This is a genomic window from Pseudoalteromonas sp. bablab_jr010 (genome assembly GCF_016464105.1).
Lineage (GTDB): Bacteria > Pseudomonadota > Gammaproteobacteria > Enterobacterales > Alteromonadaceae > Pseudoalteromonas > Pseudoalteromonas simplex.
In genome coordinates this window covers 1-45720 of record NZ_JACDWV010000047.1, presented here as the reverse complement: position 1 = coordinate 45720, position 45720 = coordinate 1, and the positions used below count along the sequence as shown (strand labels likewise).

42 protein-coding genes and 3 pseudogenes are annotated in these 45720 nt (G+C 39.0%); 33 read left to right on the top strand and 12 right to left on the bottom strand.

What is annotated here, in order from left to right; genetic code table 11:
* Positions 1 to 373: group II intron maturase-specific domain-containing protein (locus tag JIG37_RS02600; protein WP_280517203.1), on the top strand; the 373-nt coding region annotated here is incomplete at its 5' end.
* 198 nt (positions 374 to 571) lie between these two features.
* Here the strand turns inward: JIG37_RS02600 and JIG37_RS02595 are convergent.
* The gene (locus tag JIG37_RS02595; RefSeq protein ID WP_138599705.1) at positions 572 to 1120 is read right to left on the bottom strand and encodes a hypothetical protein; all 549 of its coding nucleotides are present in this window, start codon (positions 1118 to 1120) and stop codon (positions 572 to 574) included.
* A gap of 182 nt (positions 1121 to 1302) precedes the next feature.
* Here JIG37_RS02595 and JIG37_RS02590 point away from each other — a divergent pair, with 182 nt between their 5' ends.
* The 13 genes from JIG37_RS02590 (at position 1303) to JIG37_RS02530 (ending at position 18247) form a co-directional block, all read left to right on the top strand.
* Entirely contained in the window at positions 1303 to 3000 is a 1698-nt protein-coding gene (locus JIG37_RS02590; RefSeq protein ID WP_199528642.1) for a hypothetical protein, read from the top strand.
* A gap of 91 nt (positions 3001 to 3091) precedes the next feature.
* Complete coding sequence (locus JIG37_RS02585) at positions 3092 to 8446, top strand: conjugal transfer protein TraG N-terminal domain-containing protein (protein ID WP_199528641.1); 5355 nt, start codon at positions 3092 to 3094, stop codon at positions 8444 to 8446.
* Between the two features lie 8 nt (positions 8447 to 8454).
* Positions 8455 to 10287 (top strand): ATP-dependent helicase, encoded by a 1833-nt coding sequence (locus tag JIG37_RS02580; protein ID WP_199528640.1) that lies wholly within the window; start codon positions 8455 to 8457, stop codon positions 10285 to 10287.
* A gap of 567 nt (positions 10288 to 10854) precedes the next feature.
* Complete coding sequence (locus JIG37_RS02575; RefSeq protein WP_036973816.1) at positions 10855 to 11172, top strand: hypothetical protein; 318 nt, start codon at positions 10855 to 10857, stop codon at positions 11170 to 11172.
* Positions 11173 to 11251: 79 nt separating this feature from the next.
* The gene (locus JIG37_RS02570; RefSeq protein ID WP_199528639.1) at positions 11252 to 11440 is read left to right on the top strand and encodes a hypothetical protein; all 189 of its coding nucleotides are present in this window, start codon (positions 11252 to 11254) and stop codon (positions 11438 to 11440) included.
* Between the two features lie 170 nt (positions 11441 to 11610).
* A complete protein-coding gene (locus JIG37_RS02565) occupies positions 11611 to 12204 on the top strand; it encodes a single-stranded DNA-binding protein (protein WP_199528638.1) in 594 nt (197 codons plus the stop codon).
* A 268-nt stretch (positions 12205 to 12472) separates the two neighbouring features.
* Positions 12473 to 12613, top strand: a complete 141-nt coding sequence (locus JIG37_RS02560; RefSeq protein WP_155950871.1) for a hypothetical protein — start codon at positions 12473 to 12475, stop codon at positions 12611 to 12613.
* Positions 12614 to 12702: 89 nt separating this feature from the next.
* The gene (locus JIG37_RS02555) at positions 12703 to 13314 is read left to right on the top strand and encodes a hypothetical protein (RefSeq protein WP_199528637.1); all 612 of its coding nucleotides are present in this window, start codon (positions 12703 to 12705) and stop codon (positions 13312 to 13314) included.
* A 9-nt stretch (positions 13315 to 13323) separates the two neighbouring features.
* Positions 13324 to 13644 (top strand): hypothetical protein, encoded by a 321-nt coding sequence (locus JIG37_RS02550; protein WP_036973820.1) that lies wholly within the window; start codon positions 13324 to 13326, stop codon positions 13642 to 13644.
* Between the two features lie 85 nt (positions 13645 to 13729).
* Complete coding sequence (locus tag JIG37_RS02545; RefSeq protein WP_199528636.1) at positions 13730 to 14782, top strand: AAA family ATPase; 1053 nt, start codon at positions 13730 to 13732, stop codon at positions 14780 to 14782.
* Positions 14783 to 14844: 62 nt separating this feature from the next.
* Positions 14845 to 15369: a hypothetical protein gene (locus JIG37_RS02540; RefSeq protein ID WP_138533948.1), complete on the top strand. Its 525-nt coding sequence runs from the start codon at positions 14845 to 14847 to the stop codon at positions 15367 to 15369.
* Between the two features lie 96 nt (positions 15370 to 15465).
* Positions 15466 to 16563, top strand: a complete 1098-nt coding sequence (locus tag JIG37_RS02535; RefSeq protein WP_199528635.1) for a DUF3150 domain-containing protein — start codon at positions 15466 to 15468, stop codon at positions 16561 to 16563.
* Between the two features lie 103 nt (positions 16564 to 16666).
* A complete protein-coding gene (locus JIG37_RS02530) occupies positions 16667 to 18247 on the top strand; it encodes a VWA domain-containing protein (protein WP_171040465.1) in 1581 nt (526 codons plus the stop codon).
* Positions 18248 to 18506: 259 nt separating this feature from the next.
* Here the strand turns inward: JIG37_RS02530 and JIG37_RS02525 are convergent, their stop codons facing one another.
* Entirely contained in the window at positions 18507 to 19412 is a 906-nt protein-coding gene (locus tag JIG37_RS02525; protein ID WP_055022412.1) for a LysR substrate-binding domain-containing protein, read from the bottom strand.
* Positions 19413 to 19557: 145 nt separating this feature from the next.
* Between JIG37_RS02525 and JIG37_RS02520 the strand changes: the two genes are divergently transcribed.
* Positions 19558 to 20424 (top strand): DMT family transporter, encoded by an 867-nt coding sequence (locus tag JIG37_RS02520; RefSeq protein WP_199528634.1) that lies wholly within the window; start codon positions 19558 to 19560, stop codon positions 20422 to 20424.
* Positions 20425 to 20807: 383 nt separating this feature from the next.
* Here the strand turns inward: JIG37_RS02520 and JIG37_RS02510 are convergent.
* Positions 20808 to 21779: pseudogene (locus JIG37_RS02510) on the bottom strand (IS481 family transposase).
* A 296-nt stretch (positions 21780 to 22075) separates the two neighbouring features.
* Here JIG37_RS02510 and radC point away from each other — a divergent pair.
* From radC to JIG37_RS02465, 9 genes and pseudogenes are all read left to right on the top strand, one after another.
* Entirely contained in the window at positions 22076 to 22603 is a 528-nt protein-coding gene (gene radC, locus JIG37_RS02505; RefSeq protein ID WP_328256355.1) for a DNA repair protein RadC, read from the top strand.
* An 81-nt stretch (positions 22604 to 22684) separates the two neighbouring features.
* A complete protein-coding gene (locus JIG37_RS02500) occupies positions 22685 to 22843 on the top strand; it encodes a hypothetical protein (protein ID WP_162898094.1) in 159 nt (52 codons plus the stop codon).
* 109 nt (positions 22844 to 22952) lie between these two features.
* Positions 22953 to 24077 (top strand): toprim domain-containing protein, encoded by a 1125-nt coding sequence (locus JIG37_RS02495; protein ID WP_138600911.1) that lies wholly within the window; start codon positions 22953 to 22955, stop codon positions 24075 to 24077.
* Complete coding sequence (gene yfaE, locus JIG37_RS02490; protein WP_036973826.1) at positions 24074 to 24316, top strand: class I ribonucleotide reductase maintenance protein YfaE; 243 nt, start codon at positions 24074 to 24076, stop codon at positions 24314 to 24316. Before JIG37_RS02495 ends, yfaE begins: the two co-directional genes overlap by 4 nt.
* 66 nt (positions 24317 to 24382) lie before the next feature.
* Entirely contained in the window at positions 24383 to 24610 is a 228-nt protein-coding gene (locus JIG37_RS02485) for a hypothetical protein (RefSeq protein ID WP_036973827.1), read from the top strand.
* Positions 24611 to 24697: 87 nt separating this feature from the next.
* Positions 24698 to 24847, top strand: coding sequence for a hypothetical protein (locus JIG37_RS02480; RefSeq protein WP_161805764.1), 150 nt, complete (start codon positions 24698 to 24700; stop codon positions 24845 to 24847).
* Between the two features lie 666 nt (positions 24848 to 25513).
* Positions 25514 to 26554: a DUF262 domain-containing protein gene (locus tag JIG37_RS02475; protein ID WP_036973828.1), complete on the top strand. Its 1041-nt coding sequence runs from the start codon at positions 25514 to 25516 to the stop codon at positions 26552 to 26554.
* Positions 26547 to 27227 carry a hypothetical protein gene (locus JIG37_RS02470; protein WP_199528633.1) on the top strand — a complete coding sequence of 227 codons (681 nt, stop codon included), beginning with the start codon at positions 26547 to 26549 and terminating at the stop codon, positions 27225 to 27227. Before JIG37_RS02475 ends, JIG37_RS02470 begins: the two co-directional genes overlap by 8 nt.
* Before the next feature lie 134 nt (positions 27228 to 27361).
* Positions 27362 to 27784 (top strand): annotated as a pseudogene (locus JIG37_RS02465) (tyrosine-type recombinase/integrase); the annotation flags it as partial.
* Here JIG37_RS02465 and JIG37_RS02460 read toward each other — a convergent pair.
* Positions 27747 to 28313: a hypothetical protein gene (locus JIG37_RS02460; RefSeq protein WP_036973830.1), complete on the bottom strand. Its 567-nt coding sequence runs from the start codon at positions 28311 to 28313 to the stop codon at positions 27747 to 27749. The pseudogene JIG37_RS02465 and the gene JIG37_RS02460 sit on opposite strands and share 38 nt — an antisense overlap.
* Positions 28314 to 28441: 128 nt before the next feature.
* Positions 28442 to 28831 carry a Cd(II)/Pb(II)-responsive transcriptional regulator gene (gene cadR, locus JIG37_RS02455; protein WP_004588587.1) on the bottom strand — a complete coding sequence of 130 codons (390 nt, stop codon included), beginning with the start codon at positions 28829 to 28831 and terminating at the stop codon, positions 28442 to 28444.
* Between the two features lie 78 nt (positions 28832 to 28909).
* Here cadR and JIG37_RS02450 point away from each other — a divergent pair, with 78 nt between their 5' ends.
* The 9 genes from JIG37_RS02450 to JIG37_RS02410 all read left to right on the top strand — a co-directional run bounded on the left by JIG37_RS02450 (position 28910) and on the right by JIG37_RS02410 (position 39217).
* The gene (locus JIG37_RS02450) at positions 28910 to 29527 is read left to right on the top strand and encodes a cation transporter (protein ID WP_036973831.1); all 618 of its coding nucleotides are present in this window, start codon (positions 28910 to 28912) and stop codon (positions 29525 to 29527) included.
* A complete protein-coding gene (locus JIG37_RS02445) occupies positions 29493 to 29909 on the top strand; it encodes a hypothetical protein (protein WP_015065927.1) in 417 nt (138 codons plus the stop codon). The genes JIG37_RS02450 and JIG37_RS02445 overlap by 35 nt, the downstream gene beginning before the upstream one ends.
* A 72-nt stretch (positions 29910 to 29981) precedes the next feature.
* Entirely contained in the window at positions 29982 to 31301 is a 1320-nt protein-coding gene (locus JIG37_RS02440) for a TolC family protein (protein ID WP_051501955.1), read from the top strand.
* A gap of 14 nt (positions 31302 to 31315) precedes the next feature.
* Entirely contained in the window at positions 31316 to 32251 is a 936-nt protein-coding gene (locus JIG37_RS02435; RefSeq protein ID WP_036973832.1) for an efflux RND transporter periplasmic adaptor subunit, read from the top strand.
* Between the two features lie 60 nt (positions 32252 to 32311).
* On the top strand, positions 32312 to 35422 hold the full coding sequence (locus JIG37_RS02430; RefSeq protein ID WP_004588582.1) for a CusA/CzcA family heavy metal efflux RND transporter: 3111 nt from the start codon (positions 32312 to 32314) through the stop codon (positions 35420 to 35422).
* A 125-nt stretch (positions 35423 to 35547) separates the two neighbouring features.
* Positions 35548 to 36147, top strand: coding sequence for an isoprenylcysteine carboxylmethyltransferase family protein (locus JIG37_RS02425; RefSeq protein WP_036973833.1), 600 nt, complete (start codon positions 35548 to 35550; stop codon positions 36145 to 36147).
* 307 nt (positions 36148 to 36454) lie between these two features.
* Positions 36455 to 37159, top strand: coding sequence for a hypothetical protein (locus JIG37_RS02420; RefSeq protein WP_051501956.1), 705 nt, complete (start codon positions 36455 to 36457; stop codon positions 37157 to 37159).
* Positions 37160 to 37713: 554 nt separating this feature from the next.
* Positions 37714 to 37989: a helix-turn-helix transcriptional regulator gene (locus JIG37_RS02415; protein WP_036973834.1), complete on the top strand. Its 276-nt coding sequence runs from the start codon at positions 37714 to 37716 to the stop codon at positions 37987 to 37989.
* Positions 37982 to 39217: a type II toxin-antitoxin system HipA family toxin gene (locus JIG37_RS02410; protein ID WP_036973835.1), complete on the top strand. Its 1236-nt coding sequence runs from the start codon at positions 37982 to 37984 to the stop codon at positions 39215 to 39217. The genes JIG37_RS02415 and JIG37_RS02410 overlap by 8 nt, the downstream gene beginning before the upstream one ends.
* A gap of 94 nt (positions 39218 to 39311) precedes the next feature.
* Here the strand turns inward: JIG37_RS02410 and JIG37_RS02405 are convergent, their stop codons facing one another.
* The 7 genes and pseudogenes from JIG37_RS02405 to JIG37_RS02375 form a co-directional block, all read right to left on the bottom strand.
* Positions 39312 to 39488 (bottom strand): hypothetical protein, encoded by a 177-nt coding sequence (locus JIG37_RS02405; protein WP_155950874.1) that lies wholly within the window; start codon positions 39486 to 39488, stop codon positions 39312 to 39314.
* Positions 39489 to 40403: a hypothetical protein gene (locus JIG37_RS02400; protein WP_036973836.1), complete on the bottom strand. Its 915-nt coding sequence runs from the start codon at positions 40401 to 40403 to the stop codon at positions 39489 to 39491.
* Positions 40403 to 41188, bottom strand: a complete 786-nt coding sequence (locus tag JIG37_RS02395; RefSeq protein ID WP_036973837.1) for a recombinase RecT — start codon at positions 41186 to 41188, stop codon at positions 40403 to 40405. The genes JIG37_RS02400 and JIG37_RS02395 overlap by 1 nt, the downstream gene beginning before the upstream one ends.
* A 60-nt stretch (positions 41189 to 41248) precedes the next feature.
* Entirely contained in the window at positions 41249 to 42385 is a 1137-nt protein-coding gene (locus JIG37_RS02390; RefSeq protein ID WP_036973838.1) for a PD-(D/E)XK nuclease-like domain-containing protein, read from the bottom strand.
* Between the two features lie 320 nt (positions 42386 to 42705).
* Positions 42706 to 43546: pseudogene (locus tag JIG37_RS02385) on the bottom strand (IS982 family transposase).
* Positions 43547 to 44632: 1086 nt separating this feature from the next.
* Complete coding sequence (locus tag JIG37_RS02380; RefSeq protein WP_199528632.1) at positions 44633 to 45430, bottom strand: hypothetical protein; 798 nt, start codon at positions 45428 to 45430, stop codon at positions 44633 to 44635.
* A 153-nt stretch (positions 45431 to 45583) separates the two neighbouring features.
* Positions 45584 to 45720: transposase (locus tag JIG37_RS02375; protein WP_199528631.1), on the bottom strand; the 137-nt coding region annotated here is incomplete at its 5' end.

Here is a 45720-nt window from a genome sequence, read left to right as displayed (position 1 = left end):
ACTCAGGGGTTGGTCGAATTACTATCGCCATTGCGTTGCCAAACAAGTATTCGGATATGTGAGCCACAAACTATTTCTAGCGTTATGGCATTGGGCTAAAAGGCGTCATCCAACAAAATCAAAAACTTGGATCGCCATGAAGTACTTTATCAACCGTCGAGGCCAATGGCAATTTCACGGTTGGCAGAAGAGCATGAATATGGATTGTCAGTTTACTCTATTTCAAATAGCTAAGGTGCCAATAGAGAGACATGTGAAAATCAGGAGTGAAGCTACGCCTTTTGATCCTTTATACCAAGAATACTTGGCAAAGAGAAAAGCAAAGAGACAATGCCGCAACTCTTGGAATGAGCCTAATCTCGCTGCTCTATAAGTTGCTGGGTATCAATTAGGTGCCTTCGTGAAGGCTTGAGCCGTATGCAGTGAAAGTTGCACGTACGGTTCTTAGGAGGGCGACACTTGGTAACAGGTGTCGTCTATCCGACAGAAACGAGTTACGCTTGAAGGTTAGCTATTGGCATAAAGCCGCCCTTTTGGAAATAGGTGTTAAAGTGAAGTATTAAAAGATTTCTTATAAATTACATTCATTAATCAATAACTGACTTATAGAGTCAGACTTTTTTGATAGTTTAAGGAGCTCATCATCCTTTGAAGGGGCTGTTGAATAGTTGAATTCTGAGCTAGAAAGAGTGTTCTTGATTTCTAAATAGTTAGATGAGAATTTTTGACAAAATTCAGTTATCTCCGCGTTAACTATTTCTTCGGAATTTTTCTTGTTCCTCATGTATAACTTGTAGTTCTCCGTTACAACTTCTAAGGCTGCATGATCGTAGCGTATGGTCGCAATCACTTCACTATCTTCGATTGTATAGTCAACAATACTTACAGAAATAGGTCGTAAGATGTTGGCCTTCTCGCTGTAGCTTGATACACCCGCTTGAGAATTGTTAACAATGAAATAAGCGCCTAGCTTTTGAGCTGCTTCTTTATATATTAAATCTGCAATGTTGTACTCATTAACCGTGAGGCCGATAGTTTTAAACTTGATAACTCTGACAGTATCAGCCGCATGAGCGCTATGGCTCAATACTAAAATGACTAGTAAAAATACAAATTTCATAAATCTTCCTTCAAGCTGAAAAGTATAAATTATTGAATGCAGGTTTGTGAAAATATAAAAAACACAATGAGGTTTTTTATAACCTATTGTAAATAATTGATATTTAGTTTTGTTTTTAACCGCTGCACGAAATGAAATTTATGAAATGATTAATACAGTTTTAGTTATTGGAGGTCGTTTTAATGAATTTATTGAAAGCGCTAGCAAATGGGGTTTTTATATCGATTGTATTCCATACGATCGGGAGTGCTTATGGTGCAGAAAAGGTTAGTGTCAATTTAACGCTCGATAATACCACTGAGTACGACGCACAAGTAATAGAGTATTTACTTCACAAAAAAGCTGTGGAGCAAGCAAAAGTAAACCTCAACACGAATGTTATAAGCGGCAATCAATTATTGCCGAATATAAGGGCAAAACTTAAAGAGCTAAACATTAAGCAAGAGCAAAGTACCCTTAATGCAACGGCTACTTTTGAGTTAGCTGAAGGTCCTGAGTTAATGGCTAATAAGAATACTATTAGGATTTATGACGAAGTATTTCTGTTTAATGGCGTCGAAACAAAACAATCATCAATGAAAAAAAGACTCAAAGAAAAGGTGTTTGAATATAAGTTCTTTGCTGAAATCCAAAGCAAATTATCTAACCTAGTGACAATATCAGACTATAAAATCAAAGAACCTCAAATTAGTGAGGGTCAAATGATTTATGGTGGCCTTAAGCTCTCAGAAGTAATGAACATCCGCGCTTTAGTTGCAGCCCGTAGTTACTCTCGCACAAGTATCTCAAATGGATTAAATATTCGAAATGAAAAGTGTGCACAGCTTGATTCAAACCTATTAGATGTAAACCCTCAATTTCCATCGATTGGAAAAACTGCACACTGGCCAGAATTTAATGTAGGTGTATCGATGCTAACACTCCAGCTCTTGACTGGGTTATCTCCAAAAGTTTTAGAAATTGATTTTACTAAAAACTTACTACTATCCGAATTGCAAAAGTCTAGAGCGAGAGTAAAAGACTATAATAGTGACTTATTGCCTTATTCAAATATGTGGGATGCATACAGAGAAAGCATAGAGAACTTCAAAAATGTATTAAATGGGCAGACGTCCAATTTATCTGAAGAATATATGGGGAACATTGAGGCATCACCTTTCAGTCAATATCCGTTTGCAGATGTTAAGCAAGTTACAATGCACCTTAGTTTTGATGAATTAATTAGTGAAGGGGACTACGATGGTATTGAGTTCAATGATTGGTTTTGGGGTCCGAAAAACTACTATGGAGTACGAAACAGCTATATTAATCGCGTAGATGATTTATCGAGAGGCAAGCCTTACTTTTTTCTTGTGATAGAGGTTTCAGGTGTAAAATTCTATCGAGCTGTCCTAGATGTAAACTTTATTCATAACAAGCATAGTTCGGCAAAAGTAAATTTAATTCCAATAGATGTTTTGTCATTTTTACCAGGGTCAGAGTTTAATATCTTTAATCGAACAGACTACCGTAAGTTGTGGCTAAGATCTTTGGAACAAGTATCCGTGACTGATGGTTCAATAAGCAATCGAGCAGTCAATATACTGCCAAAAGAAACAATTGATTGTTTGCCCGATACGTTTGCTTTTGATGTAACACTAAGTGAGTTGTTTGCTTTTAGAAAGGGGCAGACTGCATTACTCGACGGTGACTTTAACCCGGTAAAAAATTCACATGGAGACTACGTTGTTAATCAGAATGGTTTTCTAGGTTTAATGTCTACAGAAGAGCCCGCCTTTCCCGTATCTGTCAGCATGATGGGGAACTCGGTAAATATTAGCTACTACAAAGACCATAAAATTGGGGATATAAGCGTTTATTTTGAGAAAAAGGTATTTTAATCAAAAAATACTGAAATTCAGTTGAAAATCACGCTTTTAAAATTTTTTTCAATTTTAAGATTAAGCCAGACTCAATATTCTGGCTTTTTTTATGGATTTTACAATTTACTCAATCGGTGAAACAGCGTTCATGTATGAGGTTCTAATGGGCCTTCGAAGAATGTTTGATTTTGGCTTTTCATCTTTGCATATTTTGATTGGTGCTACAGCTCTACTTTCACTGATGACTCTTGTAGTAAAAAGTTGGATCAACCCAAACTCTAACCCAGTACTATCTTGGTTTATTGGGCTTTGTATGTTCATGGTCTTATGTGGCCCATTTTCTAAAGTAGATGTTGTTATTGAGTCGGTAAGAACAGGAGATGTGTATTATGTGAACGATGCACCTGGCATAGCAGCTGTTATTGCAATGATGACCTCAGGAATGTATGGGCTTTCACGAGATTATGAAGATTCATTCTCCTCACCGGATGGTTATCAGGCTGGTCAATTTCTCGATCCTATGAGAGCGCTAGTGGCGCTTGATAAATTTGGATATATGGGCTCTGAAGAACTAGATTCAGGCGTTAATGCCCAAAGGTACAGAATCAAAACATCTACAATGAACTACCTTCAAGACTGTGTAATTTGGGATCTTCAAGTTGGTGGCAATGACGCTGAGCTAAATGCTGACAAAATAAAAAATGCCCCAATGGAAAACTTTCTTGAGTCTATAAGAATTAATACACCATCAAGAAGCACTTATATTCAAATCGACACTCCTGCCATGGAGCTATTAACATGCCCAAACGCATACTTGAAGCTCAAAAGTTACTTTGATAGCTCAAGTTTCAGAGAGATGACTGACAGGTTTTTGCAGAAAGAAAATGTAAAACCACAAGATGTTGAAGCCGGTGCGGAATCGATTTCTGCATTAAGCGCGACAATGAATGCCTACCATTTAGCGACGGGACGTTATTTATCAAATGTTTTTGCTGAAGCTGCTGCAAAAAGTGGGGATATGCAAGGTCTCCGCTCTGAACTTACTTTAATTGAAACAAAGTCTCAGCGACATTACCAAATGGCCGCTGATAGAAACCTAGCTTTGGAGCTATCAATTGGTTTTGCAACCTTCATTGAGGCCTTTGTGTTTTTCTTGATCCCAGTTATTGCAATCATGCTTGTAATGGGTGCTGAAGCTATGAAATCAGCTGCTATGTTCTTTGGGGTAACTGTGTGGGTTAACTTGTGGCCGGTAACCATGAGTGCGGTTAACCTTTTTACTTTACTTGCTATTCAAGGTCGATTTACATCAGTGTCAGCTGGTGGCGGTGGTGTAAGTGCAATCACATTTGGTATGTGGGGGCATAGCATGTCAACAATCGAATCATTTATTGCAGTGGCAAGTAGTTTGGCTGCTGCAGTTCCTATGCTCACTTTATATATACTGCATAGGGGTGTTCACACCATGATGGGTGTATCTAATAAGACGTCTCCTGATACAAATATTGATTCAAAGAAATTGTCACCTGATGTCACAACATCTGCAAATGGAGGTAAAGCAAGTCAAGGTGATACTACTATGCAAGCCAGTGATGTTCATTCCTCATATGGCCAATGGAGCCAAGCTCAACTGAATGGTGGACAACGAAATGATGTAAGTATTAATCCGGGTGGCGCAGGGCCAGCCTCGGGTTACCTTAAACAGTCATCAGCTGAGTTGTCAGCGATTGGCTCTAGAAATACTCAATTGGCAAATACTGAAGCCGCTAGCCAAACATTACAAAAAACTGCCACTGATAGTAAATCTGCTACTTTAGATTCAATCAAAGGCTATAAACAAGGAGAGTCGTTTGAGAGTGTGGATACTTCACAATTATCAGAGGACGAAGCTTTCTTAGCGGCACAAACCGCAGCATATGCAACTGAAAATAACATGAGTTTATCTGATGCATATGATCACGTACTACAGGGCTCGGCAAGCATGGTAGCAAAGGGGGCTCCATCAATAGCAGGGTTTGGTTTAGGTGCTGATGCGAAAGCAGCGATCACAGCAAAAGCAGCATCACAAAAGCAAGTAGGCGCCTCAGAAAGATTGTCAGAGGACGAACGTGCACAAGTTTCTGAATCGATAAAAGCTAACTGGGGGAATGCAGTAAAAATGGCTCAATCATCGAGCAGTGATAACTCAGTTGCAAGTAAAGAGGCGGTTTCCCGACAGGAAGCTGTTACAAATGCTCATACAAATATGCTTCAAGCTCAAGCCCTTGAAGCTGAGGGGAATACAGCTAGCTCCGCTTCAAAAGTAATGACGCAAATGAATGCGGGTGAGGTTCAAAACTCAACAACAGGAGCAAATAAAGCATCAATCGGCTCAATTGTTTCAACACTTTCAGATGAGCAGCAGCATGTTCTTTTAGGTAGTTTGATTGGTGATGAAGGCTTAAATAGTTTATCTGGTGACAAGAGAAGTGCTTTAATTTCTGAGTTGGGAGATAGGTTCGACTACCACAAAGAGCAGGTAAATAAAGGTGATAACGCGAGATTACCAGAAAGCCAAAAAAATAATATTGCTTTGGCCAATACGGTTACTGATGCAATCGCAAGAATGTCTGGAAATACAGAAGTGCTGTCTACAGATCATAATGGTAACCAACTTCCTCTTTCAACTGGAGTTACAGCACTTAAACAAGCTAATACCGAAAGAGGAGCTTCTGCAGGCTTAATGAGAGAATTAGGTGAAACATTACAAGCGCCGAGCCTGATTTCACTTAGTGACCAATTGAATGGATATAAACCGAGTGATAATTCACATATTCCAAAACCTGAAGATAATACTGGCATAGACACCAACACTTTAAGTAATGATGTAAATAGTGGCATAAAGACTGATCCAACAAACATGTTCAATAATGAGCGTAATGCACAAGCATTTGCTGAACACAAAGAGCAATCTCAAAACGAGGTTAGTAGTAGAGGTGCACCTGGTACAGGTGCTGTTAAAGCTAAGGGTGAGGATGTTGTTTCTGAGTCAAAAGATAAAAATGCAAATAATTTAGCGCATGCATTTGGATCATTAAAAGTATTAGGCTCAGAATCTAATGAATTATCTGGCGGTGTAGTTAGTTCTATTGGCTCACTATTCACCTCTTCAGTGGGTGAGGCTGTTACGGATGAGTTTAAGAAGTCTGGTAATGGTGAAGGTATTAATTCGAATCTAATTGAAATGGGTTTTGGTGTTTTATCAAACAATACACCAGAAGCTATTAGAAACTTACTAACTAGCGCAGCAAATGGTGAAGGTTCGATTATTAATGGTGAACGCTTATCTCCAAATGAAACACTAATGTATGCTGGGGCTGTTCAAACAGCAATGCGCCCTGAGTCTCTAGCTGCCTTCAATGAAAGTTTAAATTCAAACTCAGCTCTTCTTGCTTCAACGCTACCTAATAACCCTTACAGAAATGCTCAAGAAAATATCTCAGCTGTACAGGAGATGAGAGAGAATGAATCAATTAATAATGCCCTGAAGAGTAGTGAGTTAATTGCGGCATACTCAGCATTGGCAAACCTTGATGACGGTCAAATTGAGGACGTAATTGCAGCCACGAAAGGAGATGATAGTTTCTTAGGTATTAATGATGCTAAATACGCTCGTCATTTAGAAGCGCTAAATGAGTTATCCCCACAGTTAGGTTTAGAACCTCAGTACAACCCATCAAGGTATAAAGATGAGCCAAGTCAAAAAGGTAGTTTGGAATCAGTAAACTACGACTCTCAAGCTAGCTCAATGGCTGGGTTTGCTGGATTAAATGAGAGAGAAAATTTAGATCGAACTGAAAACAGATCGAAACCTAGTGGCCAAGGTCTTGTTGAGGGTATTACCAAAGGAAATTATGACCAAGATGCCAAAGAGATAGCTAAATATGCGTTAGCAAACTTTAATGCAACTGGTGATACATCAGGAGTTAGCTTTAAGGAACTTAATGATCGAAATTTAGATAATTTTAAATCAGCACAAGTTTCTAGTCGAGAATTTAGTATTCCTGACTTTACTAACATCACCCCTAAAGCAATGGAAGATCTGAATAAGGTGAGGGATGCACTTTTAATTGCAGGTAAAGATAGCGAGGCAGAAACACTAACAAATACAATTGCTTCTATTACTTCAGATGAGCAAACTAAAAATGGGTATGAATCAAGTGCATCTAAGGAGCATGAAAGCCAAGTAATTAATAACGCAATTCACTCAGAAGGTGTTTCTAGTAAAGCGAAGGAGTTTGCCGCGAACGCCCTTTATGGCACAAGCGATACTCCAAGAAATCTTTCTCATGATGACATGAGAGATCTACTTACAATAAACAACTTACTAAGTACAGCTCCAGAAGCACAAAGAACATTAAGTGAAGCGATCACAACTGCCTTCACACCGAATTATAGTGATGCCGGTACTAAAGAAGCAAATCCACCTGTAAACAGCCTTAATTCAAGCGAATCCTCAGTGCCGCAACAGTCTGTAAATGAAAGTGATTATGATAAGAGCTCTGTCACACAACAGAATGCACTGAGCGTAACACCAAAAAGCTTATCAGTTGATAATAACCGTGGTGAAGAAATAGAAGAAACCCCTATCAAGCCAAGTGAGGTAAATAGTGGGGTTAACAGTACTGGTAAAGATGAAAGCGGGAATGTTCTATCTAAAGAGTCATCGATTGCAGGCAATGATTCAAGGGATCGTATTGATACCTACCAATATTCTGGCACAAAAGATGATTCTTATCCGAATACTACAGATTCAGGTCGTTCTTTAGTGGGCACACAATCAGAAAACCTTCAGGCTTCAGTAAGTAATGGCGGCACATTAAATAGTGAGGTTGGTTCTACTGGCAGTACCACTAGTCCAGGGTTGCAAAGCAGCCCTGCGAGTACAGACCAATCAGAAAGCCTTAAGGCATCGGCAAGTGGTGGTTCTATTGTTGCTGAGCCTAGTCTAAAACCTGACACAAGCGGTGATAATGTGCAGACTCAATCACAGTTAATTGCTTCTAATTCTTCTCAGAAAGGTGAGTCTTTTGAACAATCTAACTCAGATGAAAGTTCAGTTGTGAACAACTCTAGTTCTGAGAACCTAAGTTTTAATGAAACAAACGCTGGTGAAGCAGCGATGGTTAGCAATAGAGAAAATTCAATTGAAGAGAGAAACCCTTCTGGCCTACATCCTGTAGCTGGTGGTGAAGTCACTAGGACCGAGTCACAAGAGGTTGGATTAAGGCAAGTTCTTGATAATACAGAAATGAGCAATGATGCATTATTAAAAGCGGAAAATATCTTGTCTCTAGGTACAAATTCCAATTTGAGCTCATTTACAAAGGAAGAAAAAGCAGAGCTATTAGATTTGGCTGACAATCTAGAGGCAAATAATTACATAGCTGAATCATTACGAATCAAAAGAACGTTGGAGAGCTAACATTGACGATGACATTAGAGCAAGAATCAGCAGCTAACGATGTTAATAATCACTCTTTGATTCTTGCTACAGCAGGTAGTGGTAAAACAAAAACATTAATTGAAAAAGTAAAAAACGTACTAAAAAAATCATATGACAGGAAGGTTATTCTCGTTACATTTACAAATGCGGCCGTCAACGAAATGCAAGAAAGGTTGGAAATAGCTCTTCCACAATCATCAATAAATAGAGTTTCTGTAACTACATTTCACAGGCAGTTTCTTAACCAAACAAAGAAACTCATGCAAGGTAAGCTACTAATTGGAGCAACATACTTCAACTTTATTGAGAGGTTGAAGAATTACATCGAAAATGAGCACCTACTACCGGAGTTAAAAGTAACATTCAATGACATTACGAGCATTTTGAATGATCAGCCATTAGATGAAAAAAAAGGGTTTGATAAAGACGCTGTTAAGCTAGTTAAAGAATGTTATCAAGAGTTAAAGATAAAGAACCACCTTTATGACTTAGATGACGCAACCAGGCGCGCGGTAGAAGGAACTTTAAGTGGGGAAATACCGCTATTAAATTGTACAGACCTAATGATTGATGAGTTTCAAGACACAGATTTACTACAATATGAGTGGATTGCCCTGCAGGGGCGCGGAGGGATTAATCTAACACCTGTTGGAGATGATGATCAAAGTATCTACTCATGGAGAGGCGCTAGAAGTTATGAAACAATGCTTAAGTTTAAAGATGAATTTAAACCCAATATTCATATGCTTGCAAAGTGTTTTAGATGTAGACCTGAAATAATAGATGCCAGTAAAAATCTAATAGAATTTAATAAAGATAGAATTCCCAAAGGTATGGTTTCGGGGAAGGAAATTGGTGGCACTGTTAAAACATACATACATAAATTTAAAAAAAGTATGCTGTTAACATTTTTGAAGAACTACAGTAAATATGATGGTGAGTGGGCGATCCTAAGCAGAACTAATGTTGCATTGGACTCAATAGAAGAGTTTCTGATAGAACATGAAGTAGCGTATTCAAGAAACAATCAAACAAGTATTTTTAAAACAAGCGCTGGTGATTTTGTAATTAAACTGTGTTCTTATCTTTTAAATAAGTTTGTACACTACCATTTGTCAGAAGTTTTAGGGTACTTAAAAGAGGATGAGAACCTAATTCCTTTAATTTCTGAAAGTATCAAGAGTAATTCTGATATTGAGTCATATCTAAATAATTATGGTCAATCAATTAATGGAACGGCTTTTGAAATGTTCTATTCAAATTATTATTTATTTGAAAATACTCATGATTCTAAAGAGATAAACACCAGAATTGATTTGTTGATTGATTTCATCATAGAGCGCCGCTCAAAAGGCGACAAGCTGAATAAATGCGCTGTTGAAACATTACTTCTTGAAGGGCTCAAGACCAAAACAGGCTCTTGGTTCGAAAGAATTAAGCTTTACTCAGATAAAATTAAAGAGCAAAACAGCAAATCTGAAATTGATAAATCAGTAGTAACTTTAACCACATACCATGGCTCTAAAGGCCTAGAGTGGACTAATGTGGCTATTTTTGATGTTATCCATGAAATAATGCCAAATATGCAGTCACCAATCGATGAGGAAAGACGTTTGCTGTTTGTTGGGATGACACGCGCTGAGCAACGGTTATTTATTCATAGCTACTTAAATAAGGCTGATATTGATGATTTAAAGGATGTGGGTGAATTGGCACTATTCAAAAAAGATTACGAATATAGCCCGCCAATAACATCAGATATTAATGATGTTTGTTTTCCAAGCGAGTTTATCGAAGAGATTTACTACACTAACGATTAATCAAATGTTGTTTGACTTATTTCTTGGAAATTTAATCTTTTGTATTGTTGACTAAAAATTTATAAGCAATTATATTGATTATAACCCTAAAGGTTCAGCCTTTAGGGTTAATCAATCAACACAGACTATCAACGTCACAACCACTCTTCTGAGTCATTATCGGAATACAAATTTCCAATAATGATTTCTCAATCCACTTTACCTTATAGGTCTTTGATTTTTGCACTATGCATAATTATGCCTATTGGTATTTAAAGTGGCTTCTAGCTGTTGAAGTTAAATCTCAGCGTTAATACCTTCTTGGTATTAAGACGGTTGAAGTGATTCTTTCACAAATACCTAACCAATTCCTATACGGGATACTCTTCTGTATAGGAATCGAAATCTCATTCGATGCGACCGCTATACAGATCTACTTATTTTTAGTTCTGCGTTTTCGGTCAAATGCATTGGAGGAGATTATGGATATCATTCTTATATTACTGGCGTGCACATATGTTGCAATCAAAATTCACAGCATTATCGTTAAGCCAATTCTATCAATAGCTAGTTCAAGCTGGGGTTAATTTGAATAAACTAATTCCAACCTACTCGGGCTACAACAATCACAATCAGTTAAAGATTCAGAGTGTATATTGCATTGTATATGACAGGTTAACGTTAAAAGTTTTAGCAACAGCTGAAACACATAACGAGGCCAGTCAAATAGCAACTGAGATATTCAACAAAGACAAAGTATTCGCTGTTCCCGGTGAAATTAGGTTTTCAGATGAGAGTATTTCACATAGTAATATTCTTGGAATGAACCTTGTTAATTTTGAATTCTTTGTTGAAGCAAATATGAGTCATCCACTGATTAAATCAACTTTCACAGGCGAGCATTAGCTCCCTGTGAATTTCCTTACTGGTTATACCTATGCAGCTTGAAGCAGGATGCTTAGGTATAACCAATAAGGAGAAACCTATGTTTGAAGATTCCGCTTTTCATATTTTCGACAAATCAACATCAACACTTACATTATTCACGGGTGAGATAAAACAGATTGATGTTAATCATTTAGACAAACCAGACTACCTATCAGCTGTAAAGCAAAAGGCCATTTCTAGTGGCTTAATTGGCGAAAGCGATTTTGTATGTGAATGGGATGTTTAACAGATAGTAGGGTAAACCTTACTCTCTGAATGGGCTTTATATATTAGAGTTTATTCAAAGGGTTACGGTGAATATTGCCGTTATTTTTGATTAAGTCGCGCGATATTTTCTTTATGTAATTATATCTACATCAGTTGTGATGATTTTATAACTTTATAGAAGGCTTATATATGCGTACTGCAAAAGATAATTCAGCAAGGCTTGGTGGTAGAGTCGCGAGTCTTGATATCAGAAATGGTCAAGATGGGTATTTTGGTACTGTGACAATTGCTTGTGATGACGGCTACTTTAAGAAGTCAAACGAACCTAACGGACAAAGTGAGTGGGTTGACAGAACTTACTTTTTTGATGTCAAAGCGGATAGTCGGTTTTTAAAGAATTTTAAACCAGCTATTGAAGTAGGGGACGAAGTAACTTTAAGAGGAAAACTTGTTCAAGAAAAGTGGACTGATAATGGTGGGCAAAACCGCTCTTCAACAAAGATTAAAGCTATCGAGCTAATTCAACATCTTAGAAAAGTTGAAGTGGAATGTTTAAAAGCCTCTGGCTTAATTGGCAATCAGAACCAACAAAATGGTCACCCACAACAAAATAGTTCTTCAAACTACCAAAGTGCGCCTCAGCATCATAGTCAACAGCAAAATAATGCACAAAACTATCAGCGCAGCCAGCAAGACCAGAGCGCACCAATACACTATCCGCAATCGCAGGGCGGTTTTGCTCCTAAACCTCAACCAGGAGGGTATGGCGGTAGTCAACAATAACAAGCTAGATAAGGTTTCCTAGCCTAGGAATTTGCATGACAAGGATGTTACTTTTGTTTTTTCTAATATTCATAATACCTTTTCGCTTCTCGCGAATAACTCTGCTATGGCAGTTAAAGTTGAATATTAGTTACGCACTCTCAACATCAAGTTGAAAAGCAAAAATCTATTTTGTGAGTGCACACCAAGCAACTTCGTTGCTTGTCTTAATCTCTGAGGGTTTAACCTTCACAGGTTAGTCCTTCAGCTTTTTAACTTGGAGGAGCTTATGAATAACAAGTCAATCGGCGCATATCTACGTCGTCGTGAGCGCAAATTAATTAAACGAGCAAAACGTAATAGATCTAACAAGTTAGCTATTCGCGCAAGCCGTTTATATCAAGAGTCAAACCGCGTTTTCCACGGTTAACTTCTAACTCAACCTATCTACCAACCCAGCAAGGGAATTTTCCCTTGCTGGGGATGTTCCCTTTAAAAATCTCTTTGGAGGAGAACATCATGGCTAGACCAAAAAAGGCCATAACCAAAGCTCAAATAAATGCAGAACTTGAAAGAAAGAAGCAGTTTAAACCGAAGCGAAAAACTGATCACTTTCTGTCAGTAAATGCAGAATATACGTGCCATTCGTTAGACGAAGATATCATAACAGCTCACCGAGTTGGTAAAGTTGCCCTTGGGCAGGATGTATTTTTTAGTTTAATGGATGATTGTTTGGATGCTGCAAGAGGTGAATATTACATTCATTGGTCAGACGAGAACATTAAGGCGTTATGGGAAAGTATTTTGTATCGTTCACTTGGTATGCTTCGATATGCTAAAGCGAATTCAGAGATACTAAACGACGAACTTGAATGGATTTGCTCTGCAAATTTTGATTATGTATGCCAGTCTCTAGATTTAGATGCTTGTTTAATTAGAATTGCAGTACCACAGATCTTACAACAGTATAATCAACTTAATGAAATACTTGTAACTAACAAATACGCTAAAGCTCTTTGTGAATACAAGCACTTCATCTTAAATGGTAGAAATTGCTCATCGTCTAACTCTCATCTTTATAGTGACTTAGAAGGGCCAGACATCCCTCCTTGGCATGATCTAAAGTTTTAGGAGTTGATAATGGAAATTTATCCTACTCATGAGTCTAATACTTGGATTCTACTTGATGATAATGTTACTGAGCGAAAACTGCTATTAGGTCAGAGTGATGAAGGCTATCACTTTGGTCATATTGATGGTTGGCCAGACTCAGTTGAAGTTTGGAATTCTACCAGTTATGCAACTGAGGAATTAGCAGCAGAGGCTCAAGTGAATTTTATGCTAGACCTTGCAGTTGAGGATGAAACAGAAGCAGCATTTGAATATTGTTCTGTTCTAGACTTACCAAACCTTCATCTTTATGAAAAAAGTTATATAGACTTTTTAGAAGTACCATTTTAAATATTAAGAAATCAAACCCATCAAGGGACACTACACCCTTGACGGGATAAGTGTCCCTCAAAAATCTATTTGGAGGAGACACAATATGAATACTCAAGCACAATCAAACGTATCTACAATTAAACCTGCAACTAAAATTGATTATAACGAAATGATAGAAGTTGATGCTCATGAGCGTTTTCCTGAAATCTTCGACCCTAATCAATACAAGATTAAAATTCGTAAACACCGCCACCCAAATTGTCAAAAAGCTGACATGCATTATACGCCTGATGAAGCAACTCTTCGTAAAGCGTTAGCATGGTGGCTTGCGCCCGCTCAACCGAAGCCTCTTGGCTTGGTGGGTGAAACAGGTACAGGTAAAACGGAGTTATTACTATTCATTGCAGATCGCTTTAATGAGCCTGTTTTTATTGAAAAAGTAACCGTAGCCATGAGTGGTGAGCGTTTAGAGGGTGGTTATGAATTAATTGTTAATGGAAAAGGTCATAATGTCACTCGCAAGCGATACAGCCAAGCTGCATGCGGATACAAATACGGTGGTTTAGTTATCTTAGATGAAGTGGATAAAGCTAATGAAGATTTATCAACATCGCTTCATTTGTTTGTTGAAGGCAAACCTTGGACACTTAGTGTTTTCGGTGAAACCATAAACAAACATGCTAACTGTCGAATAGCTGCTACAGCTAATACTACCGGTGGTGGTGATAGTGATAGGTATATTACTTCACAACGTTTAGACCAAGCATTACGTTCACGTTTTGGTTGGTTAAAAACTAAATATCCAAGCAAAGCAGTTGAGTTGGAAATTTTGGAAAAGAACTTTCCGAAACTAACATTGCCGATTCGCAAGCTTATGGTACAAACAGCTGACTCTTTAAGAACAGCTGCATTAGGTAAAGACCACGATGGCAACATCGATAATGGATTAGGGTGTGTTTTTTCAACACGAACTTTAGTCCACTGGGGTTTTTACATGATGACATTTGGTGCCAATCGTTCTCCATATGAGTCATTTGAATTTTCGTTCTTAGGTTCCATTGATAATGATGAAATTGAAGAGGTTAATTCTGTTGTTCAACGAGTATGGGGTGATGAAATTAATAAACCACTTGCCGAGTTAATTCAAAAAAAGTAACTACCTCAAACACTAACACATCTTCTAACTCGGCTAACTTAAAAGTTGAGAGAGGGGACACAGTGTTTGAGTGCTTTGAAGTTGAAAATGGTCGTTTTGTTGGTTTTAGCTACCAACCATCAAATGGTAAATACCTCCGTATTGAAGGGGGTAAAGACCCACTTAAAATTGACGATGTAAGAGACATTAAAGCTATGAGTATGTCTGAGTTAATTCAGGCAACCGATAAGATTGATTACATTAGGAACGGCAATCCTTATTTTCTTATTCATTCGGATGAGAAAATGAAGAACTGTGACTTTGTAAACTGTCGAGCTCAAGTTATGTTCAATGCTCAAGGTAACCTGAAATGCAATAACCCGTTTGATGTTTATCATCATGCCGGTGAAGGTAAATATTGGGCTGTAACATCATTCCAAAATACGACATATGTGTTGTTCAAGAATGATAATACTGAATGGAAATGGGTTTTTATGTCTGTAAACGGTGAGAGAAATGCTCTTGCCAAAAATAAAGAACAAAGAGGTTATTCACTTATGGGAATAGGCCACTTTAATCAAAATACATGGGATATTGAAGTGATGTAACCAATCACATGTCCTATTAATCAACCAACCCTTTGGGGAGTACTTTCCCCAACAGGGAAGTCTCCCCTTTTTTTATATTAAATTGGAGGAGACAACATGTCTTTATCAAACGAAGCAATCGCAAACGGCAAAGAGTTAACAGAACAAAACATTTCACTTAAAAATGGAGCATGTTTGTTAGGTTGGCAATTAAGATCGCCATGTGGTGAATCAACTTTACCGAACGCAAAGATAGAACTAGATGGTCAGAAAGTATCATCTAATCAAATCAAGGGGAGTAAATTACAGTGGTTTCCTAGAAGCAAGCTGAAGCTTACAACGAAGTACAACAACCGGCTTACACGAACTTTTAATAGTTATGGTGTTAAGTATGGAGACTTTACGGTTGTCCCAACGACCAGGTTAGATGAGCTTAAGTCAGAGCTTGATGGAATAAAGCGTGATTGGCAAGATGAAGTATCAGTATTAATTGCTGAATATGATATTTCAGTTAATCAACATATGGCTGAAAATTCAGATATCGCTGCACTGATCTATAAATATGCTTTATCTCAGGTTGAGTTCCAATCAAAATTCAAACTGTCGTTTACAAAGCCTTTGGCTATGAAAGCGCTTTTTGATGATGATGAAGACGATATCAAAAACGATGTTGCAGAAACTCTTTGGCAAGAAATCGCTAAAGAAGCAGGCAGTGTATATAAAACAAACTGGTTTAAAGACAAAACGCCAGTTAATCGCGTAAGCCAAAAAGTACGTTCACCATTTAGAAGAATGATGAATAAACTTATTGATTTATCATTTGTAGATAATGGTATTGAAAACGTGGTTAGTACAATACAGGAGGTTTTAAATAACTTACCTTCTAGTGGCTACATTGAAGGTCATTCATTTTCAGAGTTAACCAACTGGTTACTCGTAATGAGTAATGAAGACACACTTCGCCTTCATGCTGAAGGAAAACCTCAATATAGTGCAACACCAGAGCCGGAAGTAATTACACATGAGGATACCGACGTAGCGAGCCTTTTCGTTTCAGGTAAATCTAGTGAAACTGCTTCTGAGAGTTCAATCATTTTAGAAACAGCTGATCAAGAAAATTCATTTGAATTTGACCTAGCGCCTAAAGAAGAAACCGTTTTTTTCGAGCCCGCTGAGCGTAACAACTCTTTAGGTGATTTTGGATTTAATTGGTAACAAATTAAGGAAGCAATCTAGCTTCCTTTAATTCTAAACCCACAGGGGATACTCACCCCTTGTGGGTGTATCCCCCTCTTAAACATTTCTGGAGGAGATGCAAATGAATAAATCAAAACTATTAAAACGATTTAGAATGCTTTCAAGAGTAATGAGTAACCGTGGTGACATTACGATTAACTTAACTGGTAACAGATGCTATACAGATTACAACAGCATTACTTTACCCGTAGGTGATCTTGAAAACCCCGATTATCTCGAACTTTTGGAAGGCGCTATTGATCATGAAGTAGGCCATCTACGATGGACCGATAGAACATGGACAGCTAAGTCGTATGAAAAAGGGGTATTTTTCAATGCTATTAGAAATGGCATTGAGGATATTCGTATGGAAAGAATGGTTTGTCTGGAGTGGCCGGGCGCCATCTTAAATTTATCTAAGATGGTTACTCAAGGTATTAAAAAGGGATGGTTCAGTAAACCAACTGATAGCTTCCCACCTTCATTACTGCTGCAAGCTGTAGTTGTATATTATGGTCGATATAAAATTAACAACCAAGTACAACTAAAGGAGTTCTGTGAAATTGCATTAGCTTTATTAACTGATTGTATTGGCCAAAAACCAGTACAAGATTTAATTTTGTTATTGGATACGATACCAACGCTTCAATCTAACCAACATAGTTATGAACTTACAGAACAGATCATTCAATTACTTAAAAAAATAGAGTTTGAACCGGGCGATAGCCAAGGTGATGACTCAGGCGATAGCCAAGGTCAAAACTCAAATGTTAGCCAGCAAGTTATTAATTTTGTAAATGAATGCCTAAATGCCGATGAAAGTCAGCTCATGGCAGATTTGCATGAACAAGTTAATAACGAGCTAGAGAAAATGGCCGATGAAGTAAGATCAAGTAATGATATGGAGCAACTAATTCAATTCAATGCTCCTTTAATATCAAAAAATGATCGTGGCACAGTTGGTACTGCAGCGCTAAACCAAGCTAAGAGACTTTCAACACCTATAAGTCGAGAACTCCATAAAATAATTTATGGGTTAGACCGAAAAAGTGTGAATTTTTCTAAGCAAGGTAGAACTGTTGAGGCAAATAGACTTGCTGGAGTAAAAGCTGGTAATTTTAATGTTTTTAAATCAGAAAGAATTACTAAAGCTCCAACAATGGCGATATCAGTTCTCGTAGACAGGTCTAGTTCAATGAGTGCTGATGATATGAATGGTGTTAATACTTCTGCGCTTGCAATTAACTTAGCAATAGATAAGTTGAAAGGCGTAAATAGTGAATGCATATATTTCAGTGCCGGTTACCTATATGAAGCAAAGTGTTTTAAATCAACAACTAAAGCCGTTAAAGATAACTTTAGAGTCAGTAGTAGAGGCGGAACACATACAGGGTTAAGTCTTTATTCTGTAATTCGTAGGCTGTCACTTCGTGTCGAGCAAAAGAAAGTTGTTTTTATCATTACTGATGGTCAAGCAAGCGATCTAAAGTATTTAGAAAAGTCGATTGAAATGTCGGAACTTCTAGGTATTCAAATTGTATGCATTGGTATAAATACAGGAATGCTTTATGGCTTTGAGAATCAGGAATTACTCAACATTCAAACCGTTGAAGAGTTACCCTCGATTCTAAAACAAGTAATTAAAAATAAATTAATTGCTTAACCAAGTAATGCGCCCTTTTGGACGCATTTTAAAGCAAACACAATGTTTTAAAATGCGGCTATAAGCTGAACAATCATTATGTGAATAAGTCTTAACTTGATCTGCCAGATTTGATTTATAGAGTTGAATTAAAACTGACAGTGAATAGCCAATAAAGGCCTCTGGCAAACTCATTTTGACTGGCAACTAACAAAACTAAACGGACGCTGACAGCTACTTCTAAGTAGCTAGTATTCACCTTCAACTCTAATTTAAATAGCTAAGCTGATTCCAGTTCATAACACTGCTGTTTAAGCCAACGACCTAATTTCATAATATCAGGTTGCCTAGCTCGTGTTTCCTTATAGACAAAATAGAAGTTATCTCCGGTATTAAGCTCGTGCATAGGTATGCGCACAAGACTTTGCTGGCGATCCTGATCATCCATCATGTAATTATTAATGAGGGTAATTCCCAAATTATATCGAGCCGCTTCAGCGGCAAGTAAGACATGACTAAATTGATTAATTTTGACGTCTTTGGGTAATTCAAATTTACCACTCATACACCAACGTAACCAGTCGTCACCGAGACTTTCATTTGTATCTGAGTATTGTACTGATAATAACGGGTGTTGCCATAATGAATCAGGTAGAGGCTTATTTCTTAACTGCTGCCAAAGCTTTTTTCCACACACGGGATAAAGTTTTTCAGTAAACATGAATTGATTGACAAAGTTACGTTCCGGTGGATTCACTGAAATAAAACAATCCGCAAATTGGTCATTATAATCCGGTTGATCCCCGACCATATTTAAAGTTATTTCTATTTCTGGGTGCTGATTTCTAAAATCTTCTAACTTCGGTATCAACCAGTTCACCGCCACAGAGCTATATAAAGCCAAACGAAGATTGCCTGATTTCCCGTGACGTATCATTTGACTGGCATTTGATAGATTTCCTAATGAGTTAGTCACTTCTTCAAAGTAACGTTCCCCGACCTTAGTCAAGGAAAAAGAACGCCCCTGTCGGTTAAACAGAGTTCCACCCAAATAGTCTTCGAGTAATCGAACTTGGTGACTAACCGCACTTTGAGTCACATTGAGGTGCTCAGCAGCTTTGGAAAAGCTATTAAGTCGCGCAACAGCTTCAAAGCATTGCAGGGCACGTAAAGGAGGCAACTTCATTATAAATTTAGCTCATACTAAAAAAATTTTAAACATTATACATCATATAAGGTATGGAATACGCTAATCATATAACCGTTTTACAAACGTAACTCTATTAATTCAGTTCCATTGACATTTTCTAGAATGTAGCAGGAGTAATGAAATGCCCAAAATAACTGTCGGACTCGCGATGACATTACTTATCATCGGAAATATAATTGGTGTTTTTTCTGACGCTTTGATAAAAACTCTGCCAGCAGATACTGCCATATACCAATTTGTATTATTTCGTCAATTGACCGCAGTGCTGATTCTACTTCCATTTTGTCTACTCAGTAATAAACAAAGCCTCTTCGCTGGCCTCAAATGGCACTTTATACGTGGCCACATTTGGTTATTAGGGACAATATTTATGGTATTCGCTCTGGGCGCTCTGCCGTTAGCTACCGTAAATGCTATTTTCTATACAGCGCCTTTGCTTATGCTGCCGTTAGCCATGATATTGTTTCAGGAAAAGCTGACTAGCCACTCAATTGCTGCTGCTGTTTTGGGCTTTATCGGCGTACTTATCGTGGTCAAACCAACACAAATTAATTGGGCAGCGATTACCGCTCTTGTCGTCGCATTGACTATGGCTGTAAATAATTTATTGGTTCGTAAATTACCTCAGCATCATAATGTGTTCCAAACTTTAATGCTCACCAACCTAGTAGGTATCCCAGCCGCACTTGGGTTGGCGTTATGGGAAGGCAAACCTTGGGACTGGACTCCAATGTTAACGGCAACAGGCTCCAACACTTTTATCCTAATTTATGCTGGTATATGTGTATTGGTATATAGAGCAATCGAAGCCAGTAAAATTTCCAGTGCCGAATACACTGGTTTATTAGGTGCTGTAGTTGTAGGGGTGCTGTGGTTCGATGAAATACCGGACCTGAGCTTGGCTATAGGATCTTCTTTAATTATTATTCCGCTGATTTGGTTAGCCAAGATAGAAGCAAAGATAAAGCAAACAAGTAAAATAATATAAATGGTAAAGTTAATCTAACTTTCCAACGTGACCGCGTTTGGGAACGAGCGTTTAACTGCACTCCCATGTGGGATAAATAATAACTAGTTAATTTTTGGAATATTATGACTGAAAATAATTTGATATTTTGTGACTATAGTAACTCTTATTTAGAAGACTGTCTTTGGGCTGGATATCGATCCTAAAATAAACCGTGCTCATATCACTTAGATTGTGACTTCTCCACGGGTGCAGGCTAATGGCATCGGAACGGCAATGATGTCTTACGCTAAGAAAATGGCAAAGGACAGTGACATGAAAGTTATAGATATCGCCGCCAGTCATCTTTCAGCTCCTTTCTTCGAAAAATTTGGGGCAAAGACAATTATAGAAATCTGTGTGATTCATAGAGATCGTTTCAATTTTGCGATCTCTAAATCCCTTCTGTAATTGGATAATTGAACACGTTCATTATGCGCTTGATAAAACCCCTCAATTTCATCTGAAAATGGCGTTTGTTCACTAACTTCAAAATACCTTTCTATCGGCGTTTTTCCATTGTGAGCACTATGTGGTCTCTCCCAATTGTAATAGTGCTGCCACTCAGAAAGTTGCTCGTGAATATCTTCAGATTCCAAATCAACAGTTGCATAAAACTCAGCTTTATCTGTTTTTTGAGAGCGTTCAACTTTGCCATTAAGGTGCGGTGAAGCTGGCTTATTTGGTCGGAATTTTATCTTGTATCTCATTAATAACTTTTGCACTTTTTCAGCAAAAAATTCTGTACCTCGGTCTGTCTGAAATCGCTGTATAGGGAATAGCATTTCTTCAATTACAGACTCTACAAAGTCAATGGTATTAGTGGCACTACGTCGCTTATAAAGCCTTAACACTCGATAGCGTGTACAGTCATCAATAGCTGTGTACTGGTATAAATTAGGGGCTATTTTACAGGTGTCCATTTGAACTCTTTCGACAGGAATAGGCTTAGAGTATCTTTTGAAGTCAGGCTTTCTACGATAAATAACTATAGGGTCAACTTGGTGCTTTTTAAGCACTTTATGAATAGTAGCTAGCCCTAACTTAATTTGCTCATTTCTAAGCAACTCACTTTGGATTCTTCGAGCGCCTAAGTTTCTAGATTTTCTTAAGACTAAAATCTTAGCTTCCAATTCTGGAGACATTTTTTGATTTGGTGAACTGTGGGGTCTTTTACTCAAACTTTTAAGGCCATCAAGACCTTGCTCTTGATACCTAGACCACTACTTTCGTAATGTTGGCCTAGATATTCCACAACGCAGACAAACTAAACCTGCGTTGTTTGTTTCTTGATAAAGCTTTATCCACTTAAGTCTTTGTTGAATTTCATCGTTCATAACATCCAAGTATAGAAAGGATGTCTATGAATCACACACACTACTACATATAAGCCAAATTGATTTTTTTGCATTTATCATTAATTTAATGATGGCACCTTGCTATCAAATTTACCGTAAGGTAATTAATTTTGATAAAGCATAAAAGCTACTCAGATCCTTGTATTTGTGTAGAACAAGTACCGACGTCTCGTTGTTACTTTGGGTTTAACCCTAGATTTAGCATAAGCGAGTTCAGCTTGCTTGTGTTCAACAAACTTAAATCAACCCATAGGGGATTATTATCCTCTGGGTAATTGTCTCCGCTTAATGTTTCTTTGGAGGAGACAATGACTATTTCTAACTTAAAACTAAATGAAGAAACTGGTAAATATATAATCACGTCAGAGCTTAGCTCTGATGAAATTATTGAAACAGCCAAGAAGCTTCTAAACAATAGGCTGAGACGAGGTGCTATTTTTAAGAGCCCTACCCAAGTCACAGATTATCTAGAGGTCCATTTAAAGGGATTGGAGCATGAGGTCTTTTACATGCTTTATCTTGATAACCAAAATAGACTTATAGACAAAGAAATACTGTTTACCGGAACGATAAATGCTGCAAGTGTTTATCCTCGGGAGATTGTAAAAAGTGTACTAAAAAAGAATGCATCTTCTGTCATTTTAGCGCACAACCACCCATCAGGTATTGCCGAACCATCGCAAGCAGACAAGCTAATAACCACTAAGATCCAACATGCACTCAATCATATTGATGTACAAGTGTTAGATCACATCATTATTGGCGAAAATATTGTCTCTTTTGCTGAGCGCGGTCTTATCTAACTCAAATTAAAACCATTCCTTGTGGGGATACTTCCCATAAGGGGCGTATCCCCTTTTTTGTACTCTTTGGAGGAGATACGTATGAATAATTCAATTAAAAAGGCAATTATGCCAATCCCATCGTCAATACCTAACACTGAAGTGAGAGAGGTACATATTGGCGGTAAAACGATTCTTTCATTACGTGCTAAGTGGGGACCTTTATTTGAAGGTCAACAACGAGCTCAAGCTCAAGGCTAAACGTATGAGTTAGCCTTAGGGCTAACTCTTCTTTTTATTCGAGGCGACCACCTAAAGCGCCTTGTATTCAGGACGCTTTAGGGTCGTCTTGAGGAATAGGAGAGTTGTAATGATTGAATCAAAAATAGATAAAGTACTTGCTTTAGTTAAGTCAAATGGCGGGTGGTCTTCTGTCTACTCAGCCTACCCAGGACTTAATGAAGCAGTTTCAAAATCAAATAACCACGGTGGTTCACCACAAGTACCATGCCCAAAAACTGGAAACGGAAGAACTAAGTTTCGCCTTTTCCGAGATTGGGTTGATACCGGTGGTGCATACCATAACGATGTAGGTGCTTTACCCGGTGGAATAGATGTAATTGCGTTTATGGAGAGTTGCTCAAAAAGCCACGCTTTAAACAAAATAATCGATATCTGTGGTGGTGACTTATCAAGCATCTCGCGCGAATACGTTAAAAATGTGAAAGCTTCACAGCCAAAAGGTATTAACGATGATGAAAAAGCAAAACGAGTTGCAAAACTTGAGAAGCTATTTCAACACGCTATTCCTGCAGCTCATGATCAATCTGGTCGGATACAAGCTTACTTGAACAGCCGTGGACTTAAAACTGATGCGAAAACTTTACCGTATACACTTGGGTATGCTGATGAGCTTTGGTGGGGAGATGGTCAGTCTAAACCTAAGAAACTTCATGGTTTACTAGGTTCAATGACTGATCCAGATGGTAATCGGATCACGATTCATCGAATTTTCCTTAACAAGCAAGGCTTAAAAGCAGATGTACCTAATGCGAAGATGTTAATGCCTCCGCCCAGCTATATTGGTGGATGTTCAATTAAAATTGACTCACCAGTAACTGAAGGTGATAACACCTTTATTGGCGTATGTGAGGGAATTGAAACTGCATTAGCTGTTCGTGAGGCTACAGGTTGTCCTATGTGGTCATGCTATTCGGACACATTACTAAAAATGGTAAAAATTCCAGATAGTGTGACTTCAGTATTAATTTTTGCTGATAAGGATGCATCTGGAGCAGGTCAAGAAAAAGCAGAAGCATTAGCTGCGAGGCTACGTAGAGAAGGAAAGTTTGTTGATATTTATATGCCACCTTTAGATATACCTAATGGCAGCAAAAGTATGGACTGGCTGGACACCTACAACTTAGCAGGCCCTAGTGCTTTTTCATTTCGCTTACCTGTTGACATCTCTGTTAATACTGGAGGTGTCAAATGATTAGCGTTTCTGGTCAAGTTTACAATGACACAAATGGAACACTATTACAGACTTTAGAGCTGAATAGTGTTGCCCCTACATCTAACTGTAAATCAGGTTTTTGTGGGGCGTGTCGCATCAAATTACTAAAGGGCAATGTCGAATATATCGATGAACCAATTGGCTTTACAAATGAAGGTGAGATATTACCTTGCGTTTGTAAGCCAAAAGGTGACATTGAGGTTGAAGTAACCTTTTAGATTTTTACAACCAACCCATGCGGGGAGCCCCCCGCTTGGGAAGCTCCCCCTTTCTTTGGAGGAGCAATGAGTAAACATCATATTGAAATGGCAAAAGCTGGTGGTTCTCAGCTACGTCATTTCGCAGCATACCGTAATGGATACTATCCAGATATGGTTATCAGACACTTCATAGCAAAAACTACTCACTTTTTATTAATTGAAAAATATAGAAAGACTGTAGATTTGCTTGTGATACACAATGTGACAATCGCAAATGCCTGTGAAACGGCAGAATTGCTATTTGAAGCATAAACAACCCTTGGGGGATTACTCCCTCAAGGGTGTGAACCCTCAAATTTACTTTGAGGAGATTCAAATGAATTGCTTATGAAAAACAAAATGCTAAATAAGATCATGGTTGAACTAATCTTATTAGCAACAATTGTTGGCTATATTCCAGAGCTCTCTGTTAGTGGTTTTGCGGATATGTTTGGCCGTGTGGTTTCGACAACAAAACATGCTACGAAATTCAAATTCAAGGACTTATAAAGCTAGTCATTGCTTTTGTTTGTATGTTGGCATCTGTTGTGATAGGTTTCTATATAACTTTCCTAAATGGTTCCGAGGAGGACGATCAAGATGAATGAAATCCAAGCTATTGGTTTGACCTTTTTCATTTTTGGTAATGTAGTTTTTTTCGGTAGTTATTTATGGATGCACCACCGAATAAGCAAAAAATAAAATAAGAAAAGACCGTTAATCGGTCTTTTTTTTTGTCAAAATTTGAAGAGAGGAGCTACTGCGCCTAGAACAATAACCAGTAAGGGGTAGACGCGAAGCTCTTCTATATTGCTGAAAATAGAAAAATTTCAATCAATTCCAAGTGTGTGAGTAGAATAAAGATTCATACCAAGTATTAAACTATCATCCTAAAATGGCAGCGATTGCATCGGTACGCTGCCATTTCTAAAACGTTTTTGCCCCATTGTGTGCTAGTACACTTTTTCTTTGCACTTTACGAATGCTTTTTCTAATCGTTGTGGTGTCTTGTAATGTGAGAGTTTACAAGAATATCGACGTGAGCTTAGCCCTCAGTCCTCCATGAATTGTTAGATAGTGTTTCTAGTCACCATTCACTAACCTATTGACTAATATCGACTAAAATATGAGTTGTTGTTACACTGGAATAAACTTAGATAGCTCACTGGAGAACACATGAAAGATTATATGAATCAACTCGATCAAGAGACTAGGAAAGTAGATTTTGATTCATTTGATATATCTGTTAAAGAGTTGATTTCTATGGCGAATGAATCAATTATCAACATTGCTCCTGAGTACCAAAGGCAATTTCGTTGGCCCGAAGATAACCAGTCTAAACTTGTAGAATCTGTTTTATTGGGAATACCTATTCCTAACTTGTTCATGGCTGCAAATAGAGATGGATCTTGGGAGTTAATAGATGGCGTACAAAGGCTTAACTCATTGATTCATTTTTGTGGGACCCCAGAGCAAATAGAAAGTTTTGGGCTGGATAAGCCTCTTAAACTTAAGGGGCTAGATATCCTGTCTGAGTTCAATGGAGCAACGTTTAATGATCTGCCTCATTCACTTCGTTTGAAGTTCAGTTTACGTCCGCTTAAGGTAACAACACTAAGCGATAAAAGTGATCTAAAAGTACGATTCGACCTCTTTGAGAGATTGAATACTGGTGGAATCAAATTAACTCCTCAAGAAATTCGAGCTTGTGTATTTAGAGGGCAATTTAATGATTTTATCATTGAACTTGCAAAAAATGATGACTTCAACAAAGTTGTTAATGTGTCATCAACTAAAGCGAAAGACGGTACCAGAGAAGAGCTTGTTTTGAAGTTTTTGGCTTACAAAACAAAACGTGATGATTTTAAACACAGTGTAGAGATATTTCTAAATGACTTTATGGCCGATGCATCGGTACATTTTAACTATAAGAAGTATAGAGAGCTGTTTGAAAAAACATTTGAATCACTAAGAGCTGTCTTACCTAATGGAATTAAACGCGGCAATAAAGGAAGTACACCACAAGTGCTTTTTGAAGCCATTGCTATTGGAGCTGCCGATGCTATTGAAGAAGGAGTTGATATTAGCGGATCAAATGTAGCCAACTGGATTGATGATGAAGAGTTACGCCGCTTGACAACTGGAGCCACAAATTCAGGGCCTCGCTTACGCGAAAGAGTCGAGTATTGTCGAGTTAGGTTTGTAGATAATGTTTAATGATATTGATGCTGGTGTTATGAATCGCTTGAGGCAACTAGATTCAATACTAGAGTATTTGTCAGATGAGGCACTGACTGAAGAAACTAAAAATTCAGACTTCTATCGTGCTCAGAAAGGCTTGGTGTTTGTTGCAATGTATGCAGCACTTGAGTTCGCAATTACACAATCAGTCACACGAGCATTAGAAGTTATTGGGCAAGAAGAAGCTCCTGCCAATCATTTTAAAAGTGCGGTATTGTGCTCGCTGTTTGATTCTCATTTTAAAGCTCTTCGAGAGTGCGGAGCCTCCAAAGTGTGGGAAAATCGTCATAAACTTGTTCTCGCAGTAACAAGTGATACTGAAGTGACTAATGTTGACAGTTCTGTTTTTCCATCAGATGGCTCAATGAATATTTCTATTAAACAGCTAGAGAACGTGTGGAATTTTTTTGATTTAGAACGCTCACCACTGCCAGAAGGTGTGCAGCACTTTGTCTTAACCGAAGTCAAGGATCACCGTAACGCGATAGCTCATGGTAGAGAGACCGCAATTACTATAGGGCGAAGGTTTAACGTTACGCAGTTAGATAATAAAGCACGCAGTATAAAGCTTTTATGTCTTCACATTACTTCTTCGTTTGCCTCTTATTGTGCTGAAAAACGATATTTTGTTGCGGATACTGTGGCATAAAAAGCAACTGCTTTGCCATACCAGTAGTTATTCATGGATTGCTAATGCTCGATTTTTCGAAATTCATTTCTTTCCAAATCCTAATCAGTAATACATCCACTATCCTCATAGTGACTTTTAAATAGGAGGTCACTATGAAACCAGAACTAAACCACAATGCTACTGGTGTGAAACGTCCTTTCAAGCTTGAAGAGATTTGGCGTATTCGCACTCGAATTGAAATTCAAAACAACTTGATGCAATTAGCTTTACTGAATTTGGCTATAGATAGCAAGCTAAGATCATGTGACTTACTCTCTTTAAAAGTTCGAGACGTCACTACTCTCGATCAAGTATTTGAAAGGGTTCAATTAACGCAGAAGAAAACTGGGATCGAAGTTCAATTTGAGATAACTCCGAGAACACAACAAAGTATTATCCATTGGATTCAAGAAGTTAAATTGCAACCCAGTGATTATTTGTTTCGGAGTATACGTCGCTCTAATCAACCAATAAGCTATTCATATTACAGGTCTATCATCAGGAGCTGGGCTGAGCAATTAGGACTTGATTGCGACTTGGGGACAAGAAAACCTTCGATGATAAAAACGCCATATCGATTGCACAACCTCTCTGCGAAGCAATAATGTCGATGACCGCTCGTACCCGTTTATCCTCAGGGCGCGATGAAAGCGCAGGACTATAGACTAGCCCTACCGCTTTATTTACTGTTTTCCACACTTTGTCGATATCGACGTCAGTAAATAGATGCTGAGAAATGGATCCCAATTCTTTGCTAGTAAGCGGCAGAGTATTAATTCCATCACTCCTGGCTTGACGTAAGGCTTTGAGAAATTGTTGGTTTTTCCTATCTTCAGGCTCTAAATAGATGACTACAATCTGATTGTCCTGTGCCAAAACCTTGTGAGGGACATCTTCGAAAATCACAATACATTGTCCGGTGTGAATACTTTGTGCCTTGTAATCTTGAACCGAGATGTCTTTGTCTAAACCAATGCAAATTTGGACAGCATGATGTGCATGAACATCATTATCAGGACTGATTCCGATGTAAATCGCTTTGTAGGGCCACAAATGAATATGCATGGCTGACTCAGTATCAAAAGTTCAGGCTATTGATTTTTGCCTTATAAATCTACACAAATGACGAATGTTAGCCGATAGATACACGTTGAGGCGAGTGCGCACAGTGAAACTGTGTGCTTCTTACACTTTTAAGTGTGTAAATAATTTAAAATGCCACAGTCCCTAATGGTTTTGTTTTGATCACACTTTGACGCCATATTTTCGAGTGATGACTTTAATGCGTTTAGCTCTTCAATGCGAATAATGACGTCTGATAAATGCTTAGCTATTAACGTATTGATATTTGAACAGCTCTGATCTGGCTTCGAACGACTGTCCATGAGCGTTTTTACTTCCATGATAGACATATCCAATGAACGACACTGTTTAATAAATAGGAGTTGTTCAATAGTCCCCTTGTCGTAGACACGATAATTTCCACTTGAGCGCTTGAGCTCAGGCAATAGCCCTTTCTTTTCATAAAAACGAATGGTCTGAATACTACAACCTGTCGTCTTTGCGACATCACCAATTTTCATTTTTTCTCCTAACCGTTGACTCTATACCAAGTATAGACTTTATACTCATACTATTCATCAGTAAAGAGTGTGTTTCTAATGAGCGGATGTGGGTGCGAAGTTGAAATAAAAGACCAGTCTCAACGACAGGTTTTGTATTGGCTTTTGGGAATAAACGCGACAATGTTTGTTATAGAAATGGGGATCGGGTTGCTTGCTCATTCAACCGCATTAATAGCCGATTCACTTGATATGCTCGCCGACGCAGTTGTATATGGTGTTGCCCTTTATGCTATTGGTAAATCGCTATTGCACAAAGCCAATGCGGCTAGAATTAGCGGCTTTTTTCAGATGGCACTGGGTGTGTTGATTATCATTGATATTGTAAGACGGTCAATTTACGGTAGCGAACCTGTATCGGGACTAATGATGGCTATGGGGGCAGTTGCACTGGTTGCTAATGTCATTTGTCTTGTGATCATACGCAAACAAAGAAATGAAGAAGTGCATATGCGGGCAAGCTGGATATTTTCAGCCAACGATGTGATTGCCAACTTAGGTGTTATCTTTGCTGGCGTTTTGGTGTTTTGGCTCGATTCTCGATGGCCTGATCTGGTTATCGGTGTGATAGTTTCGTGCGTTGTGTTGCGCGGGGCAAAAATGATCCTCGAAGATGCTGGAAATGAAAGACAGCGAGCGCTTAATGCGCAAAGTTGATAAGAAAATGCCAATTTTTAATTGCACATCAAAACTGCGTAGGTTGGCATGGCTACTTATTACTTTGCTCATGTGTCAATCGGGCTTTTCGTTCGCCGCTCAATGCGATGACTACCCTGCGGAGGTATCGTCAGTCCCTGAACAATCAAAGTCGATAGGCACTTATGATGTTCCCGAAAAAAATGTAAATGCTGGTGATAATACGTCGAGTGAAGAGTCTAAGTGTTTCCATTGTGTGCTGTGTCAATGTGGACAGATTAAGTTTCTGGCACAGCACCCAATAAATGACGTATCTAAACCGTTATATACCAATCAATACAGTTATTCCCGCAACGTCACTGACGGCCTAGTCGAAGGCCTTTTGCGCCCACCTCAACATTAATCCATTCCCTCCTATATGTTTGCATGGGTGCTTTCCATGTATGTCGTTATCTTATGAACAAAAGGTTCTTTTATGAGTTCTTCACGCCCATTGGGCATAAAAAAAGCTAGCTCAGCGTATCTGAAATTGATATCTGCTGCACTGGTAACCATGAGCATATCTGTTCAATCTGCCAATGCGCAAAAGTCTTCAATCACGCTTGAAAATGCGCTCAAACGCACATTATCAAACAACCCAGATTTAGTTGTGTTCGAATTTAAATCTTCGGCTTTGGATGGTGAATCAAAAATGGCCAGCTTACGACCTGAAATGTCTGTTGGGGTTGAAGTTGAAAATGTGTTGGGAACAGGCGAAGTGTCTGGTATCAAAGATGCCGAATTGACACTGACCTTATCGTCGGTCATCGAGCTTGGAGATAAAGTCAGCGGCCGAATGAATGTGGTGAGTTCAAAAAAAGCACAACTGCTTACACAACGGCGCATTCGCACGCTGGACATCTTGGGTGAAACAACTCGACGATATATCAATGTCATTGTCCAACAAGCGTTGCACAAGACTGAGCAACGAGCTGAAATGCTGGCTCGCACAATGCTTCAGACAGTCTCTACACGGGTTGAAGCGGGGGCTTCTTCACCACTTGAGAAAAAACGTGCAGAGTCAGCGTTGTCGCAGGCGCGTTTGTCGTTATTGATAAGTGAACAAAAACTCAATGAGTATAAACGCGACCTGGCCATCATGTGGGGTGACACTAACGCTGCGTTTGCGGAAGTTGAAGGGACACTGTTATCGTTTCCAAATTCACTATCACTTGAACATATGCTTTCACAGCTTCAAAGCAATCCACACGTTCTGCTTTATGCTGATAACTATCGGGTACAAGAGGCCAGATTGAGAGTGGTTCAGGCCAGTCAGCAGTTCGACATTGCGTGGGAAGCCGGTATCCGAAGAATGCAGGGAATTGATGACACAGCGTTAGTCGCCAGTATTTCGGTGCCGTTAAATACCAAGCAGCGGAATCTAGGTGAATACGAACAACAGCGCGCATTGCTTGACAGTATAGACTATCAAAAACAAGCGAAAATTCGTGAACTTACTCGCCAATTAAATCAAGTCATTAGCGCAAAAGACCAAGCCTTGCTCACTGTTACGACCCTTCAAGACAATGTCGTCCCAACATTGGAATCTGCATTGAAATTGGCGCGGGATGGCTATGAAAGTGGTCGCTACAACTACATAGAGTGGGTGACAACGCAACAGCAACTCATAGATATGCAACGAACTATGATAAAAGCCGCAGGCTTAGTTCACCTTCGAAGCGCAGATCTAGAGGCACTTACGGGAATTCCCGTGTTTTCTGACTCTCCCTCGACGTCTGCTCAATCATCACAATGAATAGAGAAAAAATAATGAATAAATCACAATTTACATTAGTTACTAGCGCACGTGACTTGCTTGGCATGTTAGTCATGCTAGTTACTTTACTGTTTGCTTCTGTCGCCCTGGCTGATGATGACGATGAGGAAGCCGAAGAAAGACCCGAGTACGTAGTGTTATCTCAAGAACGGATGCTTGAACACGATATCGTGACTGCATCGGCCGCATCAGGAACATTATCGCTCACAACCAGAACCTTTGGGCGGATAGTTCATGATCCTGCGTCACTGAGTCATATTCGTGCCCGCTTCGACGGTGTTGTAAAACGTATCATGGTGAATATTGGAGATAAAGTAGAAAAAGGTGACACACTGGCAATCATTGAGTCAAACGAGAGTTTAAATCAATACTCAATCACCTCACCGATGTCTGGAAAAATCATAGCTAGACACGCCAATGATGGTGAGCTCACCAACGGTCAAGTACTGCTTTCTGTTGCTAATTACTCTCGCGCAATTGCTCAATTGGCTATTTTCCCCAAACAACGTACTCGAATTGCCGCTGATATGGAAGTCACTTTAAGGCTTGAGGAATTGCAGCAACAATCAAGTATAAGCCACATTACGTCCTCACCTGATGACAAACCTTATTCTATCGCGTTTGTGAACGTTGATAATGGCAGTGGTTATTGGCCTTTAGGCGCTATGGTAGAGGGTTATATTCAGATTGGGTTCCAAGAAGTCAATCTGGCTCTCCCCAAAAGTTCAATACAAGAGTTAGATGGGCAAACCATTGTTTTTGTCAAAGAAGGGGAGCGATTTTACCCCCGCCAAGTAAAGCTTGGGAACACGGACAACCGTTTAGTAGAGATTGTGAAGGGCGTTCAAATAGGCCAGCAAGTCGTTGTAGAAAATAGCTATCTACTAAAAGCTGATTTATTAAAAATGGAGGCGGGCGATGATGACTAATTACCTGCGCATTTATTGTCAAAAGCAAAGCCAAGTCCATAAAAACGGTGAGGTGAGAACATGATAGCACCAATACTCCGTCTATCCATTGAGCGACGTGGTGTCATGATGTTGTTCGCCTTGTTTGTCGCCTTTTTTGGTATGTACAGTTACAAACAATTGCCGATTGATGCTGTGCCTGATATCACCAACGTGCAAGTGCAGATAAATACCGCAACCCCAGGTTACTCGCCTTTGGAGACTGAACAACGCATAACGTTTATAGTTGAAACCTCGCTGGCCGGTTTGCCTAATTTATCGTATACCCGCTCGATATCACGCTATGGTTTGTCGCAAGTCACAGTCGTGTTTAAAGAGGGCACTGATTTATATTTCGCACGAAATCTCGTCAACGAGCGTCTCACCGCCATCGCGGCGCAATTGCCAACAGGGTTAACCCCTGAAATGGGCCCTATCTCCACAGGCTTGGGGGAAATTTACATGTACTCGTTAAGTGCTGAGCCTCAGGCGCGACAGGACAACGGTCAACCCTATGATGCTATGGCATTAAGGGAGATCCATGATTGGGTAATTAAGCCCCAATTGTCGCTTGTTGAGGGGGTGACCGAGGTTTATGCGATAGGCGGATTTGAAAAGCAATATCATGTGAATCCTAATCCAGTCGCAATGATAAACTTTGGGATAAGTACAGGTGACCTTCTCAGTGCGCTAGAACGCAACAATGCGAATCAAGGCGCTGGTTTTGTAGAACAAAATGGGCAACAAGTACTGATCAGATCGGAAGCCCAACTTAAGGGCATTGACGATATCGGCCAAGTGGTTGTTAAGATCATTGATGGCGTACCGGTAAAAATTCAAGACATCGCCCAAATCAACCTCGGTAAAGAGCTGCGCTCTGGAGCCGGCACGTTAAATGGCCAAGAAACAGTGATTGGCACGACAATGATGTTAGTGGGAGAAAACTCTCGTACGGTCGCCAAAGCTGTGGACAGTAAGCTCGAAACCATTAAAACAAGCTTACCCGAGGGCGTAATCCTTGAAGCGGTTTACGATAGGACAAGCCTCGTTGACAAAACCATCGACACAGTGCAGAAAAACCTCGTCGAGGGCGCTTTACTTGTCATCGTTGTGCTATTCGTTTTGCTTGGGAATGTGCGAGCTGCACTTATTACCGCCGCTGTAATACCCTTGGCAATGCTTGCCACGATATCGGGCATGGTCAAAACAGATGTGTCTGCTAACTTGATGAGTTTAGGCGCACTGGATTTTGGCTTGATTGTCGATGGCGCAGTTATCATTGTTGAAAACTGTATCAGACGATTATCCGAATCCCAGAAACAAAACGGCGCTACTCTACCGCTCAAAGAAAGGCTGAATGTTGTATATGAAGCCACTAATGAAGTCATACGTCCCAGTTTGTTTGGTGTATTGATCATTACCATTGTTTATATCCCCTTGTTCACGCTCACTGGCGTCGAAGGTAAAATGTTCCACCCCATGGCAGCGACCGTGATAATGGCTTTGCTTGCCGCAATGGTATTTTGTTTTACCGTAGTGCCTGCGGCGATAGCAATTTTCATGAGAGGTAAAATTAGCGAAAAAGAAAGCCCAATTATTAAAGGTGCAAAGGCAGTCTATCGTCCTGTTTTAACCGGAGCGCTGCGTTTTAGATGGCTAGTGGTAGTAGCAGCGAGTGCTTTGGTTGTCGGCAGTTTATGGATGGGCAGTAAATTAGGCTCCGAGTTTATTCCCCAGCTCAATGAAGGTGATATCTTAGTACAAGCGATACGCATCCCTGGGACTGGGGTAGAACAAGCAGTTGAAATGCAAAAAACTCTTGAAGCGAAACTTATGCAGTATGAGCAAGTACAGACGGTATTCGGTCGCACGGGTACGGGTGAGGTCGCCACCGACCCTATGCCACCAAACATTACTGATACGTTTGTTATTTTAAAGCCTCGGGAGCAATGGCCCGATCCATCAATGACAAAAGCTGAGTTAGTGAAAACGTTTGAAGAGGACTTGTTTACTTTGCCCGGCAATAATTATGAATTTACGCAACCTATACAAATGCGTTTTAACGAATTGATTAGTGGCGTAAGGGCAGATTTGGGGATAAGGCTATTTGGGGATGACTTAGATACGCTCTTTGCATCTGCTTCTGACATTTTGACCGTTATTTCAACGATTGAAGGAGCTGATGACGCGAGGCTTGAGCAGGTAGAAGGCATTCCAATCTTCACCGTCACACCAAAGCCTGATCAATTGGCACGCTTTGGTTTGGATATAGCCGACTTGCAGTTATGGCTCAATGCTGCGACAGGTGGAGAAACCGCTGGAATGATTTTTGAGGGCGACAGACGCTTTGAAATTGTCGTGCGATATGCCGACGACATTCGAAATGAACTCACTCAGCTTGAGAGCGTTCCCATAGTCACGCCCTCTGGTGAGCATGTACCAATAAGCGAATTAGCCACACTTGCATTTAAAGAAGTACCTAGCCAAATAAGCCGGGAGAATGGCAAACGTAGTATTGTTGTCACAGCAAATGTGCGTGACAGAGATATTGGCACTTTTGTTGAAGAAGCTCAGGCGAGAATTAATGATGAAGTAGATTTACCTGCTGGTTATTGGCTCGACTATGGTGGAACCTTTGAGCAGCTCGAAAGTGCGAGTCAACGATTGACGATTGTGGTACCGGTTACGTTGTTTGTGATTTTGACAATGCTGGTAATTGCGTTTGGTTCTATACGCGATGCGTTGATTATCTTCACAGGTATCCCTTTGGCATTAACAGGCGGTGTAATGTCTCTTTGGTTAAGGGATATGCCTTTATCCATATCCGCGTCGGTAGGATTTATCGCGTTGTCTGGGATTGCCGTATTAAACGGATTGGTAATGCTGTCCTTCATCAAGCAACGTTTGCTAGAAACCGGAGAATTAGTGAATAGCATTGTTGAAGGGGCACTTATTCGCTTGCGTCCGGTATTAATGACAGCACTAGTGGCAAGCCTTGGATTTGTGCCCATGGCGCTCAATACGGGCATAGGTGCAGAGGTGCAACGGCCTTTGGCCACGGTGGTCATCGGCGGGATAATATCGTCAACCTTGCTAACACTGGTAGTGCTGCCTGTACTCTATCGACTCGTGCATAGTAAAGGGGATCAGTAGTGTTCTTGGGCATTTATTCGTAAATGCCCAAGTTTTACCTGAACGATTTTTAGGTACCTATTGACTCTTTATTAAGTATAGACTTTACAATCATATTCTTAACGTCATGTACGATAAGGATAGATATGGTTTCGCTTATTTTAATTAGTAGTTTTTTGGCGCTAGCCGTCCTCGGTAGAAGCTTTGTTCAATATAAGAGAAATGGTGATTTTGGTATAAGAGCAGCATCTATAAACGCACCATTAATAGAAATTGTACCAGGGGCTATATTCGTGGTTACGTTTTGCTTTGCATTTGGTCTAGTTCTTTTTGGTTACTTAGGACGTGCGCCCCTACTATTTGTTCCTTCAATTCCATTTCAGCTTCTCGGCTCCTTGATTGGCGCCTGCGGAATTGCTGTAACTTTGTTGTCTCAAATTCAAATGGGAGATTCATGGCGTATTGGCGTTGACCAGCAAGAAACGACTGCACTTATTACCCACGGGATTTACGCAAAGTCTCGCAACCCCATTTACTTTGGTATTTTTCTATTTTGGGCAGGGGTGTGTATAACGTTCCCACATTTGCTGCTTTGGGCATGTGCTTTTGTATGTTGGATTTGCATTGAAGTGATTGTTCGACAAATTGAAGAGCCTTATTTGAAGAAAGTGCATGGCGATGATTTTCTAAAATATAAGTCTGACACTAACCGATACATACCTAAGCTTTCACGCTTAAATAAGTAATGGCGCAGGCTGCTTTATATGCATAAACTAACGAACGGTATCTTTTAACGTCCATTTTTATGAACTGTCGTTATTCTTAAATAAAGTGAGCCGACTGATTATGTTTGCAAGCCCGTTCTCGATTAGCGTGAGTTCATTGTCAATTAAAGTGAGTCAGGCACCGGTCATATTCTCACTTAATGTGAGTCCAAAATGTACGATGTAATCAAGTCAGAGGGATTATGTTCGCGAGCCACTACATCTAGCAAGTGATACCTATAAGCGCTTTTTAGCAAATCAATCGGAAAGCTGTAGTGGCGATTTTGGCATGTCTGAGATGCTCATGACATTTTACGGGGGACAATCAGATAAGTCTTTTGGAGAAATCTTTCAGCAAGGTTCTGTTGATTTACAAAAGTACATGATGGAAGCTTTAGAGGGAATTGACGAAATTGCGCTAGATGAAACCATACATATAGAAAGTATCAAAAAGCTTATTGCAGATTTGCCTGCGTTGATGAGCAGTCAATCTTCGAGAGTAGCAGAGGAACTTGATGAAGGAGGCGAATCCCCAGTTTCAGAGTTCGAGGCCAAAACGGGAATTGGGCCAGTTATATTAAAAAATGTAAAACCGCCAAACGTGGTGGAAAAAATATGGCAGATTTTATCAGGCATTGAAGAATTCTCAGGAATTGGTATAGAAACATTTTTTGGAGTGAAACCTCGTAGCTTTGAAGCAGATTCGGATAGAGAAAGAACTATTCAAGAGAAAGTCAACGCAGTCTATCACCAGTTAAATTTTCTCGGTTACTATCGTGATTCAAAAATGAAAAAAGATAGAAGATTTCGGGCATCCTTTAGTGATATGACGCATGCAGGTGTTGCTTCATTTTGTCATTTTTTTCTGTGTAGAGACGAAGATTTGGTAATGAAGGCTGCTGCGGCTTATGAATATTTAGGTGTAAACACTAGAGTATTGCACTATAAAGCTTACAAGAAAATGCAGCCGACCGCTGACACGTCGGCTGATTAGGAATTACCAAATAAATACTCTAAAACGTTTTTGTCCAAAGATGAGTTTCTTATCTTATGGTCAAGATTGTCACTGCTCAAGCTCCCTAGTGTGATTTTTAATACTCAAATACTCAGTTGTAGCTCGATTGAGACTTGGTAGTAGCAATTATTTTGAACCTTTATTAAATTCACCCGTTCAACTCTTACACAAATTTAACTAGAAGAGTCTCTGTAGAACCCTTTTTAATACCAATAGGATCAATGCCTAAAGCCAAAGCCACCACCAGAAATAATGGGAGATGTAGGTTTAATTATTAAAAGCAGTGAATACACAGATTAATTTATAAGGCAGAATTCTAATCTTGATACTTTTTGATACTATAGTAACAAATTCAACTGATAATCTTATTTTTTGTTACTATAACAGCAATTTTATTCACCATCGGTGATGGCTTTTATATTGTCTCTTGATGAAACAATCTTCAATACCATTTCATATGTGACACAATAGTAACAAATAATGTCATTATTTATGCTATAATTGATACTATAGTGACATATTTGGAGGTGTGTATGTTATCCCTTTATACTGCTTATGATTTGCAGATGGATCTCAAAGAGTTTATCAAGTCAGCTCGAAAAAAAGACAAACTCAGTGTTCAGAAGTTAGCCGATCTGTCTGGCGTGCCTTATGCGACGATCCGAAAGTTTGAATCATCTGGTAACATCTCATTGCGTCAGTTTCTAATGCTTTATGAGACCGTCGGAGACTTGAAAAAAGTGAAAGAGCTGACAAAGTCGTGTGAGCCTGAATTTAAATCAATAGAGGATGTGCTACGACATGCTTAAATCTGCCCTAACCGTAAGGCGTAAGCTTAGCACCGGTGAAAAGGTGCTTGTCGGCAAGCTTGTTGAAAATAGTCAACAAAGCTTCTTTCAATTTGACGAGACGTATTTAAACGCTCACTCTACTTCTTTGGCCCCGTTCAATTTAAAAGCAGACACAAGCCTACAAGCTGCGCCTAGAAAACCGCATTATGGCATCCATGGAGTTTTTGCAGACAGCCTCCCTGATGGTTGGGGTCTTTATCTCATGGATCGTGTATTTAGGCAGAACAATCAGAACCCAAAAACAGTTACCGCTTTAGAGCGTTTGGCCTACCTAGGTGAGAGATGTATGGGGGCGTTGAGCTATGAGCCAGAGTTAGATTTACTTGATGAGTCCAAGGATTCAATTGATATTATTACCCTCGGTCGAGCTGCGATTGAAGAATTTGAAGGCACTGAGTCAGCTTTGCTTGAGCACTTGATGAAAACGGGTGGATCGGGTGGTGCTAGGCCAAAAATGAACGTTACGCGTTTAGCGAATGGTCAATATTCAACATTAGACGACGTACAAGGCACAAAGCTTATAGTAAAGCTTACATCAGAAAAGTTTGACTTGAAGCACTCTGAATCAATAGTTGAATATTGCTACATGCAAATTGCTCGTAATGTTGGCATCGAGGTTCCTGAGTTTGATTTAATTGATGCGGGTAATGGAAGATATTGGCTAGAGCAGGAGCGATTTGATTGCACAGAGCAAGGTGGTCGAATTCATATGATTTCTGCTTGTGGGTTATTAGATGCCCCTTTTCGAGAACCTTCTTTGGACTATGTGGATTTAGTAAAAGCTACGCGCATCATGTGCAGTGTTACAGAGTCTCAGAAGCTCATTAAACGTTGCATGTTTAACTATTTAACTGTTAACCAAGATGATCATAGTAAGAACTTCAGTTTTCTTGCCAGTGACTCCGATGTTTGGACGCTATCACCTTTCTACGACATTGTTTACAGCCCAAGTCCTTACAAAGAGCATATGACGGCTTTTGGTGGTAATGGCCAAACACCAAAGAATGTACTAAATCAGCTAGCTGCTCAGTCGGGGTTGTCTTCAAAAAAAGCGATTATGACTATGGCTGAAGAAATATTTGAAGCAACGCGCTCGTTTAGGCATGAGGCCAAGCATTTAGGTTTGTCATCTAATCTAATCAATGAGATTGATAATGATATGATAGAAAAGTTTAAGGCGCTTTAAATACAGGATAATTAAAATTGTCATGCCTTATTTTGCAAATGTCAGATAAGTTGAGAGATCTATACTATTTTTAGTCTAAAATAGGAGCCGCCTGTTAAGGCCCATACCAAAAATATGAAAGCTGACTTATCTGACAAATTTCGGTGCCAGCTTCATCATAATTTAGCTTATATTTATGCTGAATTGGGCTAAACCAAAAGTTAACTGGTTTACCGTTTTCCACTTCCTTAAAAGCTATTTGAATTAAAATTTCTGACTCAACTTTAATCATTCAGATAACTCCAAAATCAAGGTTATAAAATTCACACTGATCTTCTGATGCTTCTTTTATTTCGGTATCTTCATTACTCACTTGGCGGTTATGTTGGCCTAGTACGATAATATTTGCAGGTGGTTCAATGATGTCATCTAGTTTTTTTAATGCTTCTTCAAGTTCTCCACCTTCTGTTGATACGTACTGTGAAGTAATTACGCAGCTAGCAAACTTATCGTTATTGGCCTCTTTGTAGTACTTAAAGAAATCAGAGTAATATGAAGTTAATCGGCTTTTTAAAACGGGTAAGATTGGATGGCTAATTACGCTATCCTGCATGTCCAGTGTTTTCAAGGCACGAAGAATTAATGCAAAACCAGCCCATTCAAGTGTATTGTTGAATACATCCATACCCCCAAATACTTTGTTTTGCCATGCATCAAAAGCAGAGTGCATTTCATACTCATCCATATACCAAACTTTGCTTGTACCATTTTCAAACTCTAATAATAAATAGCAACCAGAGTATGAAGCCTCCTGAGTGCTATCGCCTTTAACGTGAGATACTTTGTTTGAGCTAACATCAATTGAAAATTTATCGTTGTCATAAACCACTGCAAGTTCATAGCTTTTTACAATACCTTGAGTTTCAAGGTAGGCAATTACATTATCTGTATTTAGTGCAGGAAACAGACAATATGCAGTAGTGTAGGGATGTTTCCTAACTCTTATGTTTACTAGGTTAAGCAGCTCAGGACTCAGAGAGCCGATCAAAATATCCACATCTTTAATTGTCGCAATAACGTCATCTAGGGCGCACTCTTTAATCAAAGCGGAATAATGAGAATGTGAAGCCAAGTTGAACAATGTTTCCCACTGTTTAATATTGTCTGAAGCAGATTTGATTAGCTTTTCAATTTGAACTGATAACATTAGTACGCCTCACGTGAATAAGCACTTTCGAATTGTTCTTCATAAGCTTGCTGATTGGAGCTGTGCTGACAATCTTGATCATCAAACAACATTGGGTCATTCATAACACTATCTCTATAAATACAAGGGCAGAGGGTCTTCCAGTGACGTTTAATAAGGGTTTTCTCCCTCATTTGATCCACATGCACTGAAAGCCACGCTTCATTGCCCATCACCTTACCTTGCTCTTCAATAGCTAAAATTTCTTCAGGAGGCATAACTGTAGTCTTAAAAGAACCATCAATTAGCTCAGTTTGACAATAGCCACCGGCTAATTGTCCACGCATTGCTTTAGATAGAACGGTTGTAGTGTGGGTAACTTTTGAATTTACACCGTTGTATTGGAAAGTGTCTTTTTCATAAAAAACATTCGCATTAATTTGTTTTACTTTTCCAGAACGGTAAGCAAGTTTAAGAATTCCCTTGTAGCCTAATCCTAATTGAGTCACATATTGGCCTGATGATTCACTATACTCAGTTTTTAAAAAGCAAAGCTGCTCAGTAGGGCAAAGTGAAAGGCCTATTTTTGCAGCTTTTAAAAATGAACTGATTACGGACTCAACTGGAGTGTACGGGAAGCTGTATTCTACGTTTAATCCAGACATAACGATTTGATAGACGTAGTTTAGCTCTGTATTAAAGTCAAGCTTATAACCATTTTCGGAAAGATAAGCATCAAACTGGCCTTTGCATGCTGTTAATTTTCCATACAATAAATTTTGATATTCTTGAAGTGATAAACTCATAACGCTCACCGTTGAACTTGGATATGTAATTAGAATATTTGATTTAAAAAATCGCGCTTATTACCAGTCAATAACAACGACCTCATCGTTTTTGGTGTATCCATACCAGTTTTCGCTATCTAAACATTCTTTAAGAGTTGCAATTGCTTTCTTCATGTCATTATGAGCAATCATCTGGCGGGTACGTTTCAACTCAAAAATCTCGCATATATCAGCCTCTAAATATTCAACACCGATAAAAGCAAACAATTTAACGGGAATACCTGCTAAATTCGCAACATACTTATAGAAACTCTCTTGAACGTCATATCGAAGGTCTCGGCATTGGAATCTAAACTTATTTGGATTGGCTGAACGAGTAGACTTAACATCACTGGCAATTGCATGCTTGTTAATGTAATCGAATTTTACTTTAAGCATTAATCCAGAGTCAGGATCTCGCGCTATTACAGTAAGTTCCGCAAAACCATTTGAAATTAATCGCTTAGCTCTAGCGTGAGATTTGAATGTATCCAAAATTCTATGGGCGTCATCCCAGACTAAACCATCTATTGGTGTCTTATGGGTTATGTGTGAAAGCGCTCCATCGTTGAAAGCAGCTAATAGGCTAGAACACTTATTATTTTCGACCATTTTTACAGCTTCGTTGTAGGCTTTGACTCCAGCGCCTTTTATTATGGATTTCGCAATCAAATCATCAAAAATTAGGGTGTTTGGTTTAGCATCTAACAAGCGCTTAACTAACTCTGATTTAGTGCCTGAGGCCTTTTGACCTGCGGCTTTTAATGCGTCCTTTAGCTCAGCACTTGTGTGAAGCGCTGTAGGATACTCAATGGCAAGAGGTACACGGAAATAGCGATCATAAAAACCAATTGGCTCTAATATTAACTCATGACCATAAGTGCCAGTATCAAGAGTGTTTCTTTGTGCAGCAGTTCGTTTTCTTTCCTCATTAGAAAAATATTGACGAAATACATGAGCTGGTGTGTTTTTCGCTAACTCTTTAATCAGAGATGAGCTATGAGCATCTAATTCGTGGTAAACAGAATTTGGCACACCGCTATAAATACCTTCAACAAGATCACCATTAGAGTCCAAAAAGTTTGGATTACCTAAATCATCGTATGCAGGCAGAATAGTGTTAAGCCATTCTGTGGGTTTTTCTGTTTCTTGAACTTTTAGATTTGCTGATGCCATGTTCTTGCCTTGCTCTACTTATTTAAAGTAGTAACATCATGTCATAGAGATTTTTTCGTGCTGAACTGAAGAAGAAAACCTATCTTCAAAGTTAATGATGAGAATTGAGCGCGATCTTTAATTTTATATTTTCAGATAGTTAAGTCATTTAGAAAGTATATAGTTTGACTCTGAGGTGCTTGCATCACACTTTCACTCTAGCTATGCTGAATTTTCAATAAGTTATAGCGGTATAATATGTCTAGGAAGATTGGCCATACTGAGGTGCAGTATCGTAAGAGGATTAAAGAAGGGCGTGGTACCTCAGATCTGTATAAGAATTAAAGCCGAGTCACTTTTATACTCGGCTTTTTAGTCTGAAAGGTATAGGCAATTAATCCAGCCATTAAATTAACCATAAATGAGATGCAGCTGCGGTGCCTTGTGTGGTCTATTTGAGCCATATTTTTCAGCTGGTCGAAAACTGTTTCAATGATGAAACGCTTTGATAACATCGCTCTATCCCAAGATGATATTGGCTGACGTTTCATATTACTTCGTTGACCTGTAATAAAATCAATGCCTTGCTCAGCAAGTTCCGCTTTTAGGTTTGCAGATATATAACCTTTATCAGCGTATAAACTACCTGTAACATTATCAACCATATCTAATACCGGCTGTCTATCATCAACATTCCCAGCTGTCACTTTTACAGCTAGTAAACCCCCTTCATCATTCATGATGAGGTGGAGTTTAAAGCCATAAAACCAGCCCATTGTTCCTTTGCCTCGTTTGGCTTCTCCCACGAAAACTTGGTGGCGAGGAATACGCATGCTGTGACACACCTTGAGAGAAGTGGAATCGATAAATGCAATGCCTGTTGGCTTATCAAAGCGCTGCTTTAAGTAGCTACATAGAGCGGGTAAGGTAGCCTAACAACTTCAACATACGTGTATAACTAACTAAATCAGGAGAATAATGTCGCCAATACTGGCAAACAAATTTGGTGTAGTAAGTTTTAAAGTCGCGGTAACCTGATTGATGAAAAGCAATCAATCTAGTCATGACTTCGCTAGAAGATAGGCGGGATGGTTTAATGCGTTGCTTTTCACCTGTTGATATTAGGTGCTTAAGCCATTGAGGTTCAAACAATAAACAAAAATCATCGACATCTACGTAAATTGCATCTAAGTTATAATTGCATCTAAGTTATTCATGCCCTTGCCTCGGTAATCTTATATTTCTTGGTCGAAAGATCTGAGCACCGCAAGGGCATTTAGTTCCATTTCTTATGTGCAGCTCAGGTTAGTTAGTACTTTGGTTGCTTAGAACTGCCTAGATACAGGAGGCGGCAGTGACATTTGTAAGGAAAAAGCAAGGCGTGCCATGCTTATTTTTTTGTTAAAAATCAACTGTTGTGGGTGAACAATAAAGTTTCATACTGCTAGGAGGCAACTTGTAGCAGTAAAACTTTACCAGTTCTTGTTGCTTGTTCTACGAAACAAGTAGTTTGTTTTAGTTTTTCACTGTTTTGTTTCGTTAAGGTGGTAAATATTTCAGGTTTAGTATGAAACTTTATAATTTGAATCGAGCAAGAATATAAGCTGTTACCTAAGTCCAGTATGAATCTATCTTTCCCAGCTCCAAATTTCCAAACCAAAACACCAGAGCTGCAGCCCTGCTCAGTATGAAACTATATTGCGTGATGACAGCAATTAGGTTAACGATAATAACTTGATCATTAAGAGCAAGTATTTGTAGAGCTGTCACCAGAGGGTACAATACAGAATGGCGAACTCTTTGAGTCTTTAAGATGTTTTTGAACGGTACTGTGATAATTCGCCCGGATATGAATTAAATGGCAGGTTGATAACAGGCTTCAGTGTCACATATGAAAAGCGCCATGTAGAAGGAGCTTGGGCAACTCACCCTTGCTTCAAAGTTCACTTTTCTAACGATGAGTTGAGGCCGTTTTCTATCAAAAAAGCTATTAAGTCTTTAGCTGATAACCAAAACTAGAACTTTAAGTAATAATAGTATAAAGCAGCTAAGTTAAAGACATCCATTTTATAGCATCTATCTATTGCCAACTCACTGTGAGAGAGTATTAAAATATCATACTAAAATGGCTGCGATCGCAATCGATACGCAGCCATTCCAAAATCGAAAATGTCCAGAAGAGAGTTACAAGAGTATGATACTTTAATATTCAGTTGTAGCTTGATTTGGACTTGATAGTAGCTTTTAGTATGAATCTTTATTCCTCTCCTACACTAACTCGCACTGGTTAGCTGAAGCCATACTCATGAACTCATCAACTATCGTGCTTAGCTGGGGAAACCTAGTTTTGACCTCGTATAAGTACATCAAAAGCTCTTGATTGTTGGTTTCGCAATTCAGATAAAAAGGTATGGTTATTAAGTAGTCAGCAAGTGCTGGTGGTATGATTTCAGCATGATCGGCATTGTTACGAAGCTCGAAAAACTCTAAGTCACTAACAGCAGAAATGTTAAGCTCATTTAGTTCATCACTTTTGCTCTTAACATACTCAATATCTGCCTTCATTGCCCAAAATGGCACCCAAGCTGAGTGGCTGAAGTTATTTATAAGTTTTTTATAATCACATTTTTCAGTTAGGCTACAATCTAAGAATTCTAAATTAGCTTCGTTGATGTCATAAGGTAATGATTTTACAGCCTCAAAACTGTCTTTTATGACACCAGTCTCTTCAGTAGAGGCAAACTTTATACGATAAAGCCAATATAAAACTAAACCATCAGCATACTCGCTGCTTAAACTTTTAAGGTTTATTCCAGCATAACTCTCAACAGGAATAAATTGGCCGTTCCAAGTAACCGGTTCAGAGAACAGAAATGTACCTTGGTTAAGCTTGTCATTAAAGTGATCGATAATAGTTGAGCAGTCAAAAGTTGGATCTACACTAGAGTTGTCAGCGGGGTGACGTAATTGCAAATAAACTATTGATAAAATAGAGCAAAGTAAAATGGCAATGATAAACCACTTTGAGTTTTGATATTTTGAGTATTTATTCTGGTTTGTAAACATAAAAGCCTCCATATGTATGCTTAATAATGTACAGATATACGCAACATATAGAGGCAAAAAAAATCTAATATTTTTAAAAAATTACTTTTTATCTAAACTCACCGAGAAAACCCCGTGATCAGAACAAAGTGATGTCGCGGGGATGAATAGGTGTCACCCCTGCTCTTGGATATATTTTCGTATAGTCTCTGCGCTTGCATTCCCTACAGAACACACAAAGTACCCATCTGACCAAAATGTTTTCTCTTTCCAAAATTGGTTTTTCAGATAAGGAAATGATTTCCAGATTT

Bases quoted from the DNA above. Each gene is read 5' to 3' on its own strand.
- JIG37_RS02595 (WP_138599705.1), bottom strand. From the start codon at position 1,120: ATGAAATTTGTATTTTTACTAGTCATTTTAGTATTGAGCCATAGCGCT.
- JIG37_RS02590 (WP_199528642.1), top strand. From the start codon at position 1,303: ATGAATTTATTGAAAGCGCTAGCAAATGGGGTTTTTATATCGATTGTA.
- JIG37_RS02585 (WP_199528641.1), top strand. From the start codon at position 3,092: ATGGATTTTACAATTTACTCAATCGGTGAAACAGCGTTCATGTATGAG.
- JIG37_RS02580 (WP_199528640.1), top strand. From the start codon at position 8,455: ATGACATTAGAGCAAGAATCAGCAGCTAACGATGTTAATAATCACTCT.
- JIG37_RS02570 (WP_199528639.1), top strand. From the start codon at position 11,252: ATGTTTGAAGATTCCGCTTTTCATATTTTCGACAAATCAACATCAACA.
- JIG37_RS02565 (WP_199528638.1), top strand. From the start codon at position 11,611: ATGCGTACTGCAAAAGATAATTCAGCAAGGCTTGGTGGTAGAGTCGCG.
- JIG37_RS02560 (WP_155950871.1), top strand. From the start codon at position 12,473: ATGAATAACAAGTCAATCGGCGCATATCTACGTCGTCGTGAGCGCAAA.
- JIG37_RS02555 (WP_199528637.1), top strand. From the start codon at position 12,703: ATGGCTAGACCAAAAAAGGCCATAACCAAAGCTCAAATAAATGCAGAA.
- JIG37_RS02550 (WP_036973820.1), top strand. From the start codon at position 13,324: ATGGAAATTTATCCTACTCATGAGTCTAATACTTGGATTCTACTTGAT.
- JIG37_RS02545 (WP_199528636.1), top strand. From the start codon at position 13,730: ATGAATACTCAAGCACAATCAAACGTATCTACAATTAAACCTGCAACT.
- JIG37_RS02535 (WP_199528635.1), top strand. From the start codon at position 15,466: ATGTCTTTATCAAACGAAGCAATCGCAAACGGCAAAGAGTTAACAGAA.
- JIG37_RS02530 (WP_171040465.1), top strand. From the start codon at position 16,667: ATGAATAAATCAAAACTATTAAAACGATTTAGAATGCTTTCAAGAGTA.
- JIG37_RS02525 (WP_055022412.1), bottom strand. From the start codon at position 19,412: ATGAAGTTGCCTCCTTTACGTGCCCTGCAATGCTTTGAAGCTGTTGCG.
- JIG37_RS02520 (WP_199528634.1), top strand. From the start codon at position 19,558: ATGCCCAAAATAACTGTCGGACTCGCGATGACATTACTTATCATCGGA.
- JIG37_RS02500 (WP_162898094.1), top strand. From the start codon at position 22,685: ATGAATAATTCAATTAAAAAGGCAATTATGCCAATCCCATCGTCAATA.
- JIG37_RS02495 (WP_138600911.1), top strand. From the start codon at position 22,953: ATGATTGAATCAAAAATAGATAAAGTACTTGCTTTAGTTAAGTCAAAT.
- yfaE (WP_036973826.1), top strand. From the start codon at position 24,074: ATGATTAGCGTTTCTGGTCAAGTTTACAATGACACAAATGGAACACTA.
- JIG37_RS02485 (WP_036973827.1), top strand. From the start codon at position 24,383: ATGAGTAAACATCATATTGAAATGGCAAAAGCTGGTGGTTCTCAGCTA.
- JIG37_RS02480 (WP_161805764.1), top strand. From the start codon at position 24,698: ATGCTAAATAAGATCATGGTTGAACTAATCTTATTAGCAACAATTGTT.
- JIG37_RS02475 (WP_036973828.1), top strand. From the start codon at position 25,514: ATGAAAGATTATATGAATCAACTCGATCAAGAGACTAGGAAAGTAGAT.
- JIG37_RS02470 (WP_199528633.1), top strand. From the start codon at position 26,547: ATGTTTAATGATATTGATGCTGGTGTTATGAATCGCTTGAGGCAACTA.
- JIG37_RS02460 (WP_036973830.1), bottom strand. From the start codon at position 28,313: ATGCATATTCATTTGTGGCCCTACAAAGCGATTTACATCGGAATCAGT.
- cadR (WP_004588587.1), bottom strand. From the start codon at position 28,831: ATGAAAATTGGTGATGTCGCAAAGACGACAGGTTGTAGTATTCAGACC.
- JIG37_RS02450 (WP_036973831.1), top strand. From the start codon at position 28,910: ATGAGCGGATGTGGGTGCGAAGTTGAAATAAAAGACCAGTCTCAACGA.
- JIG37_RS02445 (WP_015065927.1), top strand. From the start codon at position 29,493: ATGAAAGACAGCGAGCGCTTAATGCGCAAAGTTGATAAGAAAATGCCA.
- JIG37_RS02440 (WP_051501955.1), top strand. From the start codon at position 29,982: ATGAGTTCTTCACGCCCATTGGGCATAAAAAAAGCTAGCTCAGCGTAT.
- JIG37_RS02435 (WP_036973832.1), top strand. From the start codon at position 31,316: ATGAATAAATCACAATTTACATTAGTTACTAGCGCACGTGACTTGCTT.
- JIG37_RS02430 (WP_004588582.1), top strand. From the start codon at position 32,312: ATGATAGCACCAATACTCCGTCTATCCATTGAGCGACGTGGTGTCATG.
- JIG37_RS02425 (WP_036973833.1), top strand. From the start codon at position 35,548: ATGGTTTCGCTTATTTTAATTAGTAGTTTTTTGGCGCTAGCCGTCCTC.
- JIG37_RS02420 (WP_051501956.1), top strand. From the start codon at position 36,455: ATGTCTGAGATGCTCATGACATTTTACGGGGGACAATCAGATAAGTCT.
- JIG37_RS02415 (WP_036973834.1), top strand. From the start codon at position 37,714: ATGTTATCCCTTTATACTGCTTATGATTTGCAGATGGATCTCAAAGAG.
- JIG37_RS02410 (WP_036973835.1), top strand. From the start codon at position 37,982: ATGCTTAAATCTGCCCTAACCGTAAGGCGTAAGCTTAGCACCGGTGAA.
- JIG37_RS02405 (WP_155950874.1), bottom strand. From the start codon at position 39,488: ATGATTAAAGTTGAGTCAGAAATTTTAATTCAAATAGCTTTTAAGGAA.
- JIG37_RS02400 (WP_036973836.1), bottom strand. From the start codon at position 40,403: ATGTTATCAGTTCAAATTGAAAAGCTAATCAAATCTGCTTCAGACAAT.
- JIG37_RS02395 (WP_036973837.1), bottom strand. From the start codon at position 41,188: ATGAGTTTATCACTTCAAGAATATCAAAATTTATTGTATGGAAAATTA.
- JIG37_RS02390 (WP_036973838.1), bottom strand. From the start codon at position 42,385: ATGGCATCAGCAAATCTAAAAGTTCAAGAAACAGAAAAACCCACAGAA.
- JIG37_RS02380 (WP_199528632.1), bottom strand. From the start codon at position 45,430: ATGTTTACAAACCAGAATAAATACTCAAAATATCAAAACTCAAAGTGG.